The sequence below is a fragment of the Pseudomonas sp. NPDC087029 genome (genome assembly GCF_044745345.1).
Classification (GTDB): domain Bacteria; phylum Pseudomonadota; class Gammaproteobacteria; order Pseudomonadales; family Pseudomonadaceae; genus Aquipseudomonas; species Aquipseudomonas faucium.
This window is the reverse complement of the sequence record NZ_JBIVAB010000001.1, coordinates 491,344-544,517: the sequence shown is the minus strand read 5'-3', so window position 1 is coordinate 544,517 and position 53,174 is coordinate 491,344. Positions and strand designations below refer to the sequence as shown.

55 protein-coding genes and 3 tRNA genes (1 of these 58 running past the window's edge) are annotated in these 53,174 nt (G+C 64.5%); 25 read left to right on the top strand and 33 right to left on the bottom strand.

Going from position 1 to position 53,174, the window contains the following annotated elements:
* From ACIPG5_RS02500 to ACIPG5_RS02455, 10 genes are all read right to left on the bottom strand, one after another.
* Nucleotides 1–7,239, bottom strand: a 7,239-nt coding sequence (locus ACIPG5_RS02500; protein WP_401373142.1) for a DUF4347 domain-containing protein, incomplete at its 3' end; no start/stop codon positions are given.
* A 124-nt stretch (nucleotides 7,240–7,363) separates the two neighbouring features.
* On the bottom strand, nucleotides 7,364–7,918 hold the full coding sequence (locus ACIPG5_RS02495) for a phage tail protein (protein WP_401373140.1): 555 nt from the start codon (nucleotides 7,916–7,918) through the stop codon (nucleotides 7,364–7,366).
* A 57-nt stretch (nucleotides 7,919–7,975) separates the two neighbouring features.
* Nucleotides 7,976–8,518, bottom strand: coding sequence for a phage tail protein (locus tag ACIPG5_RS02490; RefSeq protein WP_176514251.1), 543 nt, complete (start codon nucleotides 8,516–8,518; stop codon nucleotides 7,976–7,978).
* A gap of 51 nt (nucleotides 8,519–8,569) precedes the next feature.
* Nucleotides 8,570–9,124 (bottom strand): phage tail protein, encoded by a 555-nt coding sequence (locus tag ACIPG5_RS02485; RefSeq protein ID WP_401373138.1) that lies wholly within the window; start codon nucleotides 9,122–9,124, stop codon nucleotides 8,570–8,572.
* Nucleotides 9,125–9,188: 64 nt separating this feature from the next.
* Complete coding sequence (locus ACIPG5_RS02480) at nucleotides 9,189–9,515, bottom strand: DUF6916 family protein (protein WP_176514247.1); 327 nt, start codon at nucleotides 9,513–9,515, stop codon at nucleotides 9,189–9,191.
* Nucleotides 9,512–10,012 carry a GNAT family N-acetyltransferase gene (locus tag ACIPG5_RS02475; protein ID WP_176514245.1) on the bottom strand — a complete coding sequence of 167 codons (501 nt, stop codon included), beginning with the start codon at nucleotides 10,010–10,012 and terminating at the stop codon, nucleotides 9,512–9,514. Before ACIPG5_RS02475 ends, ACIPG5_RS02480 begins: the two co-directional genes overlap by 4 nt.
* A gap of 118 nt (nucleotides 10,013–10,130) precedes the next feature.
* Nucleotides 10,131–12,230 (bottom strand): site-2 protease family protein, encoded by a 2,100-nt coding sequence (locus ACIPG5_RS02470; protein ID WP_401373135.1) that lies wholly within the window; start codon nucleotides 12,228–12,230, stop codon nucleotides 10,131–10,133.
* Nucleotides 12,227–13,546 carry an efflux RND transporter periplasmic adaptor subunit gene (locus ACIPG5_RS02465; RefSeq protein ID WP_401373133.1) on the bottom strand — a complete coding sequence of 440 codons (1,320 nt, stop codon included), beginning with the start codon at nucleotides 13,544–13,546 and terminating at the stop codon, nucleotides 12,227–12,229. Before ACIPG5_RS02465 ends, ACIPG5_RS02470 begins: the two co-directional genes overlap by 4 nt.
* Nucleotides 13,543–14,262, bottom strand: coding sequence for an efflux RND transporter periplasmic adaptor subunit (locus tag ACIPG5_RS02460; RefSeq protein WP_371871954.1), 720 nt, complete (start codon nucleotides 14,260–14,262; stop codon nucleotides 13,543–13,545). Before ACIPG5_RS02460 ends, ACIPG5_RS02465 begins: the two co-directional genes overlap by 4 nt.
* Nucleotides 14,263–14,428: 166 nt before the next feature.
* Nucleotides 14,429–14,505 (bottom strand) — tRNA-Val (locus ACIPG5_RS02455).
* 201 nt (nucleotides 14,506–14,706) lie between these two features.
* Here ACIPG5_RS02455 and ACIPG5_RS02450 point away from each other — a divergent pair.
* Complete coding sequence (locus ACIPG5_RS02450) at nucleotides 14,707–15,990, top strand: FAD-binding oxidoreductase (protein WP_003250557.1); 1,284 nt, start codon at nucleotides 14,707–14,709, stop codon at nucleotides 15,988–15,990.
* A gap of 71 nt (nucleotides 15,991–16,061) precedes the next feature.
* Here the strand turns inward: ACIPG5_RS02450 and ACIPG5_RS02445 are convergent, their stop codons facing one another.
* Nucleotides 16,062–16,805 (bottom strand): peptidase C39 family protein, encoded by a 744-nt coding sequence (locus ACIPG5_RS02445; RefSeq protein ID WP_314617179.1) that lies wholly within the window; start codon nucleotides 16,803–16,805, stop codon nucleotides 16,062–16,064.
* A gap of 156 nt (nucleotides 16,806–16,961) precedes the next feature.
* Between ACIPG5_RS02445 and ACIPG5_RS02440 the strand changes: the two genes are divergently transcribed.
* On the top strand, nucleotides 16,962–17,141 hold the full coding sequence (locus ACIPG5_RS02440; RefSeq protein WP_401373130.1) for a hypothetical protein: 180 nt from the start codon (nucleotides 16,962–16,964) through the stop codon (nucleotides 17,139–17,141).
* Between the two features lie 134 nt (nucleotides 17,142–17,275).
* Here the strand turns inward: ACIPG5_RS02440 and ACIPG5_RS02435 are convergent, their stop codons facing one another.
* On the bottom strand, nucleotides 17,276–18,028 hold the full coding sequence (locus ACIPG5_RS02435; RefSeq protein WP_054903585.1) for a TerC family protein: 753 nt from the start codon (nucleotides 18,026–18,028) through the stop codon (nucleotides 17,276–17,278).
* 26 nt (nucleotides 18,029–18,054) lie between these two features.
* On the bottom strand, nucleotides 18,055–18,303 hold the full coding sequence (locus ACIPG5_RS02430; RefSeq protein WP_176517209.1) for a hypothetical protein: 249 nt from the start codon (nucleotides 18,301–18,303) through the stop codon (nucleotides 18,055–18,057).
* A gap of 131 nt (nucleotides 18,304–18,434) precedes the next feature.
* On the opposite strand from ACIPG5_RS02430, the gene nhaR reads away from it, so the two are divergent.
* The 3 genes from nhaR to ACIPG5_RS02415 all read left to right on the top strand — a co-directional run bounded on the left by nhaR (nucleotide 18,435) and on the right by ACIPG5_RS02415 (nucleotide 21,473).
* Nucleotides 18,435–19,328, top strand: coding sequence for a transcriptional activator NhaR (gene nhaR / locus ACIPG5_RS02425; protein ID WP_176517210.1), 894 nt, complete (start codon nucleotides 18,435–18,437; stop codon nucleotides 19,326–19,328).
* A 105-nt stretch (nucleotides 19,329–19,433) separates the two neighbouring features.
* On the top strand, nucleotides 19,434–20,645 hold the full coding sequence (sstT, locus tag ACIPG5_RS02420; RefSeq protein WP_176517211.1) for a serine/threonine transporter SstT: 1,212 nt from the start codon (nucleotides 19,434–19,436) through the stop codon (nucleotides 20,643–20,645).
* Nucleotides 20,646–20,825: 180 nt separating this feature from the next.
* Nucleotides 20,826–21,473: a YceH family protein gene (locus ACIPG5_RS02415; RefSeq protein WP_236235407.1), complete on the top strand. Its 648-nt coding sequence runs from the start codon at nucleotides 20,826–20,828 to the stop codon at nucleotides 21,471–21,473.
* A 4-nt stretch (nucleotides 21,474–21,477) separates the two neighbouring features.
* On the opposite strand, the gene ACIPG5_RS02410 is transcribed toward ACIPG5_RS02415, so the two are convergent.
* The 8 genes from ACIPG5_RS02410 to ACIPG5_RS02375 form a co-directional block, all read right to left on the bottom strand.
* Nucleotides 21,478–21,666, bottom strand: coding sequence for a hypothetical protein (locus ACIPG5_RS02410; RefSeq protein WP_236235408.1), 189 nt, complete (start codon nucleotides 21,664–21,666; stop codon nucleotides 21,478–21,480).
* 157 nt (nucleotides 21,667–21,823) lie between these two features.
* Nucleotides 21,824–23,386, bottom strand: coding sequence for an alkyl hydroperoxide reductase subunit F (gene ahpF, locus ACIPG5_RS02405; protein ID WP_401373126.1), 1,563 nt, complete (start codon nucleotides 23,384–23,386; stop codon nucleotides 21,824–21,826).
* 125 nt (nucleotides 23,387–23,511) lie between these two features.
* Nucleotides 23,512–24,075 (bottom strand): alkyl hydroperoxide reductase subunit C, encoded by a 564-nt coding sequence (gene ahpC, locus ACIPG5_RS02400; RefSeq protein ID WP_008090543.1) that lies wholly within the window; start codon nucleotides 24,073–24,075, stop codon nucleotides 23,512–23,514.
* A gap of 252 nt (nucleotides 24,076–24,327) precedes the next feature.
* Nucleotides 24,328–25,683 carry a glutathione-disulfide reductase gene (gene gorA / locus ACIPG5_RS02395; RefSeq protein WP_401373124.1) on the bottom strand — a complete coding sequence of 452 codons (1,356 nt, stop codon included), beginning with the start codon at nucleotides 25,681–25,683 and terminating at the stop codon, nucleotides 24,328–24,330.
* A 99-nt stretch (nucleotides 25,684–25,782) separates the two neighbouring features.
* Nucleotides 25,783–26,622: a UTP--glucose-1-phosphate uridylyltransferase GalU gene (gene galU / locus ACIPG5_RS02390; RefSeq protein WP_176515059.1), complete on the bottom strand. Its 840-nt coding sequence runs from the start codon at nucleotides 26,620–26,622 to the stop codon at nucleotides 25,783–25,785.
* A 226-nt stretch (nucleotides 26,623–26,848) separates the two neighbouring features.
* Entirely contained in the window at nucleotides 26,849–27,763 is a 915-nt protein-coding gene (locus ACIPG5_RS02385; protein WP_286912170.1) for a c-type cytochrome, read from the bottom strand.
* Entirely contained in the window at nucleotides 27,760–28,410 is a 651-nt protein-coding gene (locus ACIPG5_RS02380) for a cytochrome c (protein ID WP_236235413.1), read from the bottom strand. Before ACIPG5_RS02380 ends, ACIPG5_RS02385 begins: the two co-directional genes overlap by 4 nt.
* A 134-nt stretch (nucleotides 28,411–28,544) precedes the next feature.
* Nucleotides 28,545–28,904, bottom strand: a complete 360-nt coding sequence (locus tag ACIPG5_RS02375) for a hypothetical protein (RefSeq protein WP_286912169.1) — start codon at nucleotides 28,902–28,904, stop codon at nucleotides 28,545–28,547.
* Nucleotides 28,905–29,065: 161 nt separating this feature from the next.
* On the opposite strand from ACIPG5_RS02375, the gene ACIPG5_RS02370 reads away from it, so the two are divergent.
* From ACIPG5_RS02370 to csrA, 8 genes are all read left to right on the top strand, one after another.
* Nucleotides 29,066–29,368, top strand: a complete 303-nt coding sequence (locus tag ACIPG5_RS02370) for a DUF1883 domain-containing protein (RefSeq protein ID WP_039602623.1) — start codon at nucleotides 29,066–29,068, stop codon at nucleotides 29,366–29,368.
* Between the two features lie 7 nt (nucleotides 29,369–29,375).
* Nucleotides 29,376–29,546, top strand: a complete 171-nt coding sequence (locus ACIPG5_RS02365) for a hypothetical protein (RefSeq protein WP_176515065.1) — start codon at nucleotides 29,376–29,378, stop codon at nucleotides 29,544–29,546.
* 28 nt (nucleotides 29,547–29,574) lie between these two features.
* Entirely contained in the window at nucleotides 29,575–30,651 is a 1,077-nt protein-coding gene (locus tag ACIPG5_RS02360) for an NAD(P)H-dependent flavin oxidoreductase (protein ID WP_401373120.1), read from the top strand.
* Nucleotides 30,652–30,765: 114 nt separating this feature from the next.
* The gene (gene modA, locus ACIPG5_RS02355; protein ID WP_176515067.1) at nucleotides 30,766–31,524 is read left to right on the top strand and encodes a molybdate ABC transporter substrate-binding protein; all 759 of its coding nucleotides are present in this window, start codon (nucleotides 30,766–30,768) and stop codon (nucleotides 31,522–31,524) included.
* A complete protein-coding gene (modB, locus tag ACIPG5_RS02350) occupies nucleotides 31,524–32,204 on the top strand; it encodes a molybdate ABC transporter permease subunit (RefSeq protein ID WP_176515068.1) in 681 nt (226 codons plus the stop codon). The genes modA and modB overlap by 1 nt, the downstream gene beginning before the upstream one ends.
* A gap of 1 nt (nucleotide 32,205) precedes the next feature.
* On the top strand, nucleotides 32,206–33,297 hold the full coding sequence (modC, locus tag ACIPG5_RS02345) for a molybdenum ABC transporter ATP-binding protein (protein ID WP_286912167.1): 1,092 nt from the start codon (nucleotides 32,206–32,208) through the stop codon (nucleotides 33,295–33,297).
* Between the two features lie 57 nt (nucleotides 33,298–33,354).
* Entirely contained in the window at nucleotides 33,355–34,377 is a 1,023-nt protein-coding gene (locus ACIPG5_RS02340; RefSeq protein WP_236235419.1) for a DNA topoisomerase IB, read from the top strand.
* A gap of 252 nt (nucleotides 34,378–34,629) precedes the next feature.
* The gene (csrA, locus tag ACIPG5_RS02335) at nucleotides 34,630–34,827 is read left to right on the top strand and encodes a carbon storage regulator CsrA (protein WP_008089330.1); all 198 of its coding nucleotides are present in this window, start codon (nucleotides 34,630–34,632) and stop codon (nucleotides 34,825–34,827) included.
* Nucleotides 34,828–34,900: 73 nt separating this feature from the next.
* On the opposite strand, the gene ACIPG5_RS02330 is transcribed toward csrA, so the two are convergent.
* The 4 genes from ACIPG5_RS02330 to ACIPG5_RS02315 form a co-directional block, all read right to left on the bottom strand.
* Entirely contained in the window at nucleotides 34,901–35,254 is a 354-nt protein-coding gene (locus ACIPG5_RS02330; RefSeq protein ID WP_176515072.1) for a response regulator, read from the bottom strand.
* An 11-nt stretch (nucleotides 35,255–35,265) separates the two neighbouring features.
* Complete coding sequence (locus ACIPG5_RS02325; protein WP_401373116.1) at nucleotides 35,266–36,711, bottom strand: ATPase domain-containing protein; 1,446 nt, start codon at nucleotides 36,709–36,711, stop codon at nucleotides 35,266–35,268.
* A gap of 5 nt (nucleotides 36,712–36,716) precedes the next feature.
* Nucleotides 36,717–37,877: a nitrogen regulation protein NR(II) gene (locus ACIPG5_RS02320; RefSeq protein WP_401373114.1), complete on the bottom strand. Its 1,161-nt coding sequence runs from the start codon at nucleotides 37,875–37,877 to the stop codon at nucleotides 36,717–36,719.
* 82 nt (nucleotides 37,878–37,959) lie between these two features.
* Nucleotides 37,960–38,247, bottom strand: a complete 288-nt coding sequence (locus ACIPG5_RS02315; protein ID WP_176515078.1) for a hypothetical protein — start codon at nucleotides 38,245–38,247, stop codon at nucleotides 37,960–37,962.
* A 204-nt stretch (nucleotides 38,248–38,451) separates the two neighbouring features.
* On the opposite strand from ACIPG5_RS02315, the gene ACIPG5_RS02310 reads away from it, so the two are divergent.
* Both ACIPG5_RS02310 and ACIPG5_RS02305 read left to right on the top strand, forming a co-directional pair.
* A tRNA-Leu gene (locus tag ACIPG5_RS02310) sits at nucleotides 38,452–38,536 on the top strand.
* Between the two features lie 102 nt (nucleotides 38,537–38,638).
* Nucleotides 38,639–39,052: a DoxX family protein gene (locus ACIPG5_RS02305; protein WP_236235422.1), complete on the top strand. Its 414-nt coding sequence runs from the start codon at nucleotides 38,639–38,641 to the stop codon at nucleotides 39,050–39,052.
* A gap of 1 nt (nucleotide 39,053) precedes the next feature.
* Here the strand turns inward: ACIPG5_RS02305 and ACIPG5_RS02300 are convergent, their stop codons facing one another.
* A complete protein-coding gene (locus tag ACIPG5_RS02300) occupies nucleotides 39,054–39,257 on the bottom strand; it encodes a hypothetical protein (protein WP_176515080.1) in 204 nt (67 codons plus the stop codon).
* Nucleotides 39,258–39,505: 248 nt separating this feature from the next.
* Between ACIPG5_RS02300 and ACIPG5_RS02295 the strand changes: the two genes are divergently transcribed.
* Nucleotides 39,506–40,180 (top strand): polysaccharide lyase family 7 protein, encoded by a 675-nt coding sequence (locus tag ACIPG5_RS02295; protein ID WP_401373111.1) that lies wholly within the window; start codon nucleotides 39,506–39,508, stop codon nucleotides 40,178–40,180.
* Between the two features lie 247 nt (nucleotides 40,181–40,427).
* Here ACIPG5_RS02295 and ACIPG5_RS02290 read toward each other — a convergent pair whose 3' ends face one another.
* The 3 genes from ACIPG5_RS02290 to sohB form a co-directional block, all read right to left on the bottom strand.
* On the bottom strand, nucleotides 40,428–40,691 hold the full coding sequence (locus ACIPG5_RS02290; protein ID WP_176515084.1) for a hypothetical protein: 264 nt from the start codon (nucleotides 40,689–40,691) through the stop codon (nucleotides 40,428–40,430).
* Between the two features lie 89 nt (nucleotides 40,692–40,780).
* Nucleotides 40,781–40,854: transfer RNA gene (locus ACIPG5_RS02285), tRNA-Cys, on the bottom strand.
* Between the two features lie 153 nt (nucleotides 40,855–41,007).
* A complete protein-coding gene (gene sohB / locus ACIPG5_RS02280) occupies nucleotides 41,008–42,027 on the bottom strand; it encodes a protease SohB (protein WP_286912138.1) in 1,020 nt (339 codons plus the stop codon).
* Between the two features lie 197 nt (nucleotides 42,028–42,224).
* Here sohB and ACIPG5_RS02275 point away from each other — a divergent pair, with 197 nt between their 5' ends.
* The 4 genes from ACIPG5_RS02275 to ACIPG5_RS02260 all read left to right on the top strand — a co-directional run bounded on the left by ACIPG5_RS02275 (nucleotide 42,225) and on the right by ACIPG5_RS02260 (nucleotide 45,361).
* On the top strand, nucleotides 42,225–42,935 hold the full coding sequence (locus ACIPG5_RS02275) for a histidine phosphatase family protein (protein WP_401373108.1): 711 nt from the start codon (nucleotides 42,225–42,227) through the stop codon (nucleotides 42,933–42,935).
* 57 nt (nucleotides 42,936–42,992) lie between these two features.
* A complete protein-coding gene (locus ACIPG5_RS02270) occupies nucleotides 42,993–43,310 on the top strand; it encodes an SCP2 sterol-binding domain-containing protein (RefSeq protein WP_176515090.1) in 318 nt (105 codons plus the stop codon).
* Between the two features lie 192 nt (nucleotides 43,311–43,502).
* Nucleotides 43,503–44,570, top strand: a complete 1,068-nt coding sequence (locus tag ACIPG5_RS02265) for a phosphotransferase family protein (RefSeq protein ID WP_401373105.1) — start codon at nucleotides 43,503–43,505, stop codon at nucleotides 44,568–44,570.
* Nucleotides 44,571–44,593: 23 nt separating this feature from the next.
* Nucleotides 44,594–45,361 carry an SDR family oxidoreductase gene (locus tag ACIPG5_RS02260; protein WP_176515094.1) on the top strand — a complete coding sequence of 256 codons (768 nt, stop codon included), beginning with the start codon at nucleotides 44,594–44,596 and terminating at the stop codon, nucleotides 45,359–45,361.
* Here ACIPG5_RS02260 and ACIPG5_RS02255 read toward each other — a convergent pair whose 3' ends face one another.
* From ACIPG5_RS02255 to ACIPG5_RS02245, 3 genes are read right to left on the bottom strand one after another with little or no spacing between them, the layout of a single operon-like run.
* Entirely contained in the window at nucleotides 45,362–46,183 is an 822-nt protein-coding gene (locus ACIPG5_RS02255; protein ID WP_401373103.1) for a class I SAM-dependent methyltransferase, read from the bottom strand.
* 50 nt (nucleotides 46,184–46,233) lie between these two features.
* On the bottom strand, nucleotides 46,234–46,584 hold the full coding sequence (locus ACIPG5_RS02250) for a hypothetical protein (protein ID WP_176515098.1): 351 nt from the start codon (nucleotides 46,582–46,584) through the stop codon (nucleotides 46,234–46,236).
* Nucleotides 46,585–46,624: 40 nt separating this feature from the next.
* Complete coding sequence (locus ACIPG5_RS02245) at nucleotides 46,625–47,785, bottom strand: GGDEF domain-containing protein (RefSeq protein WP_286912131.1); 1,161 nt, start codon at nucleotides 47,783–47,785, stop codon at nucleotides 46,625–46,627.
* A gap of 224 nt (nucleotides 47,786–48,009) precedes the next feature.
* On the opposite strand from ACIPG5_RS02245, the gene ACIPG5_RS02240 reads away from it, so the two are divergent.
* From ACIPG5_RS02240 to ACIPG5_RS02225, 4 genes are all read left to right on the top strand, one after another.
* Nucleotides 48,010–48,186 (top strand): hypothetical protein, encoded by a 177-nt coding sequence (locus ACIPG5_RS02240; protein WP_176515102.1) that lies wholly within the window; start codon nucleotides 48,010–48,012, stop codon nucleotides 48,184–48,186.
* Nucleotides 48,187–48,237: 51 nt separating this feature from the next.
* The gene (locus ACIPG5_RS02235; RefSeq protein WP_236235433.1) at nucleotides 48,238–48,618 is read left to right on the top strand and encodes a glycine zipper domain-containing protein; all 381 of its coding nucleotides are present in this window, start codon (nucleotides 48,238–48,240) and stop codon (nucleotides 48,616–48,618) included.
* 121 nt (nucleotides 48,619–48,739) lie between these two features.
* The gene (locus ACIPG5_RS02230; RefSeq protein ID WP_176515105.1) at nucleotides 48,740–50,569 is read left to right on the top strand and encodes an SLC13 family permease; all 1,830 of its coding nucleotides are present in this window, start codon (nucleotides 48,740–48,742) and stop codon (nucleotides 50,567–50,569) included.
* Between the two features lie 139 nt (nucleotides 50,570–50,708).
* The gene (locus ACIPG5_RS02225) at nucleotides 50,709–52,130 is read left to right on the top strand and encodes a diguanylate cyclase (RefSeq protein WP_401373099.1); all 1,422 of its coding nucleotides are present in this window, start codon (nucleotides 50,709–50,711) and stop codon (nucleotides 52,128–52,130) included.
* 1 nt (nucleotide 52,131) lies between these two features.
* On the opposite strand, the gene ACIPG5_RS02220 is transcribed toward ACIPG5_RS02225, so the two are convergent.
* Entirely contained in the window at nucleotides 52,132–52,893 is a 762-nt protein-coding gene (locus ACIPG5_RS02220; protein ID WP_176515109.1) for a TSUP family transporter, read from the bottom strand.
* Between the two features lie 99 nt (nucleotides 52,894–52,992).
* On the opposite strand from ACIPG5_RS02220, the gene ACIPG5_RS02215 reads away from it, so the two are divergent.
* A protein-coding gene (locus tag ACIPG5_RS02215; RefSeq protein WP_401373097.1) for a LysR substrate-binding domain-containing protein crosses the window boundary here: on the top strand, nucleotides 52,993–53,174 show its start. The gene runs 736 nt beyond the window's last position; only the first 182 of its 918 coding nucleotides appear in the window; the start codon lies at nucleotides 52,993–52,995; its stop codon lies off the right edge, out of view.

Sequence of the window (53,174 nt, the reverse complement as noted above, 5' to 3'; positions counted from 1 at the left end):
ACCAACCAGCGGCACTACGGCGTCGATCAATACGCCACTGGTGCTGCCGACGCCATTGAGGGCCAGGTTGCCCGAGTTGCCGACCGCGTCGCGCAAAGTGGCGCCGTTAAGCTGCAGGTTGCTGCCGACGCTGATGCCATCGCTGTCCATCTGCCCACTGGTGACGGTCAGGCGGAATACCAGGGCATTACTGCCGGCGCCAGACAGGTAGCTGGCATAGGCCTTGGCGCCATTGTCCAGGGTGACTTCCAGGCGCGGGGTGCCGCCGCTGGTGTCCAATTGCACCGCTTCGTCGAAGTGCACGGTGAAATCGAGATTTTGCCCGGCCACGTAGCTGCCGTTGGCCGGCACATCGACGTGGGTGACGCTCGGCGCTACCCGGTCGATGCTGTAGCTGGCCCCGGCCAGGCCACCGGCAAGCAGGTTGCCCGCCGCATCGGCGATGCCGGTGCCACTGCTGTTCAGGTCCAGGCGCAGGCTGCCAACACCGCTCAGCCCACTCACCAGCACCGTGTAGGTATGGCCGTCCACGGCGGTGACGCTGCTGATGCTGCCTGTGGCGCTGCCACTCAATACCAGGCTGAAATCACTGGCATCGACGCCGCTGACGTCCTCGCTGAAGGTCACCGTGAAGCTGACCGAGCCGCTGTTGCTCGGCGAGGCGTCGACACGCACGATACTGCTGGCGGCCGGCACTGTGGTGTCGACCAGGATGCCCGCGGTGCTGCCCATGCCGTTGAGGGCCAGGTTCATGTCGTTGCCGGCCAGGTCGGTGAGCTGCTCACCGCGCAGGTCCAGGCTGCTGACCGCGATGCCGTCGGCGTCGTTGTCGCCGGCCTGCACGGTGTACTGGAACACCAGCGCCGCGCTGCCATTGCCGGAGACATACGTGGCATAGCGGGTCGCGCCACCCACGTTGAGCACCAGGCGCGGCGCCAGCGCGCCGGTCTGCAGGGCTTCGCTGGCATTGACGGTGAAGGTCAGGACGTCGCCCGCCTTGTAGCTGCCATCGCTCGGGGTGGCCACGCTGACCACCGCTGGCACCACGCCGTCGATATTGACGTTGGCAGTGCTGGCAACACTGTTGAGGGTGACTTGGGTGTCATTGCCGGCCGCATCGCGGATGCTGCCGCCGTTGAGCTGCACCGAGCCGCCCAGGGTGACGCCGTTGCTGTCCAGCTGGCCGCTGGCCGCCGTCAGGCGGAACACCAGCGCGCTGCTGCCGGAGCCGGACACGTACTGGGCGTACACCGTGCCGCCGGTGTCCAGGGTGACGGCGATGCGCGGCACGCCGCCGCTGCTGTCGACCACCACGCGCTCACTGAAGTTGACGGTGAAGTCGAGGTTCTGGCCGGGGATGTAAGTGCCGTCTGCCGGCGCGCTGACGCTGGCCACCACCGGCACCACGCCATCGACCACGATATTGCTGCGCCCGCCCAGCGAGTCCGCGCCACCCACGGTCGGCAGCGTCAGGATCGCCAGGTCGTGGGTGGCATTGGCCAGTGCCCCGCCGTTGAGCTGCAAGGCCGCCGTGCTCTGGAAGTCCAGGTCGGCGCTGAGGTCACCGGCCTGCACGGTATACTTGAACACCAGGGTATTGCTGCCCGAACCGCTCAGGTAGACCGCGTTGCGGTCGACCAGGCCGGTTTCCAGCAGCAGGCTCGGCGTGCCGCCACTGGCGTCGACGAACACCGCCTGGTCGAATACAACGTTCACCAGCACCTCGTCACCGATCTTCACGGTGCGGTCCAGGCCCTGGGCGGAAACATCGGTCACTTTGGGGTTCACCGGCACCACATTGATCATGATGGTGCCGACGGTGTTCCACGCCCCACCGCTGCCGGTATTGCCCTGGTCGTTGGTCTGGATGATCAGCTGGGCGGGGCCCTGATACCCGCTGGTAGGCGTGAAAACCAGGCTCTGCAGCGCGGCGTTGAGGTTGGCCTGTGAGCCCTGGATGCGAATGACGGCGTTGTTGAGGCCAGTGCCGATCAACAGGGTCACGCCGCTGGTATTGGCCAGGTTCATGGTGCCGTTCACCGTGCTCAGGGTCACGGTCATCAGGCTGCTGCCGGCATCCACATCGCTGATGGAAATGGCGTTGCCATTGCCATCGTTGAACGCCACAGAACCGTTCTGCGCGACAGTCTGGGCACTCGGCACGCTGTTGACCGGCGCATCGTTGACCGCATTGACGCTGATGGTCACGGTCTTGGTGTCGGTCAGCGGGCTGCCACCGGTGTTGCCGTTGTCGTTGATGGTCACCGTCAGGGTCACGCTGTTGGTAGCGTTCAGTGCGGTCCGGTAGCTCAGGTTGTTGCCAGCGATGAAGGCGTTGATATCGGCCAGGGTGCCGGTGAGCGTCAGGCGGTCGGTGCCGTCGCCGCCGACCACCACGCCCTGTCCACCCACCGCGCTCAGGGTGCCGCTGGGCACCGAGAAGGTCGCGGTCACGCTGCCACTGCCGGCGTCGACGTCGCTGAAGCTGACACCGGTGATGGCGCCGGGCACGTCCTCGGTCACGGTAATGCTCCCCGGCACAGTGACCACGGGCGTGTCGTTCACCGGGATGATCGTGAGGGTCATGGCCCTGCTGTCATTGCTGATGCTGCCAGTATTGGCCGTGATGGTCAGGGTGACGTCACCGTTGGCATTGGCCGCCGCGATATAGGTCACCCGGTTGCTGGCGATGAAGGCGTTGATGGCTGAAAGCGTGCCGGTCAAGGTCAGTGTCATGGTGTTACCGCCCACTGTCACACCGGCGCCGCTGGTGGCACCCAGGCTGCCCGACAGGACGCTCAGGGTCACCGTGCCGCTGGCGGAATCAGCATCACTGACACTGATCTGGTTGATCACCGAAGCGGTATCTTCCACCACCAGGATTGTCGTCGGCGCACTGATCACCGGCGCGTCATCCACGGCGGTGAGGGTGATGCTGCGGGTGACCGCGGAAGAGTCCAGGCCGCCGTCATTGACCTTGAACTCCACGGTGCGCGTCTGGGTAGCTGGGGCGTCCGACAGATTGCTGAAAGTGACCGCCCGCAAGGCCGCCTGGAACTGCGCCAGGGTCGCCTGGTTGCCGGCGGAGGTCAGCGTCAGGGTGCCGCTGGCGGCATCCCAGGAGGCACTGATATTGCCCATGGTCGCCGGGTTGTTGACCAGCGCCAGGTAGTCTTGGCCGGTGCTGTAATTGGCCGAGATGCGCACGGTGGCCGAGGCGATGCCTGGGCCATCCGGGTCGGTGATGGTGATGCCATTGTCGATGACCACGGGCACCGAGGTGGTGTTGTTGCCTTCCGTCCAGGCCACGCTGCCGCCGCTGCCAGCGAGCGTCGGCGCCTCGTTGACCGCGGTGACCACCACGCTGGCGGTGTCGGTCGAGGTGGAAAAGGCCGAAGTGCCGCCCGAGGTGCTGGTGTCGAGCTTGACGCCCTGCAGGCCGGCGGTGCCGTTGCTCTGGTCCCAGGCCTTGTAGGTGAGGGTGGCGGTTTCGCCATGGAAGCCGTCCGGGACGAAGCGCACCCGATCGGATGAACGCAGGATCAATGCGGCGCTGTCCGATACCACGCCGATGTCGAGCCACGTGGTACCGCTGTCGGTACTGAATTGCCACACGCCATGGGTGGTGGTCAGGCCGGTGATGGCGACCCCTTTCAGCGCGCCGCTATCGACATCGGTGACGCCACCGACCAGGGCACTGACCGGGTCACCCGCGTTGTTGGTGGCGGTATCGATCAGGCCCGTCAGGGCCGGCGATTGCGGGTTCAGCAAGGGTGCATCGTTGACCGAGGACACCACCAGGGTGGCCTGGGCGGTACCCGAGGAGAACGCCGTGCTGCCGCCATTGCTGGTGCTATCGGCCAGGCCGCGGCTGCCGGTCATCGAGGCCGTGCCGGTGGTACGGTCCCAGGCGCGGAAGGTGAAGCCGACGTTCTCGCCGTTGGCGCCGTCGGGGATGTAGCGCACCTGGGTGCTGGCGGTCAGCAACAGTGCGCTGCTCGACGAAACCGAGCCGAAGTTGCTCCAGCTGATGCCATCGGTGGAATACTGCCAGATGCCGCGGCCGCTGGTGGCGGTGATCGCGATACCGGCCAGGGCACCCGGGTCCACGTCGCTGTAGCCGACGCTGCCGAGGATGGCGCTCACCAGGTTGCCGCCGGTGACCGTATCTTCGTTGGTGCTGGCCATCACGAAGGGGCCGCCACTGAGCGTCGGCGCATCGTTGACCGCGACCAGCGACACGGTGCTGGACACGTTGACCAAGCGCGTATCGAGGCCGCCGTTGGTAGTGCCGCCGCTGTCGCGCACGCTTTCCAGCGTTACCACCCGCGCCGAACCGGACGGCCCCTGGCTGTCGTTGCGATAGGCGATGCTGTTGACGATGCTCTGCGCCGTGGCCGCGGCAAGCCCGGTATGGGTCAGGGTGACGGTGGCGGTACTGCCGCTGACGGTGACGGTGACCGTCATGCCATTGCCACTGGTGAACACGCTGTTGTTACCGACCAGGCTCACATCGGAGCCATCGATGACCAGCTTCTCGGCGGCGCCGTTGCCGAGGTTGCTGACCGTGAAGACCATCCCGACGATGGTCTGCCCGGCCTCGACGGTACTGATCGATGTGCCGCTGAACAGCTGCACGGCAGCGCCGTCTTCGGTGTAGGTCGGGGAAGTGCCGATGGTGTTCACGACAGGGGCATCGTTGACTGCGCTGACGTTCAACGTCACCGAAGCCACGTTGCTGGTGCTGCCTGTCCCGTCATTGACGGTGACCTGCACCGTGCGCGTAACGGTGCTGATGTCGCCGTTGCCGGCGTTGCGGTAGGCCAGGTTGTGCAGCAACGCGCTCACGGCGGCCGGGGTCGCGGCGCCGTTGAGGCTGATGACCAAGGGATTGCCCAGGCTACCGCCGGTGAACAGGCCGATCAGCACGCCGCCATAGCTGACGCTGTTGCCGCTGATGCCGATCTGCCCGGCGCCGCTGCCGGTATGGGTGATCCACAACACGTCCTCGCTGGCGACATTGTTGCTGCTGATGCGCACGGTGACGTTGCCACCGTTGAAGTTGGCGCTGTCGGCATCGCTGACGATGGCATTGCCGCCCGCATCGATCAGCGTTACCGGGGCGCCTTCGATATGGGTGACGCTATCGCCATTGAGGTTGCCGATCACCGGTGGCTGGGCGATGACCGTGGTGAAATTCAGTGCCGAGTTGTTGAGGATGCCGCCGAACGCCTTGCCGTCGGCATTGACGAACGCTTTGCCGTCGATGCGGATCGCGTACTCGGTGCCCTGGGCCAGGTCGGCCGGAGGGTCGATGATCCAGGTCGTGCCGGATCCGCTCAGCGCAGAACTGCCGGCGGCGATGCTCTGCACCACGGCGCCGTCACGCAGCCGCACGATGTAGATGAAGCCGCTGCCAAGGGTCACGCTTTCGCTGAAGGTCAAGGTGATGTTGGCCGAGGTTGATACGTTCAAGCTGTCGTCGGCTGGCGTGGCACTGACCAGCTTGGGCAAGCCCCCGCTCTGGTAATAGACCATGGCGCTGCTGGCGGCCACGCTACCGATTACATCCTTGTCGCCGTCACCGTCGAAGTCGCCGACCCTCACGTTCTGAAAGCCCATGTTGGGCAGGCTGGCAACCCCGAATGGCGAGTTGATCAGGTCGACCGCTGCAGTGAACGAGCCGTCGGCGTTCTGGCTGGCGTACTTCCAGGCACCGAGGTCGGCCATCTGGTAGAGGATGTCGGCATCGCCATCGCCATCGAAGTCGCCGATGACCGCCCTGGCGGCAAGCGGCACCGAGGGTAAGCCTACGGTGGGCGCGGAAGAGAACACGCCGGCATCGTTGCGGTACAAGAAACCGGTGCTGTTGTTGCTGAATGCGAAGACGTCGAGGTCGCCATCGCCATCGAAATCCACCACCCGGTAGTTGTAGGTGGTAATGGCGATCAGGCTAACGTTGGCAAAAGGGCTGAGCCCCTGATCCAGGGTCGTGAAAGTGCCGTTGCCGTTGTTCTGCGCATAACGCCAGACGTTGGCCGTACCGGGTGTGTAAAGGATGTCGGCGGCGCCGTCGCCATTGAAGTCGCCGACCACCAGGCGCACGCCTAACTGCGCATCGGTAAAGCCGCTGGCGTTTTCGCGGGTGTACTTGCCGGTACTGGTGTCATAGCGGTACAGGTAAGCCGAGCCCCCGCTCACGGCCACCCCGAGCAGGTCGGTGTCGCCGTCATTGTCGAAGTCGGCGGCGTAGTAGTTGGTACCGTTGCCCGCAGCGTCGATCAGGCCGACATTGGAAAACGGTGAGTACTGAGCATCGCTGGCCGCGTAATAGGTGAACACCCCACTGTTGCTGCCCAGCGCGAGCTGCCAGGCCGTGCCGTTGGTGCCAGGCTGGAACAGGATGTCGTCGATGCCATCGTTGTTGAAATCGCCGATCACATAACGCGCCAGCGCGTTCGCGGGCAGGGTCTGGCCTGAGCCTGTGGTATAGCTGGCGGCCAACAGGTTTTCATAACCACCCAGCTCAGCGCCCAGCGGGGTGGTTTCAATCGAGCCGCTGACGCGCTCCAGCGTCCAGTTGCCACCCAGGGCGGCGGCGCCGGTATCGTCCGTGGACGCTGCGACATCGGCACCGGTGATGGCGGCCAGGCCATCGAGCAAAGCCTGGCCCTTGCTGTTCTCGCCCACCTTGCAGCCGTACAGCATCAAGTCGCCATCGGCTTTCAGTGCAGCGCCGACGCTCTCCAGCGCGGCGCTGTGCTCGGCAAGGTTGCCACTGTTGAGCCAGACATTGCCCATCTGCACCGTGCCATCGGCGCCGTGCGACAGCAGATGGATGGCATCGAGCCCTTCGCGGCCCTTGAGGTAGTCGGCCATCTGTTGCAGGCCGTCTTTGTTCGGGTCGAGGATGACCACTTCGGGCTTGCCGGACAGCCCCGACAGCAAGTGCTCGAGGTTGCTGACATTGCCGTCGATGAACACCACTTCCTGGCGCTGGGCACCGGGTTGGCCGGTGGCGTCGGCGGTTGCGGCCGGGGGCTGGCTGGCGTCCTGGCTGGGGGCGCTGTCCTTGGCCGCATCGGCGCCGGTCTGCGCCGCCGCATCCTGGGCAACCACGGCCACCGACGCATCGAACATGATCCGCGGTTCGAGCGCCATCAACAGCGGCGCGGCGCCGGGTGCGGGCACGGGCTGCTGTGGGGCTGGTTTGCGCGAAAAACGTTCGATGAGCTTCATGCAGCACCTCCTGGTATTGAACCCCTTCACATGGCCATGCGAAGCGGCCTTTAAAAAGGGCGGCGCCCTCACGGGCACCGCCAGTCATGGCCATTCGGGGGCCCTGGCCCCCTCGCCCGGCACGTCAGCCGCGGCTTGGGTAGATCCCGGACACGGCGATGATGAAATTGACAGCCAGGTACGGGTTGCGCACCGAAAGCGGCACCGAACTGCCACTGTTGCCGATCGCCTGGGGCGCCAGCGAAGTGTCCATGGGCGTCGCCGGATTACTGCGTTGCCCGTAGATGTTCAATGGCGTACCGGCACTGTCCTCGGCTGCAGCCAGATGAGCCACGTTGGTTGGCTGGCTGGCTACCCCTTTCTGGTCGGTTGCCCCCATCTGGTGAGTGTGCTGCGGCAGGTTGTTGTTGGTCAGGGTGACGGCCTCGGCACCCCCGCCCTTGCCGACGGTATAAATCGCTCCAGTGTTCGGGGACTGACCCTGGCCGATCGGTGTGACCCCGCCGAAGTGGGGCAAGGCGAAGGTGTCGGGCGCTGTTCCGCCATAGAGGTTGCCAAGCAGTGCGTACAGCGCCTGGTTCTGGCGCACCAGCATCAGCTGGCCTTGGCACAGGGCATAGCCCCGGGGTGCGAAGTTGCCAGCGAACATCTTGATTTCTGCGATAAAGGGCTCACTCATCGGACGCTTCCTTCCTTGCGTAATGGGGGGGTTGGCTCAGCCTTGCGTGAATGTGGATCACGGTTTGGTAGGCCATTCGCCAGTCAGGGCGATGATGAAAGAGATGGGCATGTAAGGGTTTCGCAAGGAAATGGGTTGCACTCCGCCGACCACGCTGACCGACTCCCCCTGCATGCTGACATTCATTGCCGTGGTGGCGTCGCCATAGAAGTTCAGCGGCGTCCCCGCAGCATCGGTGGCGGACGCCAGCACCGCGCGCGGCGAAGGCACGTTGGTAACGCCTGCGGACAACGACCCGTTTAGCGGGTGGTTATGCGAGGGCATGCTGTTGCTGGACAGTTGGACGGTCTCGGCGCCACCGGCATTGGCGAAGGCGAAGTTGGAGGTTGCGCCACTCTGTCCTTGACCTATCGGGCCGCGCCCTCTCAGGTCTGGCAGGCCGAACGTGGCGAGGCCATCGCCGCCGAACGTGCGGCCAAGAACCGCAGCCAGCGCCGGATTCTGGCTGACCTGCAAAATGTCCCCTTGGCAGAAGGCGTAGCCATAGGGTGCGTAGGTGCTGGCGAACATCTTGATTTCGCCGACGTAGGGCTCACTCATCGAACACTTCCTTTATATGCGCGTAGTTGAAGATGTGCGGGTCGGTCGAGTTCACTGATGAGGTGGGTAGTAGCCCTCGGCGCAAATGATGAATGAAAGAGCCAGGTAGGGATTGCGCAACGCGATCGGCGTCGCACCGCCGGTGGCGGAAAGCGTCGTGGGGGCCAGGCTTGTGTTCAGCGGCGTGGCAGGGTTGTTGACCTCGCCGTAGATATTGACCGGCGAACCCGCCGAATCGGTAACCGCCGCCAGGTAGGTGTCCGGCCCAGGCACGTTGGTCGTGCCCGGCTTGCTGGTGGCACCGAGCGTGTGGGTATGCGCCGGCATGTTGCTGGCCAGTACCGAGACCGTTTCCTGGCCACCGAACTCACCCAGCGCGTAGAAACTGCCGACGCCTGGCGCCTGGCCTTGCCCGACCGGCATACGACCACCGAAATGCGGCAGTTGGAACGTGGAGACGCCGTTGCCACCGTAAGTGGTACCGATGATCGAGAACAGCAACTGGTATTGCGAGATCGACAGCGCTTGCCCCTGGCACATCAACCAGCCCACGGGCGCGTAGTTGCCAGCGAATATCCTGATTTCACCAACGTATGCGTCACTCATTCGAACACGTCCTTTGTTGCTGGGGTTGGAATCTTTCAGCCGGTGGCGGATCTGCAACAGCGCCTCAGGCAGCTTCGCGCTTGCGGTGAATCACCGCTTCCAGGGCTGGGCGACCATCTTCCTCAGGCATTACCGGGGTCATCAGCAGCAGCCAGTGCTGACCGCCCGGGCCGCCGAGCCGAAACACCGCCTGAGGCAGGTGCAACCCTTCGGGCAATGCGAAAATGACGGCGTAACACTCGTATTCATCGCTCATTGCCGCACTTGTGCGAATGGCCGTGCGGGTCACCTGAACCTGCTGTTGCGGGGAGACCTGCAGCGTGAAGGCGTCCGCCGGTGCCTGCTCCAGCAGTGCGAAAGTGGGCATCTGGAAATCGATTGGTTCGCTCATTGCGCCATCCTGCGAGGGTGATTCGGGGCTTCCCTGCGCATGCGCAGGTACACCCCGGCCTGGTTGATCACTTTGAAACCAAAGCGCTGATACAGCTGCAGCGCCGGGTTGTAGGGCTCAACGGAAAGTTCGATTGGCAATTCACGTTCATCGGCCTGGCGCTGCAAGTCTTCGAGCAACGCAGAGCCGATGCCGCGTTTCTGGAACGCTGGAATGAGGGCGATGTCGATCAACAGGGCGCAGGTTTCGCCGAAGTGGCGATAGAGGCGGCCGATACGCAGGCCTTGGTGCTCGATGATGAGAAACTCGGCGCGGGCGAAATGCGCCTGGTAATAGGTGTGCTGCGCGTTGAACTGCATGCTCAAGAAAGCAGCGACCTGCTCCGCCGGCCAGCCGCTATGGGCCATCTCCTGCGCACGGCTGGTGGCATACAGTTGCTCGATAAAGGGCATGTCGCCCGTTTGCAGGGCACGGAGGGTCACAGCGCAGTTCGACATCGGTGCAAACTTCCCTATTTACAGCATCCTGTGGGCAAACTTGTGGCGTGACGGACGTCAGCGCGTGAGGCATGGCAAATTGATAGCAGCCTAGTTCAATTGTCTGACACTCTCACTACTAAAATCCACTTTCCCGTACGCCTAAAGCGGCTATTCGTCGCCAGGCAGATCCTAAAAGCGACATCCCCTCGCCCTCCAGCACCACCACACCCCGCAACGGGTGCGAAACCTGCTCGGGGGCGCCTTTTCCGAGGGCGAAGCGCGCGCCGTATTGGGCCTCCAGTGGCTGCGCCCGCTTCTCGTCATCACGGCGCACGGCGATCGGGCCTTTGTGCTCGGAAACCAGGGCTTCCTGGTCGATATAAGGGGCACCTGCGGTATCGATGTCGGCCAGCGTCACGGCCAGCGAACCTCGCAGTACGTCATCCGCCACGAAGTGCCCGGCTGCCCCCGGCGCCACCCGCCACAAGTCCGCTTCGGCCAGGTAGCCACGCAGGCGCAAGCCTCGTTCGGCCACCTCGGCCAGCGGCAGATCGACCCCGACCCAGCGGCCAGGTGAAAGGTTGTGCGCAAGGTCGCGCACCGTGCCCGCATGCGGCGCGCGCAGGTTCAGGCGCTCGCGCTGGGCAGCCAGGCCGCGGTACTCGGCCACGGCTTCGGCCAGGCGCTGCTCGAGGATGCCGGTGTCTGCCGCGGTGGCGCTGCGCCCCGCCTGCCGGCGCAGCTGCAGTTGCAGGATGTCGATCTCGCGGCGGGTGATGCTCATCCGAGAGGCCAGGTCTGGCGACTCGAGCACCACCAGCACCTGGTTCTGCGCGACCTGCTCGCCATCTTTCACCCGCACTTCGCGCACCTGCGCCGCAGCCGGTGCATGCAGCGCGCTCACCCGCGCAGCCTCGAGCATCGCCGGCACTTCCACGCCACTGCGCCAGGGCACCACCAACAATGCCAGCAAACCCGCCAGCCCAGCGCCCAGCAGCCATACCTTGCGCGGCTGCGCCTTGCTGCGGTGCTGCCACCAGTGTTGCCATTCGCGCCACACCGGCAGGCCGATGAACCAGACCAGTTCGACCATCATCAGGAAGATGCCCAGCACCTTGAAGAACAGGTGATAGACCGCAAGGGCAATGCCAAAGAACAGAACCGCGCGCCACACCCACGAGGCGTAGCTCCAGCACAACAGGCGCCTGCGCATGGTTGGCGACCAATGCTCGGGCATCGGTTCGCCATAGCCGAACAGCAGCTCGCGCAGGTGCCAGCGCCCCAGGGCGAAGCCGCGGCCCTGCAGGTTATCGACGCCCCACAGGTCGCAGAGCAGGAAGTAGCCATCGAAACGCATCAACGGGTTGACGTTGATCGCCAGCGTGGTGATCCAGGTGGCACTGGCGAGCATGAAAGCCGCCGTGCGCCCGGCCCCGTCCGGCAGCAGCGACCAGGCCAGCAGCGCGATGCACGCCAGCACCAGCTCGGCCAGCACGCCGCCGGCGCCGATCAGCAGCCGTGTGCGCCGGTCCTGCACCCGCCAGGCATCGCTGACGTCGGTGTAGAGCATGGGCAGCAGCACCATGAAGGCCACGCCCATGCTCGGCACCCGGCAACCGGCGCGCTTGGCCATGTAGGCATGGCCGAACTCGTGGCAGAGCTTGGCAAAGCCCAGGGCCACCGCGAACGCCAGCATGCCGCCGAGGCTGAGCAAATGGGGGAAGGTGGCAAGAAAGCGCTCCCAGTCGCGCATCACCAGGAACAAGCCCAGCAGCAGCACGCTGGGCAAACCCAAGCGCAGCAGGCCCGGGCCATGGCGCTGCAGCCAGGGCCAGGTGCGGTTGAGAAATGCATCGGGGCGCCACAGCGGGATGCGGAAGAACAGGTACTTGTGCAGCACCTGCGCCCAAAGGCCCTGGCGCTGAGCGGCCGCCTTGGCCGCGTAGCTGGCGCGTTGCTCGGCATCCACTGCACTGACCAGGTCATGGCCGCGCAGAAAACGCAGCAGCTCATCCAACGCCTGCCCCGTCACCGGCACCCCGGGTTCGGCATTGGCTGCCTGCAGCACCTGCTGCGCATCGCCCAGCGCCCAGTGGCGCAACAGGCGCATGGCCGCCGCGCCAAGTTTGAAATAGCGCCCGCGCAGGGGGTCGGCGAGGGTCCATTGCGGCGCACCGTCGAGCCCGGGCGCGCCCGGCGAAAGCTGCAGGTCAGGGCGCAGCGCCGGCAGCATCACAGGCCGACCGCCTGGCGCAGCGCCGCCAATGGCCTGCGCAGCAGGTACAACGCAAGCGGTGCTCGGGCGCCGAACACTTTGGCGGTGCCGCGCAGGCCGATGCGCGGCGGCGCCTGTTCGAAGCTGGCGTCGAGCCGGTAGGCCAGTTGCCCGGTGGGTGTGGCCTGGGCCTGATAAGCCATGCGCTCGAGCGTGGCGCCATGGCGGTTCAAGGGGTCGCTGTCGAGAAACAGCGCAACCTGCGCGCCCTGCTCCAGGCCGATGGCATCGGCCACCGGCAACTCGATGCGCAGTTCGGCCTGGGCCGGGTCGGCGATGTCCATCAGCCGCTCCCCGGTGCGCATCGGCTTGCCGATGAAGCGCTGCGCGTCAGCGAACACGGCAATGCCTTCGCGTTCGGCGCGAACCTCGCTGCGCGCCAGCAGGTCGCGGGCATAATCACGCTCGGCGCGCTTTTGCTCGACCCGCGCCGCCAGCAGATCCAGGCGGGCACTGGAGTCGGCATCGGAGAATGCCCGCTGGGTGTTGGCCTTGAGCTCTGCCTGGGCAACGCCGAGGGTCCGTTCGGCCACGTCGGCCTGGGCCTTCAAGGTGGTGGCATCGAAACGCGCCAGCAACTGGCCGGCCTGCACGGCCTGGTTCGGCTTGACCAGTATTTCGGCCACTACCCCGTCCAGCGGCGCGCTCACCACCTGGCCATTGCGTGGCACCACTTCGGCCGGCGCCAACACCGACTGGCGCACCGGCACCAGCAGCACCAGCAACAGCGCCGCGGCTATTGCCCAGCGGGTGCGGGCCGGCCAACGCAGCCGCCATGGCTTGCCCGGCTGCAGTGCCTGCCAGGCGTGGCCATAACAATCGCCCAGCTGCGCCAGCAAGGCCTGCTCGGCATCGTTCCAGGGCATGTCCCGTGCCAGCCACAGGCCACCAAACACCTCGCCCTTGCGGTCTTTGAGCGGCAGCCAGAACGCCTGGGGCGCCGACAGCGCCTGCCAATCGTCGCGGCAGGCTTGATCCAGGTCGGCCGCCGGGACCACCCCGGGCAAGGCGAAACGCTCACTGGCCGCCAGGCGCGATGCGGCGCGCTCGATGAACACCACGAATGGCGCATTCGGCTCGACCGCACTGATGCCGGTGAGCGCCCGCACCTTGCCGGCGATCAGCAGCGCGGCGTGGCGGTAGCCGAACAGCGGCTGGGCATCGTTGACCATGCTGAACGCCAGGGTTTGCACCGAGGTGGCGGCGCGGGCCTGGCGTTCGAGCTTGAGGTAGTGGGCCAGCAGTTGCTCCAGGGCACCTGGCACCACGGCGTTCATGGCGACTCCGCAAAGTGCGCGGTGCCGCTCATGCCGGCCAGCAGCCCGGGGGTACTGGCCGGCACGCTGGCAATCAACAGGAGGGTCTGGCTGCCTTCGTCAATGCGCGCGCCGAGGCGCTTGACCACGGCAGCGATCGGCGTGCCGGTTTCATCGGGCACGAAGCTGAAGGCCTGCTCGGGCTTGAGCCTGCCCAGCCAGCGCGAAGGTACCAGCAGGTGAATTTCCAGGGAGCGGTTGTCGACGATTTCCAGCAGCGGCGCACCGCTGGCCACGCTTTCGTGGGCCTGGACGCGGCGTTCGACCACCTGGCCGTCATACGGCGCCTTCACCTGGCAGCGCTGTACCTGCACCTGATACACCTGCGCTTCGGCCTGGGCCTGCGCCTGGCGCGCCTCGGCCAGGGCCACTTCGAAGCGCCCCACGGAATTGAGCGCCGCCAGCTGCTGTTTGTTACGCAGCTCTTCGCGCGCCGCCCGCACCGACGCGGCCGAGGCATTGGCCTGGGCCTGGTAGGCGCTGCAGTCGAAGCGCACCAGCACATCACCCTTGGCGAATGCTTGCCCTTCGGCGTAGGGGATTTCCACGACGCGGCCGGGCAACTCGCTGGCCAGCACCGCCTGGGACCGTGCGCGCAGCACACCGCGGATGTCGCCGCTGGTGGCCGTACTGCCCTCCTGCAGCAGCGGGTCGCCGTCGTCAGCGGCTTGCGCCATGCCTGCAGCCAAAGCCAATGCCATGCACAACGCGAACTGCTTCATCTTGCCACGTCCCTGTAGAGGTGTGGCCGGATGCTATCAGTGTTTTCAGGGGCGCGGAAGGTAGCCCACGGGGGCTGGAATGCAAAAAGGGCGACCCTTGCGGATCGCCCCTTCTGATGTTTGGTAGGCACAATTGGACTCGAACCAACGACCCCCACCATGTCAAGGTGGTGCTCTAACCAACTGAGCTATGTGCCTGTCGTGTGGTGCGCATTCTACGCATTCCTAAAACTGTGTCAACACTTTTTTTCGCGCTAACTCACTGAATATTAAACTCTTTATAAGGAAGCGACGGCGCGCACCAGTAAAGGATTTTTAACGGGACGACTAGCGGGTGTTTATTATTATTGATAGCATCGGTACATTCGTTAAAAATATAAAACACGAGGTTTCTCGAGCATGGCCAATACCCCCTACCCCCAGTCCTACTACGCCGCCTCGGCTAACCCGGTGCCGCCACGTCCGGCGCTGCAGGGTGAGGTGGAAACCGATGTGTGCATCATCGGCGCCGGCTACACCGGCCTGTCCAGCGCACTGTTCCTGCTGGAAAACGGCTTCAAGGTCAGCATCGTCGAAGCGGCCAAGGTCGGTTTCGGTGCGTCGGGCCGCAACGGCGGCCAGATCGTCAACAGCTACAGCCGCGACATCGACGTCATCGAACGTACCGTCGGCCCCAAGCAGGCTCAGCTGCTGGGCCACATGGCCTTCGAAGGCGGCCGCATCATCCGTGAGCGCGTGGCCAAGTACAACATCCAGTGCGACCTGAAGGACGGCGGCGTGTTCGCGGCGCTGACCAGCAAGCAGATGGGCCACCTGGAATCGCAGAAACGCCTGTGGGAACGCTTCGGCCACAACCAGCTGGAGCTGATGGACCAGAAGCGCATCCGCGAAGTGGTTGCCTGCGACAGCTACATCGGCGGCATGCTCGACATGAGCGGCGGCCACATCCACCCACTGAACCTGGCCCTGGGCGAAGCTGCCGCGGTCGAGTCGCTGGGCGGCATCATCTATGAGCAGACCCCGGCCGTGCGCATCGAGCGTGGCGCCAACCCGGTCGTGCACACCCCGCAGGGCAAGGTGCGCGCCAAGTTCATCATCGTCGCCGGCAACGCCTACCTGGGCAACCTGGTGCCGGAACTGGCCGCCAAGTCGATGCCATGCGGCACCCAGGTGATCACCACCGAGCCGCTGGGCGAGGAACTGGCCCGCACCCTGCTGCCGCAGGACTACTGCGTGGAAGACTGCAACTACCTGCTCGACTACTACCGTCTGACCAGCGACAAGCGCCTGATCTTCGGCGGCGGCGTGGTGTACGGTGCGCGTGACCCGGCCAACATCGAAGCGATCATCCGTCCGAAGATGCTCAAGGCCTTCCCGCAGCTGAAGAACGTCAAGATCGACTACGCCTGGACCGGCAACTTCCTGCTGACCTTGTCGCGCCTGCCGCAAGTAGGCCGTATCGGCGACAACATCTACTACTCGCAGGGTTGCTCGGGCCACGGCGTGACCTACACCCACCTGGCGGGCAAGGTGCTGGCCGAGGCACTGCGTGGCCAGGCCGAGCGTTTCGACGCCTTCGCCGGCCTGCCGCACTACCCGTTCCCGGGTGGCCAGATGCTGCGCGTACCGTTCAGCGCCATCGGTGCCTGGTACTACAGCCTGCGTGACCGTCTGGGCTTCTGATTCTGCAGGTTTGGCCTTATCGCGGATGAATCCGCTCCTACGGGGGCGGATTCATTTGCGAGGGGCCAACGCTATTTCCCCAGGCTGTTCACCGCCTGCTTCGCCGCGATTTCTTGGCCGGCCTTGGCCAGTTCGTCGGCAGCCTGCAGCCAGCGCTGGCGGTCCACCTGGGCCGGCAGTTGCCGCGGCGGCTGCACCAGCACTGCCCAACTCCCCTCCTTCGCCCAGGCCGAGGCGAAATCGTCGAAGGCCATCATCTGCCGTCGATTCATGCCTGAGCGCAGCAGCACCCGTTTCTTGTAGCGGTCATAGCCGATCAGCAGCGCATAGCGCGGCTCGCTCCACCACGCCGAACCTTCCTGATAACGCAGCAGCACCGGGTTGCCTGCGGCCACCTGCTCAAGCAATGCATCGACGCGCTGATCGAGCGGATACACCACCATGCCGTATTCGCGCGCTACGCGAGGTATGCCGGTGCCCAGCGAATCGGCGCCCTGGGGCAAGTTCAAGGGCTTGTCCAGCAGCCCCGGGGTGATCGGCGCGCCCTGCTGCGAGAGCAATGCGGCCAGGGCCATGGCGCCGCTGTGGTTGGCGTTGCCGCGATAGAACGGCACGCTGCTGATCTCGACCCGTTGCGGCAAGCCTTTGAGGGCGGCCGGCGGGGTGCTGGCGCAACCGGCCAGGCTCGCGGCCACCAGGCATGCCAGCAACAGTCGACGTGGGCCATTGCCCCACGGCTTGAAGGAATCGTGCTCCATGAACGCTCGCTTGTTCCGATGCCAGGCAGGCAGCGCCCGGCTCTGGCCGACGATCATAGGGCTCCGCGCGGCGCGGGTATAGCCCGTTGCGGGCGGCAATGCCACAGGATCAAAGCACCAGACGTAAGGTCAATGGAACGTCACGGTCGGCGAGCTAGACTAAAGCTGTGTCTGGAGGGCGAGCCATGCCTGGCCCGAGAGAAGGAGGCACACATGAGCCTGACAATGGCAATTCTCATGCTGGTGGGTATGTGGCTTAGCGTCGCTGCCGCCATGTTATGGGGTGTACTGCGCATCGTGCGACGTCATTCACAGCATCACCACCTGCCACCGCAGGTCGTAAGCAAACCACAACCTGTTCGCCGCGCTCGGCGCCATGCCGGCGTGCATTGATTTTCGAATTTTCTGCATGCCTATCGCCGGCAAGCCGGCTCCCACAGGGACTTCACTGCATTTGGGATCAGTGCGGTCCCTGTGGGAGCCGGCTTGCCGGCGATTAGGGGCGCAAAGCACCCCCGCGCTATCTATCAGCCTTCAGCCGCCTCGCGCTTGAGCCGTGCCCGTCGCGCCAGGATGTTGAGGATCTCGATCACCGTCGAGAAGGCCATCGCGGCATACACATAACCCTTCGGCACATGGGCACCGAAACCTTCGGCGATCAGGGTCATGCCGATCATGATCAAGAAGCCCAGGGCCAGCATCACCACGGTCGGGTTGTCGTTGATGAAGTTGGCCAGCGGGTCGGCGGCCACCATCATCACGATCACGGCGGTGATCACGGCGATGATCATGATCGGCAGGTGCTCGGTCATGCCTACGGCGGTGATGATGCTGTCGACCGAGAACACGATGTCCAGCAGCAGGATCTGGAAGATCGCCGCGGCAAAGCCCAGGGTGACCGTGGACGAGACCTTGGCCTCTTCCTTGGCGCCATGCGGGTCGACGTTCTCGTGGATTTCCTTGGTGGCTTTCCACAGCAGGAACAGGCCACCGGCGATCAGGATCACGTCCTTCCAGGAGAACGCGTTGCCGAACACCTCGAATACCGGGTCGGTCAACTGCACGATCCAGGCCACCGTGCTGAGCAGGGCCAGGCGCATCACCAGGGCCATGCTGATACCGATGCGCCGCGCCTTGGAGCGGTACTCCAGCGGCAGCTTGTTGGTCAGGATCGAGATGAAGATCAGGTTATCGATACCCAGTACCACTTCCATGGCCACCAGCGTGGCCAGGGCAACCCAGGCGGTGGGGCTTGCGGCGAGTTCCAGCAAATATTCCATGTTTCAATCCTGCTAACGGTTCTGGGTCAGATGTCCTGGGTCTTGCCTTGCTTGTCTTGCGGCTCGGCTTGCTCGGGCTTCTGCCCTTCGCTGCCGATGGCGTCGCTCAGGGCTTCCTGGGCCGCCTTGTTGGTGTCATCGATGGCCTGCTTGGCCGACTTGGCGGCCTGGTCGAGCATCTGCTGGGCCGATTTCTCGGCCTGGTCGCAGCCCGCCACGCTCAGTAGGGCCAAGGCTAGCACCAGTGGCGTGCCGATGGATTTGAGTTGCAACATGAAGCCCTCGCTTGTCGATATCCCTGCGGCGCGCGACGCGCCTGATGGGGTGGCATTCTAGTTTTCCTGACACATCCGGAAAATTCGTATTTTCAGCGTATATACTTCGGTTTTTACGAATCGGGACCGTCATGCTCAATTACCGTCAGCTCCATTACTTCTGGGCGGTGGCCAAGACCGGCAGCATCGCCCGGGCCAGCGAGCAGCTGAACCTGACGCCGCAGACCATCAGCGGGCAGATCAGCCTGTTCGAGCAGACCTACGGCCTGGAGCTGTTCCAGCGCGTCGGCCGGCAGCTGGAGCTGACCGAAACCGGCCGCCAGGCGCTGGTCTATGCCGAGCAGATGTTCCAGCTTGGCGGCGAGCTGGAGGCCATGCTGCGCGCCGGCCCACAGGAGCAGATACTGTTTCGCGTCGGGGTTGCCGACGTGGTGCCCAAGTCGATCGTCTACCGCTTGCTGGCGCCGACCATGGAGCTGGACGATGTGCTGCGCATCAACTGCCGCGAAGACAAGCTCGAACGCCTGCTGGCAGACCTGGCCATCCAGCGCCTGGACCTGGTGATTTCCGACAGCCCGATGCCCAGCCACCTGGATATCAAGGGCTACAGCCAGAAACTCGGCGAGTGCGGCCTGAGCTTCTTTGCCACCCCAGCGCTGGCCCGGCGCCATGCCGGCCCCTTCCCCGCCTGCCTGCAGGATGCCCCGCTGCTGATTCCGGGGCAGGAAACCGTGCTGCGCAGCCGCCTGCTGCGCTGGCTGGGCGAGCAGCAGGTGCAGCCGCGGATCATCGGCGAGTTCGACGACAGCGCCTTGATGCAGGCCTTCGGCCAGTCCGGCAGCGGCATCTTCGTGGCGCCGAGTGTGATTGCCGAGGAAGTGTGCCGGCAGTACGGGGTCGAGCTGGTGGGGCAGACCGATGCGGTGCTGGAGTCGTTCTATGCCATTTCGGTGGAGCGCAAGGTCAAGCACCCGGGGATCGTGGCCATCACCGAGGGGGCGCGGCGGGAACTCTTCCATTGGTGAGGGTCGTGCCCCTTTCGTAGACATTGCTTGCACATCGGTCAGAACTTGCCGACTAAGGTCTATGGTAAAGTCGCGCCCTTTCACGATATCGAGACAGCGCTGCACATGACCCCTGTTTTCCGCCTCCTCAACCGTACCAGCCTGGTGACCCAGATCGTCATCGGCCTGGTTGCCGGCATCGCCCTAGCCCTGCTGGCGCCGGCCATCGCCCGTGACCTGGGCTTCCTTGGCAAGGTGTTCGTCAGCGCCCTGAAGGCGGTCGCGCCGGTGCTGGTGTTCATCCTGGTGATGGCGTCGATCGCCAACCACCGCCACGGCCAGGAAACCCACATCCGCCCGATCCTCTGGCTGTACCTGCTGGGCACCTTCGCCGCAGCGGTGGTGGCCGTGGTCGCCAGCATGCTGTTCCCCTCGCACCTGGCCCTGAGCACCAGCGAAGCGGCCCTGAGCGCGCCGGGCGGCATCACCGAAGTGATGCAGAACCTGCTGCTGAGCGCCGTGGACAACCCGGTCAATGCCCTGCTCAACGCCAACTTCATCGGCGTGCTGACCTGGGCCATCGGCCTGGGCGTGGCGCTGCGCCATGCCGGCGACACCACCCGCACCGTGGTCGAGGACCTGTCCAACGGCGTGACCCTGATCGTGCGCGTGGTGATCCGCTTCGCGCCGCTGGGCATCTTCGGCCTGGTCAGCTCCACCCTCGCCCAGTCGGGCCTGAGCGCCCTGCTCGGCTACCTGCATCTGCTGGCGGTGCTGATCGGCTGCATGCTGTTCGTGGCGCTGGTGATGAACCCGCTGATCGTGTTCTGGAAGATTCGCCGCAACCCCTATCCGCTGACCCTGCTGTGCCTGCGCGAAAGCGGTATCACCGCCTTCTTCACCCGCAGCTCGGCTGCCAATATCCCGGTCAACCTGGCGCTGTCCGAGCGCCTGGGGCTGCATGAAGACACCTACTCGGTGTCCATCCCGCTGGGTGCGACCATCAACATGGCCGGCGCTGCGATCACCATTACCGTGCTGACCCTGGCGGCAGTGCACACCCTGGGCATTGCCGTCGACCTGCCGACTGCGGTGTTGCTGAGCGTGGTGGCGGCGGTTTGCGCGTGCGGGGCGTCGGGTGTGGCCGGGGGGTCGCTGTTGCTGATTCCGCTGGCGTGCAGCCTGTTCGGTATTCCCAGCGAGATCGCCATGCAGGTGGTGGCGGTGGGCTTCATCATCGGCGTGCTGCAGGATTCGGCGGAAACGGCGCTGAATTCTTCGACCGATGTACTGTTCACCGCAGCTGCTTGCCAGGCTGAGGAACGGCGCGGAGCCTGAAGCTGCCGGGGCCGCTTTGCGGCCCTTTCGCGGGGCAAGCCCGCTCCCACAGGGTTCATCGTTGCCCTGGGGCTGTGGGGTAGCTGTGGCAGCGGGCTGGCCCCGCGAAAAGGTCGGTGATTGCTTAAGCCAGGCGCTTTACCTACGCTAGTGGCCTTTTCCTCGCAATGAGACAGGGCCATGTCAGAACACGAAACCGCCGGCGAAGGCCGTTTCAGCAGCACCGAGATCCGTATTCTCGGTGCACTGATCGAAAAACAGGCCACCAGCCCGGAAAGCTACCCGCTGACCCTCAACGCCCTGGTCCTGGCCTGCAACCAGAAAACCAGCCGTGAACCGGTCATGAACCTCAGCCAAGGCCAGGTCGGCCAAGCCTTGCGCACCCTCGAAGGCCAGCAGATGACCCGCCTGCAGATGGGCAGCCGCGCCGACCGCTGGGAGCAGCGGGTGGACAAGGCGCTGGAGCTGGTGCCGGCACAGCTGGTGCTGATGGGCCTGATGTTCCTGCGCGGCCCGCAAACCCTCAACGAGCTGCTGACCCGCAGCAACCGCCTGCACGACTTCGACGACACCGAGCAGATCCAGCACCAGCTGGAGCGCCTGATCTCGCGAAACCTGGCCCTGCACCTGCCGCGCCAGGCCGGCCAGCGCGAGGACCGCTACACCCATGCGCTGGGCGACCCGGCGGAAATCGAGGCGATTCTCGCCGCCCGCCAGCAGGAAGGTGGCGCGCGCAATAGCGGCAGTGGTGTGTCAGAAGAGCGCTTCGAAGCGCTGGAAGCCCGCATTGCAGCGCTGGAGGCGCGCCTGGCCGAGCTCGAAGGCTGAGCCCTCAGAGCTCAGGTTCGGGGAAGTTGCGACAACTCTTGCGTTCGGCCAGCTCCCGGTCACTGGGGCGCTGGTCGACGAACACGGTACGGCCGTCGGCGTAGATTTCCAGGTAGCCCCAGTGCAGGTCCTGCTCTTTCTGCCCGGGCTGGGGTGGCACTAGCCACCAGGGTTCGCGGCTGATCAGGGTCATGGGTGAGATTCCTGAAGGGGTCTGCAGTCATCATAGACACCCGCCGCCTGTCATGGCCCTATCGCCGGCAAGCCGGCTCCCACAGGTACCCCACTGCTTTCAAATGCAGTGGTGTGCCTGTGGGAGCCGGCTTGCCGGCGATGGGGCCGGTGCAGGCTTACGCCGGCGCCGAAGTGCGAATCAGGTGATCGAACGCCGCCAGCGATGCCTTGGCACCCTCGCCCACAGCAATGACGATCTGCTTGTACGGCACCGTGGTCACGTCACCCGCGGCAAACACGCCGGGGATGTTGGTCGCGCCCTTGGCATCGACGATGATCTCGCCACGCGGCGACAGCTCGACCGTGCCCTTGAGCCAATCGGTGTTCGGCAGCAGGCCGATCTGCACGAAGATGCCTTCCAGCGCCAGGTCATGCACTTCATCTGTGCTGCGATCCTTGTAGCGCAAGCCCGTCACCTTCTCGCCATCGCCCAGCACCTCGGTGGTCAGCGCGCGGGTGATGACCTTGACGTTGGGCAGGCTGTGCAGCTTGCGCTGCAACACCGCATCGGCGCGCAACTGGCTGTCGAACTCGATCAGCGTCACCTGGGCGACGATACCGGCCAGGTCGATGGCCGCTTCCACGCCGGAGTTGCCGCCGCCGATCACCGCCACGCGCTTGCCCTTGAACAACGGGCCGTCGCAGTGCGGGCAGTAGGCCACGCCACGGGCGCGGTACTCCTGCTCGCCGGGTACGTTCATTTCACGCCAGCGGGCGCCGGTAGCCAGGATCACGGTCTTGGCCTTGAGCGAGGCACCACTGGCCAGGCGCACTTCGTGCAGGCCGCCGTCGGTGGCCGGGATCAGCGCTTCGCCGCGCTGCAGGTTCATGATGTCGACGTCGTACTGCTTGACGTGCTCTTCCAGCGCCGTGGCCAGTTTCGGCCCTTCGGTTTCCTGCACCGAGATGAAGTTCTCGATGGCCAGGGTGTCGAGCACCTGGCCGCCGAAACGCTCGGCGGCAACGCCGGTGCGGATGCCTTTGCGCGCTGCGTAGATGGCGGCCGCAGCGCCTGCCGGGCCACCGCCGACCACCAGCACGTCGAAGGCGTCCTTGGCGTTGATCTTCTCGGCCTGGCGGCTACCGGCATTGGTGTCGATCTTGCCGAGAATCTCTTCCAGGCCCATGCGGCCCTGGCCGAACAGTTCGCCGTTCAGGTAGATGCTTGGCACCGCCATGATCTTGCGTGCGTCGACTTCGTCCTGGAACAGCGCGCCATCGATGGCCACGTGACGCACGTTGGGGTTGAGCACCGCCATCAGGTTCAGCGCCTGGACCACATCCGGGCAGTTCTGGCACGACAGCGAGAAGTAGGTTTCGAAGGTGAACTCGCCTTCCAGCGCCTGGATCTGTTCGATGACCTCGCTGCTGGCCTTGGAGGGGTGGCCGCCGACTTGCAGCAGCGCCAGCACCAGCGAAGTGAATTCGTGGCCCATGGGGATGCCGGCAAAACGCAGGGAAATGTCCGCACCCGGGCGATTGAGCGAGAACGATGGACGACGGGCGTCTTCACCATCCGCGCGCAGGGTAATGAGGTTCGACAGGCCGGCGATTTCCACCAGCAGGTCGTGCAATTCGCGGGACTTCGCGCCGTCGTCGAGGGAAGCAACGATCTCGATCGGCTGGGTGACCCGCTCCAGGTAGGTTTTCAGTTGCGATTTAAGCGTGGCGTCCAACATACGGGCGATTCCTTTTTTCAATCTTCACAAACAAAAACGCCCAGGCACTAGCGCCCGGGCGTTTGACGGGGCGATGAAAGCTTCAGCTTTGGCGGCTGCTCACCGCCCGCGACTGGCTCACGGTCTTAGATCTTGCCGACCAGGTCCAGCGATGGCGCCAGGGTGGCTTCGCCTTCTTTCCACTTGGCTGGGCACACTTCGCCTGGGTGGGCGGCCACGTACTGGGCAGCCTTGACCTTGCGCAGCAGCTCGCTGGCGTCACGGCCTACACCGCCGTCGTTGATTTCGACGATCTTGATCTGGCCTTCCGGGTTGATCACGAAGGTACCGCGATCGGCCAGGCCGGCTTCTTCGATCAGCACGTCGAAGTTGCGCGAGATGACGTGGGTCGGGTCACCGATCAGCGGGTACTTGATCTTGCCGATGGTGTCCGAGGTGTCGTGCCAGGCTTTGTGGGTGAAGTGGGTGTCGGTGGACACACCGTAGATTTCCACGCCCAGCTTCTGGAATTCGGCGTAGTTGTCGGCGAGGTCACCCAGTTCGGTCGGGCAGACGAAGGTGAAGTCGGCCGGGTAGAAGAACACGACGGACCACTTGCCCTTCAGGTCGGCTTCGCTTACCTGAACGAATTCGCCGTTGTGGAAGGCGGTGGCGTTGAACGGTTTGACCTGGCTGTTGATGATAGGCATGAGAGACGCTCCTTCATGGGGTTGAAATCAGTTGACGGAGAGAATCCTAACCGCTGGTCCCGATAAAGGCTCATTGGTAAAGCTCATGCTTGCGATTGGTTTTGGCTATAAGCGCGGTTTATTAATAGAAGGGATTGCGCTGAGCAAAGGATTGCGGGCCAAGCTGCAGGCCCCATCGCTGGCAAGCCAGCGCCCACAGGCACAGCGCAGGCTTTGAGAACTGCGCTGTAGCTGTGATGGGGCCAGTGGGGCTTAGCGAGTGACGGCGCGCATGGTGACGAACTCTTCGGCGGCCGTTGGATGCACGCCAATGGTTTCGTCGAATTGCTGCTTGGTCGCGCCGGCCTTCAGGGCAATGCCCAGGCCCTGGATGATCTCGCCGGCATCCGGCCCGACCATGTGGCAGCCCAGGACCTTGTCGGTCTCGGCATCCACCACCAGCTTCATCAGGGTCTTTTCCTGGATGTCGGTGAGGGTCAGCTTCATGGCGCGGAAACGGCTCTCGAAGACCTGCACCTTGTGCCCGGCCTGCAGCGCCTGCTCTTCGGTCAAGCCCACGGTGCCGATCGGTGGCTGGCTGAACACCGCGGTCGGGATGTTCTGGTAGTCCACCGGGCGGTACTGCTCGGGCTTGAACAACCGGCGTGCCACGGCCATGCCTTCGGCCAGGGCCACCGGGGTGAGCTGCACGCGGCCGATCACATCGCCGATGGCCAGGATCGACGGGGCGGTGGTCTGATACTGCTCATCCACACGGATGAAACCGCGCTCATCCAGCTCCACCCCGGTGTTTTCCAGGCCCAGGTTGTCGAGCATCGGGCGCCGGCCGGTGGCATAGAACACACAGTCGGCCAGCAACTCGCGGCCATCCTTGAGGGTGGCCTTGAGGCTGCCGTCCTCGAGCTTGTCGATACGCTGGATGTCGGCGTTGAACTGCAGGTCCAGGCCGCGCTTTTCCAGCTCTTCCTTCAGGTGGGTACGCACCGAGCCGTCGAAACCACGCAGGAACAGGTCGCCTCGATAGAGCAAGGTGGTCGCCGCGCCCAGGCCCTGGAAGATGCCGGCGAACTCCACCGCGATGTAGCCACCGCCCACCACCAGTACGCGGCGCGGCAGCGCCTTGAGGTAGAAGGCCTCGTTGGAGGTGATGGCCAGTTCCTTGCCCGGGATGTCGGGCACCTGCGGCCAGCCGCCGGTGGCGATGAGGATGTGCTCGGCGCTATAGCGCTGGCCATCCACTTCCACTTCGTTGGGCCCGGTGATACGCGCGTGGCCTTGCAGCAAGGTCACGCCGCTGTTGACCAGCAGGTTGCGATAGATGCCATTGAGGCGCTCGATCTCGCGGTTCTTGTTGGCAATCAGCGTGCCCCAGTCGAAATGCCCTTCTTCCAGGGTCCAGCCGAAGCCTGCGGCCTGCTCCAGCTCATCGGCGACGTGGGCGCCATACACCAGCAGCTTTTTCGGCACGCAGCCGACGTTGACGCAGGTACCGCCCAGGTAGCGGCTTTCGGCCACTGCCACCTTGGCACCGAAGCCCGCGGCGAAACGCGCCGCACGTACACCGCCGGAACCGGCACCAATCACGAACAGATCAAAATCGTAGGCCATGTATTCAGTCTCCTTGGCTGGCGCCCAGCATACCGCCGTTGGCAGCCGCAAACAAAAAAGCCACCCCGAAGGGTGGCTTTATCGACCTGGCGTGGCGAATCAGTATGCCTTGCCGGTCTTGTAGTAGTTCTCGAAGCAGAAGTTGGTGGCGTCGATGTAGCCCTCGGCACCGCCGCAGTCGAAACGCTGGCCCTTGAACTTGTAGGCGATCACGCAGCCGTTCTGCGCCTGCTGCATCAGCGCGTCGGTGATCTGGATCTCGCCACCTTTGCCCGGCGGGGTGTTCTTGATGATGTCGAAGATATCCGGGGTCAGGATGTAGCGGCCGATGATCGCCAGGTTCGACGGGGCGTCTTCCGGCGCCGGCTTCTCGACCATGTTGGTCACGCGGAAGATGTCTTCGCGGATCATGTCGCCGGCGATGACGCCGTACTTGTTGGTTTCCTGCGGATCGACTTCCTGGATGGCGATGATCGAGCAGCGGAACTGGTTGTACAGCTTGACCATCTGGGTCAGTACGCCGTCGCCTTCCGGGTTCACGCACAGGTCGTCAGCCAGCACCACGGCGAACGGTTCGTCGCCGATCAGCGGGCGGCCGGTCAGGATGGCGTGGCCCAGGCCTTTCATTTCGGTCTGGCGGGTGTAGGAGAACGAGCACTCGTTGAGCAGGCGACGGATACCGACCAGGTATTTTTCCTTGTCGGTGCCCTTGATCTGGTTTTCCAGCTCGTAGCTGATGTCGAAGTGGTCTTCCAGGGCGCGCTTGCCGCGGCCGGTGACGATGGAGATCTCGTTCAGGCCGGCGTCCAGCGCCTCTTCAACGCCATACTGGATCAGTGGCTTGTTGACCACCGGCAGCATTTCCTTGGGCATGGCTTTGGTAGCAGGCAGGAAGCGGGTGCCGTAACCGGCTGCCGGGAACAAGCATTTCTTGATCATAAACGTCCTTAAACAAAGGCTGGGCCTGTGGAATTCGGCGCAGTCTAATCAGGCGGCAGTCACCTTACAATGCCCCCGCCCGTGGCTGACTGGTGCCAACATAGAGATAACCCAGTGTAGATAGTTCCGGCGGATCGTGAATATTGCCTTTGGCGATGACGACCGGCAGGCGCAACCCCCGCCTTGCAAGGGGCTGCGCCGCAATCCAGGCACCTGGCGCGGCCGCTCAACTACCGCTGCCGCGCCCGATCAGCACACCGTCGACCTGCTGGCCGTAGAGGTTGACCCCGTCGTTGGCGTGAAACTTCAGCCGGGTCTTTTCGATCGAGCCTTCCACCAGGCGCGGGTCCTGCGGCCGCTCATGGCGGTTGACCCAAGCGGCTACGTCCCAGGCCTGCTGGTCGCTCAGGCTGCCGGGCTTGCCCAGGGGCATGTTGTACTTGATGAACGACGCCGCCGTGTTGATCCGGTGCATGCCGGCACCCCAGTTGTAGGAATCCTTGCCCCACAGCGGTGGCATCACATAGTCACCGGCCACTTTCTGGCCTTCGCCATTGTCGCCGTGGCAGATCGCGCATTGCGCCTGGTAGACCGCCTCGCCGCGCTTGAAGTCGTAGCCACCCTTGGGCTGCGGCACATCGGGGTAGCCACGCCCGGCGATTTCCACGCCGGTGGGCGCCTTGGTCGACAGCCAGTAGGCGTACACCGACAACGCCGTCATCTGCGGGCTGTCGGCAGCCGGCGGCTTGCCGTTCATGCTGAACTGGAAGCAGCCCTGGATGCGCTCGGCGTAGGTGTTGACCTTGTCGTTTTTCTTGCGATACGCCGGGTACATCGGGTACGCGCCCCACATCGGCGCGGAATGGGCCAGGCGACCCTGGTCGAGGTGGCAGTTGCTGCAATTGAGGCCGTTGCCGACCGCCTCGGGCATCAGCCGGCGGGTGTCGACGAACAGCGCATGGCCTTCGCGCACCATCTTGCCGAAGGCGTTGTCCGGCAGCTCGCTCTCGGCCGGCGGCGCGAACTGCGCCGAGGCCTCGGCACCGGGCACCTGCAGCTGGGACTGGTCTTCCATGGCGATGGGCGCGGCCACGGCATGGCCCATGGCGGCGAGCAACAGGGTGGGCATCAGTGCTCTCATGGCTTGGCCTCCGGGCTGACGGGGTTGGCAAAGTACTCGGCGATCGCCTTGACCTCGGCATCGGTCATGGCCTTGGCCACGCCGACCATGAGCTGGTTGGGGTCGTTGCTGCGGCTGCCGTCGCGCCAGCCGTTGAGCTGCGCCATCAGGTAAGGCGCAGGTTGCCCGGCCAGGGGCGGAAAGTGCTCGCCGACGCCGCTGCCGCCTGGGCCGTGGCATTGCACGCAACCGGGTATCTGCCGGCTCCAGTCGCCGTAGAGGGCCAGGCGTGCGGTGGGGTTGTCGGCTATCTGCTGGCGGCGCTGGTCCGGCGCGGGGTCACTGGGCAGGCTGGCGAGGTAGCTGCTGACGGCAGTGATTTCATCGTCGGTCAGGGCCTTGGCCAGCGGCTCCATCACCGGCTGCTTGCGCGTGCCGTTGCGCCAGTCATGCAATTGCTTGCTGAGGTAGCCTGCGGGCAGGCCGGCCAGGCGGGGGAAGCCGGCAGCGGCGATGCCTTTGCCGTCCGGGCCGTGGCAGCTTGAGCAAGCCATGGCGGCGGGGTTGGCCCCGCCCTGGGTGAAGATCTTCTGGCCATCGGCGGCATGCGCCGCAGGCCAGGCCAGGATCAGCAGGCTGCCGATCACGACGCGACTCATCGGGGTCATCACGAAACTCCATTTCTTTTGTTATAAGCTTAAGCTTAAAAAACATAAGCAAATGGATACTAGCCCCGTAAGCGAATGTGCAACAGCGCTCGCTCAGGCCAAGGCCTTGCTAAGCGCGCATTACTTGCGCCAGGTCAATTGCCTGAAATGCATTTGGTCGCAGCCGTGCGCACGTCACCCAGGCGCAGCGGGAAGTTGTTCAGCCGCTCGTGCAGCTTGATGCTGCTGCCGCTGCCGCGCTTTTCGATATCCACCAGCGCCGCCGGCCCGCTGCCGGCCGAGAGCTTCTGCGGCACGATCAGGCGCAAGCCGTCATCACGCTTTTCTTCGACCAAGGGGTCGCGGCTGTCTGCCAGGTGCTGCTTGACGCAGTCGGCATATTCACGCGGCGTCTTGCCAGACATCACATCGAGGGTTTCGTGGGATTGCTCCAGCTCCGAAACACTGACACACCCTCCCAACGTCAAGGCCAACGCCGCTACCATCCACTTCATTTGTCGCACCTCTGCTGTCAAGAATTCGCTATGACAACGCCCAGGCGTTTTTGCTCCCCGCTTTGGCAGAATTATCCGCGCCCGCTTCAGCCGGTGCGCCAGCCTGTGGCGACATCGTGGTATCGTTCGCCTTTGCAGAACCAGACTTTGCGGAGCACCCCATGAAATTCGTACACCAGCGCGAGCACTTGAACGAGGACGACATCGTCGTCATCGAGTGTTCCCAGCGCTGCAACATCCGCCTGATGAACGACGCCAACTTCCGCAGCTTCAAGAATGGCGGCCGGCACACCTACCACGGTGGCCACTTCGAGCGTTTCCCGGCCAAGATCACCGTGCCCAGCACCGGCTTCTGGAACATCACCATCGACACCGTGACCACCCGCCCGATCTCGGTAACGCGCAAGCCAACCTTGACCCACAAGATCAAGATCATCCGTCGCTCGTCGTCGAAACTCAGATAAGACTGCCATGACCCAGAACATCAAGTACGTCATCAAATACAAGCTCGACGGCGAGCGCCGCTGGGATTTCGCCGTGATGCCCGACGCCTCGCACGAGCAGGCGCTCGATGCCCTGCGCAAGATCCACGGCGACGACGCCGAGAAGATCACCGACATCCAGGTCAGCAAGGCCCTGTAACCCACACACTGCGCGCAAGGAGAACCGCATGAGCAACTGGCCCGACCATCGTATTCTCGATCTTCTGGGCATCGAGTTGCCCATGCTCCAGGCGCCCATGGCCGGAGCCGGCGGCTCGGCCATGGCGATTGCCGTGGCCAACGCCGGCGGGCTCGGTGCCCTGCCCTGCGCCATGCTCACCGGCGAGCAGGTGCGCGGCGAAATTGCCGCCTTTCGCGCCGCCTGCCCGGGGCGGCCGCTGAACCTCAACTTCTTCTGCCACCAGCCCCCGGCGCCAGATGCCGAGCGCGCCGCGCAGTGGAAGCAGGCGCTCAAGCCTTACTACGAGGAAGTCGGCGCCGATTACGAGGCGCCCACCCCGGTCTCCAACCGTGCCCCCTTCGATGAACAGAGCTGCCAACTGGTCGAGCAACTGCGCCCGGAAGTGGTGAGTTTTCACTTCGGCCTGCCGGCGCCTGCGCTGCTGCAGCGGGTCAAGGCGACAGGTGCCAAGGTGCTGTCCAGCGCCACCACCGTGCAAGAGGCCGTCTGGCTCGAGGCCCACGGCTGTGATGCGATCATTGCCATGGGTTATGAAGCCGGCGGCCATCGCGGCATGTTCCTCAGCGACGACATCACCAGCCAGATCGGCACGTTCGCCCTGGTGCCGCAGATTGCCGATGCGGTGCGCCTGCCGGTGATTGCCGCAGGCGGCATCGGCGACCATCGCGGCCTGGTCGCGGCGCTGGCCCTGGGTGCCAGCGCCGTGCAGCTCGGCACCGCCTACCTGTTCTGCCCGGAAGCCAAGGTTTCTGCGGCCCATCGCCGCGCGCTGGACAGCGCGCCCGCCAGCGACACGGCGCTGACCAACCTGTTCACCGGGCGCCCGGCACGCGGCATCAACAACCGCATCATGCGCGAGCTGGGGCCGATGAGCGCGCTGGCGCCGCGCTTCCCACTGGCCGGTGGCGCGCTGATGCCGCTGCGGGCGATCACCGACCCGCAAGGCAACAGCGATTTCAGCAACCTGTGGGCAGGCCAGGCGCTACGCCTGGGCAAGGCGATGCCAGCCGAGCAACTGACCCGCCAGATCGCCGAACGCGCACTGGCGCAGCTCAATCGGTAAAGCGCGCGCAAGGCCACTGCCACCTGCAAATCCGCATGATTCAGCCCCTTCCCGACAAATGGCCTATCGCTATATAGTTCACGCCATAACGATAACCACCCCAAGGAGCTGTTCATGCGTATCCGCTTGCCTTACCTGGCCGTCACCGCCCTCGCCAGCCTGATTTCCCTCAACAGCGCCTGGGCCGACGAGGTGCAGGTCGCGGTCGCCGCGAACTTCACAGCGCCGATCCAGGCCATCGCCAAAGACTTCGAGAAAGACACCGGCCACAAGCTGGTCGCCGCCTACGGCGCCACCGGGCAGTTCTACGCCCAGATCAAGAACGGCGCGCCGTTCGAGGTGTTCCTGGCCGCCGACGACAGCACCCCGAAAAAGCTCGAAGAAGAAAAGGAAATCGTCCCAGGTTCGCGCTTCACCTACGCCATCGGCACCCTGGCGCTGTGGTCGGCCAAGGAAGGCTACGTGGACGCCAAGGGTGACGTGCTGAAGAAGAACGAATTCAAGCACCTGTCCATCGCCAACCCGAAAGCCGCGCCTTACGGCCTGGCCGCCACCCAGGTGCTGGACAAGCTGAAGCTGACCGAAGCCACCAAGGGCAAGATCGTCGAAGGCCAGAACATCACCCAGGCCTTCCAGTTCGTCTCCACGGGCAATGCCGAACTGGGCTTCGTCGCCCTGTCCCAGATCTACAAGGACGGCAAGGTCACCAGCGGCTCGGCCTGGATCGTGCCGGCCAACCTGCACGACCCGATCCGCCAGGACGCCGTGATCCTCAACAAAGGCAAGGACAGCGCTGCGGCCAAGGCCTTGGTCGAATACCTCAAAGGCCCGAAAGCCGCTGCGGTGATCAAGTCTTACGGTTATGAACTCTGATGCCACTTGACGCCAGTGACCTGGGCGCGATCTGGCTGACCCTTAAACTGGCCAGCCTGACCACCCTGATCCTGCTGGTCGTCGGCACGCCCATCGCCTGGTGGCTGGCGCGCACGCGCTCCTGGCTACGCGGGCCGGTGGGCGCGGTGGTGGCCTTGCCGCTGGTGCTGCCACCGACGGTGATAGGCTTCTACCTGCTGCTGGCCTTGGGCCCGCACGGTTGGATTGGCCAGGCCACCCAGGCCCTGGGCCTGGGTAGCGTGGTGTTCAGCTTCGCCGGCCTGGTGATCGGCTCGACGGTGTATTCCATGCCGTTCGTGGTGCAACCGCTGCAAAATGCCTTCACCGCCATCGGCCAGCGCCCACTGGAAGTGGCCGCGACGCTGCGCGCCAGCCCCTGGGACACTTTCGTCCATGTGGTGCTGCCGCTGGCCCGCCCCGGTTTCGTCACCGCCAGCATCCTCGGCTTTGCCCACACCGTGGGCGAGTTCGGCGTGGTGCTGATGATCGGCGGCAATATCCCTGACAAGACCCGCGTGGTTTCGGTGCAGATCTTCGATCACGTCGAGGCCATGGAGTATTCACAAGCCCACTGGCTGGCCGGTGCCATGCTGGTGTTCTCGTTCCTGGTGCTGCTCCTGCTGTATGCCGGGCGCCGCGGCAAGACCGGCTGGAGCTGAAATGAGCGGATCGATTGTGGCGCGCCTGCAACTGGCGCGCGACGACTTCACCCTGGATGTCGACCTGCAGCTGCCCGGTCGCGGCATCAGTGCACTGTTCGGCCACTCAGGCTCGGGCAAGACCTCGGTGCTGCGCTGCCTGGCCGGGCTGGAGCGCGCGGCCAAGGCCTATATCGAAGTCAATGGCGAGGTCTGGGAAGACAGTGCCCGCGGCTACTTCCAGGCGCCGCACCTGCGCCCAGTGGGCTACGTGTTCCAGGAAGCCAGCCTGTTCCCGCACCTGTCGGTGCGCGGCAACCTGGAGTTCGGCTGGCGCCGCATCGCCGCCAGCGAGCGCAAGGTCGGCCTCGACCAGGCCTGCCAACTGCTGGGCATCGGCCACCTGCTCGAACGTCGGCCGGCCACCTTGTCCGGCGGCGAGGCGCAGCGCGTGGGGATCGCCCGGGCGCTGCTCAGCAGCCCGCGCCTGCTGCTGATGGACGAGCCACTGGCTGCCCTCGACGGGCCACGCAAACGCGAGATCCTGCCTTACCTTGAGCGCCTGCACGACGAGCTGGACATCCCGCTGGTGTACGTCAGCCATGCCCAGGACGAAGTGGCGCGCCTGGCCGACCACCTGGTGCTGCTCGAACAAGGCCGGGCCATGGCCAGCGGGCCGATCGGCGAAACCCTTGCCCGCCTCGACCTGTCGCTGGCCCAGGGCGAGGACGCCGGCGTGGTGATCGAGGGCATGGTGGTCGGCCACGACCCGCACTACGACCTGCTCGACCTGCGCCTGCCCGGCAGCATAGGGCCGCTGCTGCGCATCGCCCACCCGGCGCACAGCATGGGCAGCACGCTGCGGGTCAAGGTGCAGGCCCGCGACGTCAGCCTGGCGCTGATGGCCGACGGTACCTCGAGCATTCTCAACCGGCTGCCGGTGCGGGTGCGCGAAGCGTGCCCGGCAGACAACCCCGCCCATGTGCTGGTGAGCCTGGATGCCGGTGGCAACGCCTTGCTGGCGCGCATCACCCGCTACTCGGCCGACCAGCTCGGCCTGCACCCCGGGCAGGCCTTGTATGCGCAGATCAAGTCGGTGGCACTGTTGGGCTGAGCATCGGCGGCGCGGCTGTTGTCCATTGATCAGTGACCTGATCGAGGTGTGCCGACGATGCTCGACTGCAGCTTGCCGCCCAGCCTGCACTATGTTGACGACAGCCAGCCCGGCCTCAGCCGCAAGCTCTGGCGCGGGCGCTTCATCTACCTGGATGCTCAAGGCCAGCGCATCCGCGACAGCCAGACCCTGGCGCGCATCGCGGCGCTGGTGATCCCGCCGGCCTATACCGATGTGTGGATCTGCGCCGACCCGCAGGGCCATCTGCAGGCCACCGGCCGCGATGCCCGTGGGCGCAAGCAGTACCGCTATCACACCCAGTGGCGCGAACTGCGCGACGAGCACAAGTACGGGCGCATGCTGGCTTTCGCCCAGGTACTGCCCAAACTTCGTGCTCAGCTGGAACTGCACCTGGCCCGCCCAGGCCTGGACCGGGAAAAGGTCATGGCCCTGGTGGTCAGCCTGCTCGACCACACGCTGATCCGCATCGGCAACCAGCGCTACCTGCGCGACAACAAGTCCTACGGGCTGACCACCCTGCGCAACCGCCACGTCAAGGTCGAGGGCAGTACCATCCGTTTCCAGTTCCGCGGCAAGCGCGGCGTGGAACACGATGTGACCCTGCGCGACCGGCGCCTGGCGAACCTGCTCAAACGCTGCATGGAGCTGCCTGGGCAGGCGCTGTTCCAGTACCTGGACGAAGACGGCCAGCGCCACAGCGTGGGCTCCAGCGAGATCAACCAGTTCTTGCAGCAGCTGACCGGCGCCGACTTCACCGCCAAGGACTACCGCACCTGGGCCGGCAGCAGCCTGGCGTTGAGCCTGCTCAGGCCGCTGGCCTGGGAGCCGGAAAGCGAGGCCAAGCGCCAGGTCAGCAGCATCGTCAAGCAGGTGGCCGCACGCCTGGGCAACACGCCGGCGGTGTGCCGGCGCTGCTACATCCACCCGGCGGTGCTGGAGCATTACGCCCTGGGGCGGCTGCCTAACTTGCCTGGCCGCCGAGTGCGCAAAGGGCTGGATCCGGAAGAAGTCGCGCTGCTGTTGTTTCTGCAGGCGCTGGAGGAATCGGCTGATGATTGAGCTGGGCTATCTGACCAATGATGCAGAGAAATTTCCCATACGCCTCGAACCCCCCTATCCTTGCCACCGAGCACCTTCGTCGACACACCAGTGGCGCACTGAATCGGCACCTGCGACTAAAGACACACGACAGTTTTTATATTTCGGGGAATTACTATCCGCCGAAAGCGTCTTTAATGAGAAGGAAGAGGGACAGGCTCCCACCGCCACGGCACTGGCCAGGCGGATTTCTATATCACCAAGGAGAACTACATGCTGATACTCACCCGTAAGGTTGGCGAAAGCATCGTCATTAACGATGACATCAAAGTCACCATTCTGGGCGTCAAAGGGATGCAGGTGAGGATTGGCATCGATGCACCAAAAGATGTCCAGGTGCACCGTGAGGAAATCTTCAAGCGCATCCAGGCCGGCAACCCGGCACCGGAGAAGCACGACGACCAGCACTGACCTGCCGGCTACCTGACAGTCGCACGGACGCGCCTGCTCGCAACGCACCAAGGACCGGCCCGCTGGCCGAGCCTCAGGTGCCCAGCAACTCGCGCACCTTGGCGATCATCCTGTCCATGTCGAAGGGTTTGTCGAACACCGCGGCGAACAGTTCCGGGCGTCCTTGGCTGGCCTGGGCGCCGCTCATGAGGATCACGGGCAGGTCCGGCAGCACCAGCTCCTCGCGAATCGCCACCACCAATTCCTCTCCGTTGAGCACGGGCATCATGTAGTCGGTGATGACCAGCTCCACGCGCTTTTCCTTGAGCGCTTCCAGGGCTTTGCGTCCATTGCTCGCCTTCTCCACCAGAAAGCCTTCATCCTCCAGGGCGAAGCCCAGGATATCGGCAATCAGGTATTCGTCATCGACGATCAGGATGGTATTCATCTGCGGCCCCGTCACCCACCCCCTTGCGGCACCGGCGAACCCGAAAGCACCCCGCTGGCACCCTCGAATGCCTTGCGCAGGCTGATACCCTGCGGGCCGAAATGCAGCGCATGCAGCGCCGGGTCGTGGTGGCTGTCGCGCACCTTGAGGATCGACAACAGGCGCCGCAGCTGCGAGTCCAGCTCGACGAAGCGCAGCAGCATGAGGTTGTCGACGATGCTCGACAGGTCCGGCGCTGGCGCGGTGATTTCCGAGCCGAAGATGTCGCGCATTTCCCAGGTGAGCATGACGCTGACATCCCGCGCCCGCAGCTCGCCGGTCAAGGCGCGGAAGTACGCGTTGAGCCGTGCCGGGTCGACTGCCAGGCGGCTGAAGGCGCCGAGGCTGTCGATCACCACGCGCTTGCTGCCTGCGGCTTCGACCTGCGCCAGCAGGTGCGCACCGAGCTGGTCGAGCAAGCCTTCGGTGGTTGGCTGCCAGCACAGCTGCAAGGCGCCTTGGCGCTCCAGTGCGGCGAAGTCATAGCCCAGGGACGCCGCCTTCAGCCGCAGGCGGTCGGGGGTTTCGTAAAAGCCGAAATGCAGGCCCGGGGCTTCGGGAGTAGAGGCTCCCAGAAACGCCAGGCCCAATGAAGTCTTGCCGATCCCCGAGGGCCCCATCAACAAGCTGACCGAGCCTTTGGCCAGGCCGCCGCCGAGCATCTCATCGAGTGTCTCGATGCCCGTGGTCACCCGGCTCAAGCTGGCATTGCCCGGCTGGCTGGGGTGGCTGTACAAGGCCTCCAGGCGTGGGAACACGTGCATTCCCGCCTCGTCGATCAGGCATTCGTGGCGGCCGGACAACGCCCCGCTGCCGCGCGTCTTGCGCAGTTGCACGTGGCGCACGGCGCGGCTGCCGAGCAACTGCTCGCCTAGCTCGATCACCCCATCGACCATGGTGTGCTCGGGGCTGCCTTCGTCCAGCCGAGCGCTGGTCAGCAGCAGCACGGTACAACCGGCGAAGGCCGCATGGCCTTGCAGCTCGGAAACGAATTTCTTGGTGTCCAGCGACGTTTCCGCGCGCACCCGGGCGTTGAGCACACCGTCGACGATCAGCAAGCTGGCCTGCTGCCGGCTGATTTCCTGGCGCAGCAACTTGACCACCGCATCCAGCCCCTCCTGCTCGAGGGTGTCGAAGGCGCTGACGAACTGGATCTGGTCGCCGACCATCGCCGGGTCGAAGAAATCCAGGGTCGCCAGGTACTGGAACAGCCGCTCGTGGGATTCACTGAGCAAGGTCGCCACCAGCACTCGCCCGCCCTGGCGCACGTGGCTGCAGGCCAGCTGGTTGGCAAGAATGGTCTTGCCCGCCCCTGGCGGCCCTTGAATGATGTAGGACGCGCCAGCGACCAGGCCGCCCTTGAGCAGCGCATCGAGCCCCGCTATTCCCGTCACCAGCCGCTTGAGTGCTTGTGCCATGGTGGCTACCTTTGCGTTTGACTGTGCGCATCACGCCGGCAGGTCGGCAGGTACAGGCGCATGCAAGTACCCTCGCCCATCTCGCTGCGCACGGTGATTGCGCCATTGCTTTGCTTGGCAAAGCCGTAGGCCTGGCTGAGGCCCAGGCCGGTGCCCTTGCCGAAGGGTTTGGTGGTGAAGAACGGCTCGAAGATCCGCGGCAGTACGTGCGGGTCGATGCCTGGGCCGGTGTCGCTCACCTCGAAACAGACGTAGCCTCCGTACAGCCCTTCCACTTCGCCCGCAAGCTCCACGGCCTCGATCGCCATGCGAATGGTGCCGTGGCCTTCGATGGCATCGCGGGCATTGAACATCAGGTTGAGCAACACCATCTGCAATTGCCCGACGTCCACTTCGATCATCGGCAAATCGGGCTGCAGCCGCTCTTCGAGCGTGATTTCGCGGGGCAAGGCGTGCTCCAGCAGGCCACGGGTTGCGGTGAGCAACTCGGCCGGCGCGATCAGGCTGACTTCGAGCTGGCGGTGGCGGGCGAAGGTCAGCAGCTGCTTGGTCAGCTCGGTGCCGCGCTGGCCGGCATCGAGCACGTGCTGCATCAGCCGCTGCTGGCGCGCCGGGTCGCGGCTTTCCTGGGCCATGCGCGCGGAATTGATGATGATGGTCAGCAGGTTGTTGAAGTCGTGGGCCAAGCCGCCCGTCAGCTGGCCCAGCGCTTCGAGCTTCTGCGCCTGGAACAGCTGGGCACGCACCGCATCGAGCTGCATGGCCGACTCGCGCCGGTCGGTGATGTCACGGGTGACCTTGGCCAGTCCTATGACCCTCCCCTGCTCATCGTGGATAACGTCCAGCGCGGCCAACGCCCAGAACTGCGTGCCATCCTTGCGTACCCGCCAGCCCTCGTCCTGCGCCACGCCCTGCTCCAGGGCCTGCTTGAGCAGCCGTTCGGGGCGGCCATCGAGGCAATCCTGAGGAGTGAAGAACAACGAAAAATGCCGGCCGACGACTTCCTCGGCGCGGTAGCCCTTGATGCGCTCGGCGCCGGCGTTCCAGCTGACCACACGGCCGGAGGTGTCGAGCATATAGATGGCGTAGTCCACCACTGACTGCACCAAGCGCTCATAGCTGTTAGCGGGCATCACAGGGTGGTCGGTGCAGTCAGCTGAAACCATGCAAACTCCACAGGCACAGCAGGAGGGGAAATAGTGAGCTTAGCCAAAGTTGCCCGCCTCCGTCAGCGCGCTGCACTTCAGTTCAGCCAGGCTCACGCTCGACCAGCACCGGGCTGACCCGCCGCGGCAGCGCCACTTTCAGCAACCACAGGCACACCAGCACGATCACTCCGCCACCGCCCAGGGCCATCAGGCGCTGGGGTTGCGGGTGTTCGTCGGCGAACCCGATCATCAACAGGTAGCCGCCCAGTGAGGCCAGGCTGACATAGAGAAACGCCCCCAGCAACAGAACGTGGGCGAACAGCACACGCCAGTACCAGCGGGGGCGAACGAGGCGCCCGGAATCGGTGGAACGGGAAGCCCGAGACATGGCTACGCACTCATTGGATCCAATGGAAGGCGCCACAGTGGCCTAATGACACCTAGGTGTCAATTAACCTTCCGTTCGAGGCCATCACTCCTTTGATCATAGGTGCTGTAGTTGACTCAACTATAACAATGGGTTATAAAGCGCGCTTGATTGTCAGGCCCTTCTGCCTAGAAGCGCGCCGGTCGTCACGACCCTTTCAAGCGTGCGAGTGTGGTGGAATTGGTATACACAGCAGACTTAAAATCTGTCGGCGTGAGCCTTGCGGGTTCGAGTCCCGCCACTCGCACCATATTTTGATGAAGGCGCCCTGGTGGCGCCTTTTTCGTGCCCGCCGGAAATTCAGCGCATGCCTGCTAGAGTGGAACCTGTCTACGTCCACTGGAATGCCACCATGCGCTACTCCCTGTTCGATGGCCAACGCGACATCATCCTCCTCATCGCCCGCGTGCTGCTGATGATCCTGTTCATCCTCTCGGGCTGGGCCAAGCTCACCGGTTTCGAAGGCACGGTCGGCTACATGACCTCGCTGGGCGCACCTGCCCCCATGGTGGCGGCAGCGGTTGCCGTGCTGATGGAGTTTTTCGTCGGCATCGCGCTGATCCTGGGTTTCTACACGCGCCCGCTGGCTTTCCTGTTCGCGTTGTTCGTGCTGGGCACGGCGCTGCTGGGGCACCCGTTCTGGAACATGGTCGACCCTGAGCGTGCCGCCAACATGACCCAGTTCCTGAAGAACCTGAGCATCGTCGGCGGGCTGCTGTTGCTGGCAGTGAGCGGGCCTGGGCGGTTCTCGCTGGACGGGCGCTGAGTCAGTCGTCCACGTCGTCGTGCCAGGCGGGATGGTCGTCCTCGTCGTCGAGGTCGTCGTCGAGGTCATCCAGTAGCTCTTCGTCTTCCTCGACTTCATCTTCGGCGCCCTGGGCATCGGCTTCGATGTCCAGGTCGTCGTAAAGGAATTCGTGATCGAGCAGGTGATCGTGCTCCGGCTCGTGCAGGTCGTCTTCGTCGCGCATGGTGGCTCCTGGAAATTGGCCACGCCTGTATAGGCGCATCGCTGGCCAGGGTCAATGGCTGACGGTTAATGCTGAGTTAACCGATAGCCCTCAGGCTGAAATCTCTCCCTTCAAACGTTCCTTGCCCGCCTTCCTGGCGGGCTTTTTTTTGCGCAGACCCTTCGTCCGAATGCAGGCCGCTCCCCGAACCCAACCAAAATGTTGCGTTCGCACATGATGCAGGAACCGCTTTTTCAAGGAGAGAATGCATGGCCGTGAACATCGACAACCTCATCATCACCACACCCGTTCCGAAATCCGCCAGCAACCCCGTTGCCCTCGAAGTGACAGGCGCCCAGGCCCTGGCGAGCCTGACCAACGTGGTCGCACGCCTGAGCGATGGCTCGATCCGCATGACCGCCCCCACCAAGGGCGCATCGAGCAAGAGCACCCACCGCACCCGCTGCGAATGGAAAGAAGCCGTGTACCGGGCCCTGGGCAGCGCTGCCCGCCACCGCAATCACCAGCGCATGACGCTGGAGAAGGTCAACCTGGCGCAAAAGGTGGTGATTTCCCAGATGCATGTGAAGGACGACGACAACCCGCCGATCAAGGTGTTCTGGAACAAGGGCAAGATCACCGTGGGCTTTCGCGCGGACTTCAACCAGACCGCAACCGTGAGCAGCACCGTGCTGGAGAATGTGCCGCTCGGCAGCCGTTTCGATATCACCATCGACGTCACCGAGAACGGCGCCTGCACGGTCAGCGCAACGTGCGCAGGCCGCACCGGCACCACCGCCACGCTGCAGCTGGGGCCATCCTGGGCGGCGCGGACGCTGAATTTTCATGGCGGGGTGTACAACCAGGTGGACTACAACGATGACACGCCGGCCGAGGATGGGTCCGTCTGCGTGATCAGCGCACTGGAGCGGGTGCATGCTTGAGGCGGGTATTACAGGCGTGAAACATACCCTTCACGAATTTATGACACCCGCCTGGGCACACTGACCCTGCTCCGACGTTCTTTAGGCCCGCCACTTGTTGGCGGGCTTTTTCTTTGGCCGAATGTGCTGTGCAGCCCAGGCCACAGGATTGCAACGAGCCGCTCGCGCTGGGCAGCGCTCAGCCCATAATTACACCAACCTTGTGTGCACTCTGCTGGGCAGATGCCGACTCCGGCATTTTGTACAGCTACTTGGCTGTGCGCTCCTCCGCCTGCCGGCCACTGTAGACGCAGAACGCGGAGTTGTAGCCATTGAAGGCAACAGCATGGCTGAAATCGCAGAAGTAGGCCGGATTCTTGGTGCCAATGATATCGCCCGCTTTGCACTGACCGGGCATTGATTCTACGAGCGTGTCGCCGTTGCTTCCGAGGCAGGCTTTCCCGCTTGAGGAGTCATTGCACCCTGCTAGGGCAATCGAGGCCAGGGCCAGACAGATAAAACGGTGTTTCATAAGAGACTCCTTTCAATAAGCCGCGGATGGTACTTTTTCGACCCGCAAAGAAAAACCCCGCAGACGTTAATCTGCGGGGCTTTCGAATGTGGAGGCCGAGGTCGGAATCGAACCGGCGTAGACGGATTTGCAATCCGGAGCATAACCACTTTGCTACTCGGCCTCAAAGTTCGGAGTTAGCGGCTTTCGCTTTGCTATCTCCTTGAAACACTGAACCTTTTTCAAAGTTCGCTGCGTTTCGATGGGCGCATTATGTCTGCATTCGGCACACCTTGCAACCCCCTGATCAAAAAAAATATTCAAGGGGTTCAAGGGTTTAGCGCAAGCGGCCGAGTTTACTCCACAAACCCACCAGGGTGTTCTCCAGCGTGCCGCTGGCGGCCATGCCGATGCGCTCCTGCAAGCTCTTGCGTTCGGCGTAGTGCAGGTGGAACAGGTTGGCGTTGCGGGCACGCTCGCTGAGGTATTCGTCGCTGGTCTGCAGCTGGTCCACCAGTTTGCGGTTCAGCGCAGCGACGCCCAGCCAGACTTCACCGGTGGCCACCTCGTCGATGTGCAGCTGCGGGCGGTAGCGGGCGACGAAATCCTTGAACAGCTGGTGGGTGATGTCCAGGTCTTCCTGGAACTTCTCCCGGCCCTTCTCGGTGTTCTCGCCGAATACGGTCAGGGTGCGCTTGTACTCACCGGCGGTGAGCACCTCGAAGTCGATGTCATGCTTTTTCAGCAGGCGGTTGACGTTGGGCAACTGCGCCACCACGCCAATCGAACCCAGGACGGCGAACGGGGCACTGACGATCTTCTCGCCAATACAAGCCATCATGTAGCCGCCGCTGGCGGCCACCTTGTCGATGCACACGGTCAGCGGGATGCCGGCTTCGCGGATGCGCGCCAGCTGGGAAGCGGCAAGGCCATAGCTGTGCACCAGCCCACCGCCGCTCTCCAGGCGCAGCACCACTTCGTCACGCGAATTGGCGAGGGTCAGCAGTGCGGTGATTTCGTTGCGCAGGCTTTCGGTGGCGGAGGCTTTGATATCACCATCGAAGTCGAGCACGAATACCCGGCCCTTTTCCTCGGCCTTGGCCTTCTTCTGCTGCTTCTCCTTTTTCGCCTGCTGCTTGCGCAAAGCCTTGAGCTGGGCCTTGTCGAGCAACCCGGCCTCCAGGCGCTCGCGCAGCTCTTTATAGAACTCGTTGAGGCGGGTGACCTGCAGTTGCCCACCCGCCTTGCGCCGCCCTTTGCTGCGCAGGCCGGCGATGGCCGACAGCACCACCAGGATGGCAATTACCAGGGTGGCTGTTTTAGCGAGAAAGCTTGCGTATTCGGCAAGAAACTCCACGTTGACTCCTTATGAACCAGCGCCATGACGGCGCGAAACTTTAGCTAGCATACCGGGGCTCTGAAGACGCTGCCAGCCGAGGCAAAGGGCGGCAACACAGTTCAAACAACCTTTTCAAACGCTTGTATGTTTTTTCGTTGACAGCCCGTGTGGCGCATCCTAACCTCGCAGCAATCTTCAAGCGGCCGGATACTTTCGTGGGCAACCTCTACCTGATCCGACATGGCCAAGCCTCCTTCGGTGCCGACGACTACGACGTCCTGTCGCCGCTGGGCATTCGCCAGAGCCAGGCGCTGGGCGACCACATGGCCGCGCTTGGCCTGCACCTGGACCGCTGCGTGGCCGGCGACCTGCGCCGCCAGCAGGACACTGCCCGGCTCGCGCTGGAGACGATGCACGGCAACGGCTGCGCAGTACCGGCCATTGAGACCGACCCGGCATTCAATGAGTTCGATGCCGACGGTGTGATCCGCGCACTGCTGCCGGGCCTGCTGGCCGATGAGCCGAATGCGCGAGAAATCCTGCGCAACGGCGCGCAGAACCGCAGCGAGTTCCAGCGCCTGTTCGCCCTGATGGTGCAGCGCTGGCACGCCGGCGAGCATGCCGACGATGGCCTTGAGACCTGGCAGGCATTTACCGCTCGGGTGCAAGCCGGCCTGCAGCGTGTGCTGGACAACGCCGGCAGCGGCGACAACATCGCCGTGTTCACCTCCGGCGGTACCATTGCCGCCCTGCTCCACCTGGTTACCGGTATTACCCCCAGCCAAGCCTTCGCGCTGAACTGGCAAATCATCAACACGTCGCTCAGCCAGCTGAAGTTCCGCGGCCGCGACGTGGCACTGGCCTCCTTCAACAGCCAAGCCCATGTGCAGCTGTTGAAGGTGCCGGAGCTCATCACTTATCGCTGAGCCCGGCCTGTTGTTGTCCCTGCGTGGACGTGAATATCACTCTATAAGGAATGCACCATGACCTCCGTAGCTGATGCCGTTAAAGAGATGCAAAAGAAGTTCAACCCAGCCGCAGCCGCAGGCCTGGATCTGGTGTTCGGCTTCAACATCACCGATGAAGACAAGCACTATGCACTGATCGTCAAGGACGGCACCTGCGACCTGCAGGAAGGTGAGAACCCGGACGCCAACTGCACCCTGGTCATGGACAGCGAAACCCTCAAGGGCATCGTCAGCGGCGAAACCGACGGCATGCAGGCCTTCATGGGCGGCAAGCTGCGCGTCGAAGGCGACATGATGCTGTCGATGAAACTCAGCGAGCTGTTCCCTTCCTGAGTGACGGGCACACCGAGCGAGACGAAAACCGAAGCCTGACCGGCTTCGGTTTTTTTTTGCCCTGCCCGCGGCATTCGGTGCAGTGATCGGCCAGCAACACCCACACCTATATGGCACCTGGCACGCTTGTTCCAGCGCAGCAAGGCCATTAGATTAGCCAATAGTCCTTGCGCTAGAAAATAAGGAAAACGCATGACGCTCACCGACCAGTCCACCCAGGTACGCCCCGGCGAAGAACTCGACGCGGCCGTCATCGATCCTTACCTCAAGGCCCACATCCCGGGCCTTGCCGGCACCCCGAAGATCAGCCAGTTTCCAGGTGGCGCGTCCAACCTGACCTACCTGGTCGCCTACCCGGGCCACGAGTACGTGCTGCGCCGCCCGCCGTTCGGCCAGAAAGCCAAGTCGGCCCACGACATGGGCCGCGAATTTCGCATCCTCAACCAGCTCAACAGCGGTTTCCCCTACTGCCCCAGGGCCTACGCACACTGCACCGATGAAACCCTGATCGGCGGCGAGTTCTACGTGATGGAGCGGGTCAAGGGCATCATCCTGCGCTCGGACATCCCGGCCGAACTGGGCCTGGATGCCTCGCGCACCGAAGCGCTGTGCAAAAGCTTCATCGACCGCCTGGTGGAGCTGCACCAGGTCGACTACAACGCCTGCGGCCTGGCCGACCTGGGCAAGCCCGAAGGCTACGTGCAGCGCCAGATCGAAGGCTGGACCAGCCGTTACGAAAAAGCCCTGACCCCCGACGCGCCACGCTGGGAGCAAGTCATCGCCTGGCTGCGCGAGAAGATGCCGGCCGACCACCCGCGCCCCGGCATCGTGCACAACGACTACCGCTTCGACAACGTGATCCTCGACGCCGACAACCCGATGCGCATCATCGGCGTGCTCGACTGGGAAATGGCCACGATCGGCGACCCGCTGATGGACCTGGGCAACAGCCTGGCCTACTGGATCGAGGCCAGCGACCCGGCGCCGGTGCAGCTGATGCGTCGCCAGCCAAGCAACGCCCCGGGCATGCTCAGCCGTCGCCAGTTCGTCGACTACTACGCCGAGCGCGCCGGCATCACCCTGGACAACTTCGATTACTACTATTGCTACGGCCTGTTCCGCCTGGCCGGCATCGTGCAGCAGATCTACTACCGCTTCTACCACGGCCAGACCCAGGACAAACGCTTCGCCCAGTTCATCCACATGAACCGGCTGCTGGAGCAGATGAGCCTGCAGGTCATCGGCAAGTCCACGCTCTGACGACAGACAACAAGGAAAACAGCATGTCCAAGACTCACCTGTTCGACCTCGACGGCAAGGTCGCTTTCGTCTCCGGTGCCAGCCGTGGCATCGGCGAGGCCATTGCCCACCTGCTGGCCCAGCAAGGTGCCCATGTGATCGTTTCCAGCCGCAAGCTCGAGGGCTGCCAGCAGGTGGCCGAGGCGATCATCGCCGCCGGCGGCAAGGCCACGGCGATTGCCTGCCACATCGGTGAGCTGGAGCAGATCCAGCAGGCCTTCGCCGCCATCCGCGAGCAATTCGGCCGCCTGGACGTGCTGGTCAACAACGCCGCCACCAACCCGCAGTTCTGCAACGTGCTGGACACCGACCCCGGCGCCTTCCAGAAGACCGTCGACGTGAACATCCGCGGCTACTTCTTCATGTCGGTGGAAGCCGGCAAGCTCATGCGCGAGAACGGCGGCGGCAGCATCATCAACGTGGCATCGATCAACGGCGTATCACCCGGGCACTTCCAGGGCATCTATTCGGTGACCAAGGCGGCGGTGATCAACATGACCAAAGTCTTCGCCAAGGAGTGCGCGCAGTTCGGCATCCGCTGCAACGCCCTGCTGCCGGGCCTGACCGACACCAAGTTCGCCTCGGCGCTGGTGAAGAACGACGCCATCCTCAAGGGCGCGCTGCAGCAGATCCCGCTCAAGCGCGTGGCCGACCCCAAGGAAATGGCCGGCGCCGTGCTGTACCTGGCCAGCGAAGCGTCCAGCTACACCACCGGCACCGCGCTCAACGTCGACGGCGGCTACCTGTCCTGATCAGGCCTTGATCGCCTGCAGGGTGTAGCTCAGCGGCAGGCGCTGGGGCGCATGGCGCAACCGCCATTCGCCATCAGCGCCTTTGTCCATCTGCCCCGGCAGGGCCTCCCAGGGCAGGCTCTGGTGCTCCACCAGGCCGGTCAGTCGTAGGCCATGGGCGAGCAAGGCGCTGATCAGCTCACCCATGCCATGGTTCCATTCATGGGTTTCGGTGCGGGTCAGGCGCTGGTCGCTGTCGACATAGCTCTGGTCGGTGTGCCATACCGTCGGCGCTTCGTGCTCGAAGTACGGATATTCCAGTTGCAGCCGGTCTTGATGGTCTTCGTTGATGGCCATCAGCATCGGGTGACCATCACGCAGGAACAGGCGCCCACCCGGCTTGAGCAAGGCCGCCACGGTGCGCGCCCAGGGCTCGATGCGGGGCAGCCAGCACAATGCACCGATGCCGGTGTAGACCAGGTCGAAACTGCCGGCGGGCAGCACCTGGTGCGCCTCGTAGACGTCGGCCTGCACGTAGTCGATGGCCGTGGCGCAGCGCTCGGCCAGGCGCCTGGCTTCGAGCAGCGATGCAGCGGAATAGTCCAGGCCGCACACCTGGGCACCCAGCCGCGCCAGCGACAGGGTATCGGTGCCGATGTGGCATTGCAGGTGGACCGCGCGCAGGCCACGGATGTCGCCTAGCCGCGGCAGGTCGAAACGCACGGTTTCGGACAGATGCTCCGGCTCGCCGACCAGGCGCTCGACTTCATAGTCCTTAGACGCCGCATGCAGCGGCGCACGCTCATCCCAGCTGTCACGGTTCAATTGCTGTGAGCGGTCCACGTCAGCCATCCTTGCTCTGCTCCTGGTCTCGACCAACAGCTCGGCGCACCTTACAGGCAGGTGGCCGCTGCGGCCCGGCGCTGCAGGGCAACGCCATCGTTTTTCTGTGCGTAGTAATCCACCCGGGTGCCGCCCGCCTGCGAATACACATCGACGAACGACTCGGCTTCGCGGGTATAAACAGTCAGGCCGCCCTGCTTGCGAGGCTCCAGGTAGCCACTGGCGTCATCGCCGAACACCTCTTCCTTCTGCCAGCTGAACTGGATGCACTGCGCCACCAGCTCCGGCGCCTTCTGCGAGGCCAGTTGCGCAGCCGGCTTGCCGCCACGGGCCGCGTCCATGGTCGCGCTAGCGCAACCGACCAACACCAGTGCCGCAGCCATCGGCAAAATTGCTCGCATGTTCCATCCTCGGGGCAAAAAAGAAAGCGACTCTAGCACTTCATCCGGCCCCGACCAACGCCGCCATGCGCACCGCGTTGCGCCCTGCTGCCTTGGCCTGGTACAGCGCCGCATCGGCCTGGGCCAAGAGGCTTGCGGTGCTGTCATGCGGGCCAGGTATGCCGCACCACAGGCCAACACTGAAACGCAGCGCAATCTCGTCGCCGGCAAAATGCGCCGGGCTCGTCGCGATGGCCTCGCGCAACGCCTGCAGCGCCTGCAACGCGCCGTCGCGGTCGGCATGCGGCAACAGCAGCAGAAACTCCTCGCCACCGTAGCGGCCCATGCTGTCGCCCTGGCGCATGCGCTGCTGCAACTGGCGCACGCAATGGCACAGCACCTCGTCACCGGCCAGGTGGCCGTACAGGTCGTTGATACGCTTGAAATGGTCGATGTCGATCATGGCCACCGCCAGGTGGCTCTGCTCGCCGCGGGCGCGGTCCAGCGCCACGGCAAAGCGCTCCAGAATCGCCCGGCGGTTGAAGGCGCCGGTCAGCACATCGCGCAAGGCCAGGTGCTGCAGGCGCGCCTCGCTGCGCTCCTTGGCCATCAGCACCAGGCCGATCGAATACATCATCACCGTGACCGTGCCGATCGCCACGGAAATACTCTGCTTGAGGTTGCTGGTGTCGTAGCGCATCTCCACGGCGGTGCCGCCGAGCACCGCCACGGCACGCATGCCCAGGCCGACCAGGCTGATCAGCGCACCGATTTCCAGCAACAGGTGCGCCCTGCCCGGGCGCTCGGCGTAACGCCGCGCCCAGTACAGGATCAGCGCGCACTGCAGCATCAGCACCAAAGTCGCCAGCAACATGCGCGGCTCCAGGGTGTCGAGCAGCAGCATCAGGCCCACCAGCATGCACGCCGGGATGATGAAGATCAGCCGCCACGGCATGGCCTGTTCGCGCACGCGGAACAGGCTCGCCGAATAGAACGCCAGCGCCAGCGACAGCAAGCTGTTGCCCACGCCATAGCTCAGCCACAGCGGCGCATGGCCATACACGGTGTAACAGACGTAGGCCAAGGCATGGGCAAGCAGCCCGCAGCCGGTCAGCCACACATCGTTACGCCGATTCGACGGGCCGACCAGCAGCAGGCAGAAAGCGAGGATGGTTGCCACCAGGGCAACGGCTGCGAACAGCGTGGGGGTGTGGGCGATCATCGTGATTCACCGTGTGGCAGCTAGCCGTCTTCAGTGCGGCCTGCCCAGCAGTCTATGGGCCAAGGCGCGCGGCGGCCATGACCGAACGGGACAGAACAGCAGCCGCAAGGCACGCCGTTCATCGTCCACGCAACAAAAAAACCACCCTCCCGGAAACAAAATGGATCGTTTCCAGTCTCAGGCAGTGCCCCGTAAACCTATGCGGATCAAGGACCTATATCGTGATGACCCGCCTTGCAAGCTGCTCGCTGATCGCCGCCTTCCTGTTGGTTGCCGGCTGCCACCACCACCGTTACCACGATGACGACGATGGCTGGCGCGATGGCGATCGTGACCATCGTCACCACCCGCGCTACGAGCGCGACGATGACAACCGCTACCGTGACCGCGACTACCGCTAAGACGTCTTTTCAATCCACTTACAACCTGATGATTTTTCCGAGGCTTCTATCATGCGTCTGACTTTGCCTTCCCTTGCCCTTGGCCTGCTCTTGTGCCAGGGCGCTTTCGCCGGTGACGGCAGCGCCGCCATTGGCGGTGGCCTGGGGGGTGCCCTGGGTAACGTGGTCGGCCAGCAAATCGGTGGCAGCACCGGCGCGGCCATCGGCGCTGGCCTGGGCGGCGCCGCGGCCGGTGCGGTAGGCGCCAACAAAGGCAACCGCACCGAAGCGGCCATCGGCGGCGGCCTGGGTTCGGCCGGCGGTTCGGTGATTGGCCGCAAGGTCGGCGGCTCGTCCGGCTCGACCATCGGTGCCGGCCTGGGCGGCGCAGCCGGTAGCGCCCTGGGCAACCACATGGGCAGCAACAGCAAGAAGCACCACCGCCACCACTGATGGCGGCGCACTCAGGGCCGCCTCGCGGCCCTGATGTTCATCAATACCCCCTTCACCTGCACCTGCCACACTGGCTGCTACTGTCTACTGTGCCCCTTGTGTGAAGGAACATCCCCGCCCCATGAACCAGGAATTGCTCTGGGTCCTCGGCCTGCTGGCCGTCGTCGTCGTCCTCTTCGTCATCAACCGCCCGCGCATGGATGTGGTCGCCCTGCTGGTGATCCTCGCCCTGCCCTTGTCGGGCATCCTCACCGTGGAACAGGCCCTGGCCGGCTTCAGCGACCCCAACGTGGTGCTGATCGCCGCGCTGTTCGTGATCGGCGAGGGGCTGGTGCGCACCGGCATCGCCTACCGCATCGGCGAATGGATGAGTGAACGCGCCGGCAACAGCGAGGCGCGCCTGCTGGTGTTGCTGATGGTGTCGGTGGCCGGGCTGGGCTCGGTGATGAGCTCGACCGGCGTGGTGGCGATCTTCATCCCGGTGGTGCTGAGCATTGCCGCACGCCTGAAGATTTCCCCCAGCCGGCTGATGATGCCGCTGAGCTTCGCCGGCCTGATCAGCGGCATGCTCAGCCTGGTGGCCACGCCGCCCAACGTGGTGGTGCACAGCGAGCTGGTGCGCCATGGCTTGCCCGGTTTCAGCTTCTTCAGCTTTACCCCGTTCGGCCTGGTGGTGCTGGTGCTGGGCGTCGGCTACATGCTGCTGACCCGCCACTGGCTCAATGGCGAAGTGCGCAAGGATGGCCGGGTGGAAACCCGCCGCACCCTGCTCGACCTGGTGCTCGACTACAAGCTCAATGGCCGCGAGCGGCGCCTGCGGATCCGCCCACAGTCGCCGCTGATCGGCCATACCCTGGGCGAGCTGGAGCTGCGCACCCGGCATGGCGCCAACGTGATCGGCATCGAGCGCCAGCACAAGTTCACCACCCGGGTAATTGCCGCCGATTCCAGCACCGTGCTGCACCAGGGTGATGTGCTGCTGCTCGACCTGTTCGCCAACCGCGACGACCTGCGCAGCCTGTGCCAGACCATGCAGCTGGAGCCGCTGCACTTCAAGGCGGCCTATTTCATCGACCAGTCCCAGGAGCTGGGCATGGCCGAAGTTTCCCTGCCGCCAGGCTCCAAGCTGATCGGCAAGAGCATTCTCGAACTGGCCTTCCGCACCCGCTACGACCTCAACGTGGTCGGCCTGCGCCGTGACCAGGCGGCGATCGAGGAGCAGTTGGTGGAAGAAAAGCTGCGCCTGGGTGACACCCTGCTGGTGGTCGGCCCATGGAAGGCCGTGCGCCTGCTGCAGAGCCAGCCCAAGGACTTTCTGGTGTTGAGCCTGCCGGCCGAGATCGACCAGGTTGCCCCGGCCCGCACCCGCGCGCCCTATGCGTTGATCAGCCTGGCGGTGATGGTCGGGCTGATGGTCAGCGGCGCGGTGCCCAATGTGATTGCCGCGCTGATCGGCTGCCTGCTGATGGGCGCCGGGCGCTGCATCGACATGAACAGCGCCTACCGGGCCATCCACTGGCAAAGCCTGGTGCTGATCGTCGGCATGCTGCCGTTTGCCCAGGCCTTGCAGAAGACCGGCGGCATCGACCTGGCGGTCGGCGGGCTGGTCAGCCTGCTCGGCGGTGCCGGGCCGATCGCCATGCTGGCCTGCCTGTTCATGGTCACGGCGGTGATCGGCCTGTTCATCTCCAACACCGCCACCGCCGTGCTGATGGCGCCGGTGGCGATCAGCACGGCCACGCAACTGGGCCTGTCGCCCTACCCGTTCGCCATGACCGTGGCCCTGGCGGCTTCGGCGGCGTTCATGACGCCGGTGTCCTCGCCGGTGAACACCCTGGTGCTCGGCCCCGGCCAGTACCGCTTTGGCGACTTCGTCAAGGTGGGTGTGCCGTTCACCTTGCTGGTGATGGTGGTCACGGTGTTGATGGTGCCTTGGTTCTTTGGTTTGTAGGACAATCCCGCGCACAATGGTGGCATTTGGATATTATCCCTACAGATCGCGGCAGATTGACATCAAGTACCCTGTACAAACACACTGAGGTGTCATTGCCCCAGGTGCCTACAGCCGTTGTCCTGGATTTCGTCTCCGCTTGTCGGTCGAGCCTATGGTTTTTCCAGCACAATCGCGCCTGTTGCCCTACCTTGCACTGTTCGGCCTGACCTTCGCCCTCACCGTGGGCGGCATCCTGGCCCGGCCGATCGAATCCCTGTCGCTGTTCTGGCCGGTGAATGCGGTGCTGGCCGGCGTGCTGTTGCGCTATCCGCGCCAGGCCGGGGTGATCGGCTTCGCCCTGGTGTGGCTGGCGATGGTCGCGGCCGACTTCCTGTGCGGGAGTGCCTGGGCGCCCGCCTTGTGGCTGAACCTGGCCAACCTGGGCGTGGTGGTGACCGTGTGGTTGCTGCTGTCACGCCTGCCCCGCCTGCACCGGCGCATGCGCAGCCCGTATGGCGTGCTGAGCGTGTTCGGCGCCTGCGCGGCGGGCGCCATGGTGGCGGCGAGCCTGGCCTGCGTGGTGGCCGCGCCGTGGTTCGAGCAGTCCCTGCGCACGACCTGGCTGGCCTGGTTCAGCGAACAGTTCTCGACCAGCGTGCTGGTGCTGCCGGTGTTGCTGACCGCGCCTTCGGCCCGCGCATTGCTGCGCAGCTACCAGGCGATCCGCCTGGCGCCGCTGCTGGTGCTGCTGGGCTCGCTGGCGTTTAGCATCGGCTTTGGCGGGCCTGGGGCCATCGCCTTCCCGATCGCCGCCCTGCTCTGGTGCGCCTGGACCTACTCACCCTTCCTGGTTTCGTTGCTGACGCTCACCGCCGGCAGCACGCTGATCGTTGCCGTGGCGCAGAACCTCATGCACTTCAGCGTGCCGCAGAGCGAGCCTGGGGTCACCACGCTGATGTCGGCGCGCCTGGGCATCGCCATGTTGGTGCTGGGGCCGCTGGTGGTCGCCTGCGTCAGCCAGGCCAACCGCAGCCTGCTCGCGCGCCTGGCGCACCAGGCCACCATTGATCATCTGACCGGCGTGCTCACCCGCAGCGCCTTCACCCGCCGCGCCAACGCCCTGCTCGAAAGCCGCCAGCAGCATGCCCAGGCCGTGCCGCTGACCTTGATGATGCTCGACATCGACCATTTCAAATCGATCAACGACCGCTACGGCCATGCCGTGGGCGACCAGGTACTGCGCCACTTCGCGCGCACCTTGCAAGACCAGCTGCACGAGGACGAACTGCTGGCGCGCATGGGCGGCGAAGAGTTCGTGGTGATCCTCCCAGGCCTGGCGCCAGACCGCGCGCAGTTCACCGCCGAACGCCTGCGCCGGGCGGTGCAGGACCTGCATGTGGTGCACGGCGATGCGCGCCTGCAGATTACCGTGAGCATCGGCCTTGACGGCTGCGCCGCCGACACCGAGGCGCCAAGCCTGGACGTGCTGATGGCGCGCGCCGACCACGCCCTCTACCGCGCCAAGGCCCACGGGCGCAACCGCGTGGAGCAGGCCGAGACGCAGCGCCAGGTGGTGTGACTCAGCCGGCCAGCAAATCCCAGGACAGCTTGGCGATCAGCACGCACAACAGCACCAGGAACAAGCCGCGAACGAACCCTGCGCCCTTGCGCACCGCCAGCCAGGTGCCGGTCAGGGCGCCGAGGATGTTGCACGCGGCCATTGGCAAGGCGATGGCGTACAGCACGTTGCCGGAGGGTACGAAGAACACCAGCGCCGCCAGGTTGGTGGCGATGTTGACCACCTTGGCCGACGCCGAGGCGTGCAGGAAGTCCAGGGCGAAGAAGCGGATGAACAGGAAGATCAGGAAGCTGCCGGTGCCTGGCCCGAACAGGCCGTCGTAGAAGCCGATGGCGCCGCCGATCAGCACCGCCAGGCACTGCTCCTTGCGGCCGATCTTGGCCGGGGCGTGCAAGGTGCCGAAGTCCTTCTTGCAGAAGGTGTAGATGGCCATCAGCACGATCATCACCAGCACCGCCGGGCGCATCACGCTGGGCGGCACCAGCGACACCGTGGCGGCCCCTGCGAACGACATGACGAAGGCACTGAGGGCAGCCGGCACGATCAGGCCCCAGTCCAGGGTCACCTTGCGGATGAACGAACGCGCGGCAAAGGCCGTGCCGCACACCGACGCCAGCTTGTTGCTGCCCAGCAAGGCCGCCGGCTGCGCGCTAGGCAGCACGTTGAACAGCGCCGGGATCTGGATCAGCCCACCGCCTCCCACGGCGGCATCGATCAGGCCGGCGGCGAAGGCGAACAGGGAAAGTACGGCGATATCCATCATGGCGCGGTTCCAGGCAGTGAAGGCAAACTGCAAGGCTAATCAAAGCGCCGCGCTTGTGTTGAAATGCCATATTGCGAAAACTGCAACGAGGAACCCTCCATGGCATTGGACATGCTGCGCGAAATCCAGGCATTCGTCAGCGTTGCGCACAAGCGCAGCTTCGTCGCCGCGGCGCGCGCCCTGGGCCGCTCGCCCAGCGCCATCACCCGCGCGGTACAAACCCTGGAAGACCACACCGGGTGCAAGCTGCTGGTGCGCAACGCCAACGCCGTGACCCTCAG

Coding starts and splice junctions, on each gene's coding strand:
- ACIPG5_RS02495 (WP_401373140.1), bottom strand. CDS start 7,918: ATGAGTGAGCCCTTTATCGCAGAAATCAAGATGTTCGCTGGCAACTTC.
- ACIPG5_RS02490 (WP_176514251.1), bottom strand. CDS start 8,518: ATGAGTGAGCCCTACGTCGGCGAAATCAAGATGTTCGCCAGCACCTAC.
- ACIPG5_RS02485 (WP_401373138.1), bottom strand. CDS start 9,124: ATGAGTGACGCATACGTTGGTGAAATCAGGATATTCGCTGGCAACTAC.
- ACIPG5_RS02480 (WP_176514247.1), bottom strand. CDS start 9,515: ATGAGCGAACCAATCGATTTCCAGATGCCCACTTTCGCACTGCTGGAG.
- ACIPG5_RS02475 (WP_176514245.1), bottom strand. CDS start 10,012: ATGTCGAACTGCGCTGTGACCCTCCGTGCCCTGCAAACGGGCGACATG.
- ACIPG5_RS02465 (WP_401373133.1), bottom strand. CDS start 13,546: ATGAACGCCGTGGTGCCAGGTGCCCTGGAGCAACTGCTGGCCCACTAC.
- ACIPG5_RS02460 (WP_371871954.1), bottom strand. CDS start 14,262: ATGGCGCAAGCCGCTGACGACGGCGACCCGCTGCTGCAGGAGGGCAGT.
- ACIPG5_RS02450 (WP_003250557.1), top strand. CDS start 14,707: ATGGCCAATACCCCCTACCCCCAGTCCTACTACGCCGCCTCGGCTAAC.
- ACIPG5_RS02445 (WP_314617179.1), bottom strand. CDS start 16,805: ATGATCGTCGGCCAGAGCCGGGCGCTGCCTGCCTGGCATCGGAACAAG.
- ACIPG5_RS02440 (WP_401373130.1), top strand. CDS start 16,962: ATGAGCCTGACAATGGCAATTCTCATGCTGGTGGGTATGTGGCTTAGC.
- ACIPG5_RS02435 (WP_054903585.1), bottom strand. CDS start 18,028: ATGGAATATTTGCTGGAACTCGCCGCAAGCCCCACCGCCTGGGTTGCC.
- ACIPG5_RS02430 (WP_176517209.1), bottom strand. CDS start 18,303: ATGTTGCAACTCAAATCCATCGGCACGCCACTGGTGCTAGCCTTGGCC.
- nhaR (WP_176517210.1), top strand. CDS start 18,435: ATGCTCAATTACCGTCAGCTCCATTACTTCTGGGCGGTGGCCAAGACC.
- sstT (WP_176517211.1), top strand. CDS start 19,434: ATGACCCCTGTTTTCCGCCTCCTCAACCGTACCAGCCTGGTGACCCAG.
- ACIPG5_RS02415 (WP_236235407.1), top strand. CDS start 20,826: ATGTCAGAACACGAAACCGCCGGCGAAGGCCGTTTCAGCAGCACCGAG.
- ACIPG5_RS02410 (WP_236235408.1), bottom strand. CDS start 21,666: ATGACCCTGATCAGCCGCGAACCCTGGTGGCTAGTGCCACCCCAGCCC.
- ahpF (WP_401373126.1), bottom strand. CDS start 23,386: ATGTTGGACGCCACGCTTAAATCGCAACTGAAAACCTACCTGGAGCGG.
- ahpC (WP_008090543.1), bottom strand. CDS start 24,075: ATGCCTATCATCAACAGCCAGGTCAAACCGTTCAACGCCACCGCCTTC.
- gorA (WP_401373124.1), bottom strand. CDS start 25,683: ATGGCCTACGATTTTGATCTGTTCGTGATTGGTGCCGGTTCCGGCGGT.
- galU (WP_176515059.1), bottom strand. CDS start 26,622: ATGATCAAGAAATGCTTGTTCCCGGCAGCCGGTTACGGCACCCGCTTC.
- ACIPG5_RS02385 (WP_286912170.1), bottom strand. CDS start 27,763: ATGAGAGCACTGATGCCCACCCTGTTGCTCGCCGCCATGGGCCATGCC.
- ACIPG5_RS02380 (WP_236235413.1), bottom strand. CDS start 28,410: ATGACCCCGATGAGTCGCGTCGTGATCGGCAGCCTGCTGATCCTGGCC.
- ACIPG5_RS02375 (WP_286912169.1), bottom strand. CDS start 28,904: ATGAAGTGGATGGTAGCGGCGTTGGCCTTGACGTTGGGAGGGTGTGTC.
- ACIPG5_RS02370 (WP_039602623.1), top strand. CDS start 29,066: ATGAAATTCGTACACCAGCGCGAGCACTTGAACGAGGACGACATCGTC.
- ACIPG5_RS02365 (WP_176515065.1), top strand. CDS start 29,376: ATGACCCAGAACATCAAGTACGTCATCAAATACAAGCTCGACGGCGAG.
- ACIPG5_RS02360 (WP_401373120.1), top strand. CDS start 29,575: ATGAGCAACTGGCCCGACCATCGTATTCTCGATCTTCTGGGCATCGAG.
- modA (WP_176515067.1), top strand. CDS start 30,766: ATGCGTATCCGCTTGCCTTACCTGGCCGTCACCGCCCTCGCCAGCCTG.
- modB (WP_176515068.1), top strand. CDS start 31,524: ATGCCACTTGACGCCAGTGACCTGGGCGCGATCTGGCTGACCCTTAAA.
- modC (WP_286912167.1), top strand. CDS start 32,206: ATGAGCGGATCGATTGTGGCGCGCCTGCAACTGGCGCGCGACGACTTC.
- ACIPG5_RS02340 (WP_236235419.1), top strand. CDS start 33,355: ATGCTCGACTGCAGCTTGCCGCCCAGCCTGCACTATGTTGACGACAGC.
- csrA (WP_008089330.1), top strand. CDS start 34,630: ATGCTGATACTCACCCGTAAGGTTGGCGAAAGCATCGTCATTAACGAT.
- ACIPG5_RS02330 (WP_176515072.1), bottom strand. CDS start 35,254: ATGAATACCATCCTGATCGTCGATGACGAATACCTGATTGCCGATATC.
- ACIPG5_RS02325 (WP_401373116.1), bottom strand. CDS start 36,711: ATGGCACAAGCACTCAAGCGGCTGGTGACGGGAATAGCGGGGCTCGAT.
- ACIPG5_RS02320 (WP_401373114.1), bottom strand. CDS start 37,877: ATGGTTTCAGCTGACTGCACCGACCACCCTGTGATGCCCGCTAACAGC.
- ACIPG5_RS02315 (WP_176515078.1), bottom strand. CDS start 38,247: ATGTCTCGGGCTTCCCGTTCCACCGATTCCGGGCGCCTCGTTCGCCCC.
- ACIPG5_RS02305 (WP_236235422.1), top strand. CDS start 38,639: ATGCGCTACTCCCTGTTCGATGGCCAACGCGACATCATCCTCCTCATC.
- ACIPG5_RS02300 (WP_176515080.1), bottom strand. CDS start 39,257: ATGCGCGACGAAGACGACCTGCACGAGCCGGAGCACGATCACCTGCTC.
- ACIPG5_RS02295 (WP_401373111.1), top strand. CDS start 39,506: ATGGCCGTGAACATCGACAACCTCATCATCACCACACCCGTTCCGAAA.
- ACIPG5_RS02290 (WP_176515084.1), bottom strand. CDS start 40,691: ATGAAACACCGTTTTATCTGTCTGGCCCTGGCCTCGATTGCCCTAGCA.
- ACIPG5_RS02270 (WP_176515090.1), top strand. CDS start 42,993: ATGACCTCCGTAGCTGATGCCGTTAAAGAGATGCAAAAGAAGTTCAAC.
- ACIPG5_RS02265 (WP_401373105.1), top strand. CDS start 43,503: ATGACGCTCACCGACCAGTCCACCCAGGTACGCCCCGGCGAAGAACTC.
- ACIPG5_RS02260 (WP_176515094.1), top strand. CDS start 44,594: ATGTCCAAGACTCACCTGTTCGACCTCGACGGCAAGGTCGCTTTCGTC.
- ACIPG5_RS02250 (WP_176515098.1), bottom strand. CDS start 46,584: ATGCGAGCAATTTTGCCGATGGCTGCGGCACTGGTGTTGGTCGGTTGC.
- ACIPG5_RS02245 (WP_286912131.1), bottom strand. CDS start 47,785: ATGATCGCCCACACCCCCACGCTGTTCGCAGCCGTTGCCCTGGTGGCA.
- ACIPG5_RS02240 (WP_176515102.1), top strand. CDS start 48,010: ATGACCCGCCTTGCAAGCTGCTCGCTGATCGCCGCCTTCCTGTTGGTT.
- ACIPG5_RS02235 (WP_236235433.1), top strand. CDS start 48,238: ATGCGTCTGACTTTGCCTTCCCTTGCCCTTGGCCTGCTCTTGTGCCAG.
- ACIPG5_RS02230 (WP_176515105.1), top strand. CDS start 48,740: ATGAACCAGGAATTGCTCTGGGTCCTCGGCCTGCTGGCCGTCGTCGTC.
- ACIPG5_RS02220 (WP_176515109.1), bottom strand. CDS start 52,893: ATGATGGATATCGCCGTACTTTCCCTGTTCGCCTTCGCCGCCGGCCTG.